Source organism: Vibrio sp. VB16 (assembly GCF_015594925.2).
Taxonomy (GTDB): domain Bacteria; phylum Pseudomonadota; class Gammaproteobacteria; order Enterobacterales; family Vibrionaceae; genus Vibrio.
In genome coordinates this window covers 1,153,429-1,211,099 of sequence record NZ_CP087591.1, presented here as the reverse complement: position 1 = coordinate 1,211,099, position 57,671 = coordinate 1,153,429, and the positions used below count along the sequence as shown (strand labels likewise).

Sequence of the window (57,671 nt, the reverse complement as noted above, 5' to 3'; positions counted from 1 at the left end):
ATGACTAATATTGGTTAACGTCACCACTGGAACATGGCGCTTGTACGCTTGCTTCGCCGCGTGGATAACTTCTTTCGTTGAACCAGAACTGGATACAGAGATCCACAAGTCACCTTCGCTGCAACGCGCCGCATTCATGGCCGCTAAGTGTGTGTCCTCATACACGGTGACTCTTTTGCCGATTCTAATCAGGCGAAAAGCCAAGTAACGTCCAACAATGCTCGATGCACCTACACCGACACAGCTTATAAATTGAGCATGATGAATCAACTCACATATCCGCTTCATCGATTTTCGGTCAATCAACTTAGCCGTATCTTGTAAGCTTGCGATAGCACTCTGAGCAGACATGTCGCAGATGTCACCGTCACTCGGCTCCGCCGTATCTCGGGCAACCTGACTGACATCAACCGCTAAGGCCATTCGAAAATCAGAATACCCTTTATAGCCTAAATCTCGACAAAGACGCACAACCGTGGCTTCACTGGTTTGGGTATTTCGAGCCAGTTCGGTTATCGTTTGAAACTGTACATCGTACGCATTTTCTAATACATAGTTCGCAACAATTCTTAGTTTCTTACTTAAAGGTTCGATGTTAGAACGCAACCGAACTAATAGATTTTTAGGCGAATTCACAATGGCCTCATAATTGATTTTTTATACATCATTAAAATAACAGAGCACACATACATTGGCACTAACTATGTTGTATTTTGTCTAGCATCTGGGTCATCAGCTGCTTATTAAGATCACTAAGGGGCATAAAGGGCTCTCGACACTCACCATAGTCAATACCCAGTTCTTTCATCGCAAACTTTATACCCTGATAAATACCGACCTTTACCAAACGCTCTGTGATTTCATTCACTTCATGTTGAAGTTGCATCGCGTTTTCAACGTCACCTTTCAACATCGAATTATAGATATCGACATACTGTTTCGACATCAGATTATAGGTGCTTCCTATCCCTCCACTCGCGCCCATCTGTAGGCCATTCACTAACATCGTGTCTTCACCGTGGAATATGACGCATTTCGAATCTCTTGCTCTCAGTCTTTCGATAAAAAACATATCGTTAGTGGTATGTTTTATACCAATAACATTATCCAAAGAAGACAGATCAAATAGTTCTTGATGGCTAAAACTCACGCCTGTGGTTCCAGGAATATTGTATAAAAGAAGAGGAAGCGGCGAAATAGTCGCTATGGTTTTATAATACTGAGCCACTTCTTGCCTAGTGAACGCATAGTAAAACGGCGGTGTCGCCGATATGGCTTGGTACGATTCATTCGCCACGCATTCAATCAATATTCTAACGTCATGCAAAGAAATGGCGCCAACATGGGCAATGAGTGGCACTCGATTATTGACGATACGAGAGACCACTTTCAATACTGCTTGTCGTTCTTCTAGCGACATCATAAAACATTCTGATGAACTTCCACCCACGTAGAATCCATGGACACCCTGTTTAAGGTGGTGCTCTACCATCGCTTCAATCTTATCGAGAGCGAGCTCTCCATGTGTAAGAAATGGCGTCATTAATGGCAGGTATATTCCTTGCATTTTTACCCCGGCGTTTTTAATAAAATAATGTACTTATTAAAGTAGTGGTGCATTTCCTTTGATCTTGTTCGTAATAAAATCATCTTGTTTATTGTAAACATTAGGATGACGTACGTGTTCAATGCTGGTTCCTTTCTGACGATCTCTTCTTGGGAGAACGAATGTGTCAGAACCAGCATTTAAAACCCTGAGTATCTCAGTTCAGGTTTCTATATGTTTTCTACAAAAGGACGTTTACAGAAAATCAATATCACGTAGTTTTGCCAATACATCGGCTTTCTGCACCGCTGTTAGCGATTTAATTGGTGTGCGAGGGTCACCGGCATCGATACCGTGTAATTGCATAGCCACTTTACCTGCAGCAACACCACCGTACTCAACCAATACTCTGATAATGGCAATAACTTTATCCATCAAACGAGCGACTTCATCTTGCTTGCCCGCATTGAAGGCTTCAATCACTTTTAAGTACAATGGCGCCGCGTAGTTGTATGTACTACCAACCGCACCAACCGCACCAACTGCTAGGCCTGCAGGTAAGAACTCATCAACACCAAATGGAATGTCGAATTTACCACCAGCAACACGAACACAGCGTTGATATTCGTATAGATCAGAGTTATTGAATTTAGCCCCAAATAGATTTGGTATACGCTTATCACCTTGAATCAGGAATTGTTCCAGATCGAGATTTACGCCCGACATGCCCGAATGGTAATAATAGAATCCTTTTGACGGTGCCGCTGCGGCAATTTGCGCACAATAATCGACGAGATCTTCAACACTTCCCGGCTTAAAGAAACACGGACCAATTGCTGACGTCGCAAAAATATCGAGTGTTTCAGCATGGCGAGTTAGGTCTAATGAATCAACAATACTGAGCGCACCCGTATGTAGGATAAGATCGAGCCTACCATCTGCCGCTTTAACCCAACGCTCAGCAACCGCTTTGCGCTCTTCTACAGAACAGTGGATACCTTCGCCGGTTGTACCACAAACGTATGCACCTTTAACGCCCTGTGCAACAAGTAGCTCCGCTATCTGGTCAATGGCTGAGAAATTGACTTTGTTATTGGTATCAAATGGCGTGTGTGGAGCAGCAATTAAGCCTTGTAGTTTTTTCATTCTAATTAATCCTAGATTTTTGAATAGTCAGGGTATATTTACCCTGACTGAATAAGATGCTTTTTTAACTTTAATCGCGTTCGTTTATTGACCGTAGTCCAACAATAGTTCAGGAAGGAATAGCGTAATCTGAGGGAATACCGCCACCAAAAACAACACAACAAACAGTGGTACCAATAACGGTATAACACCACGAGTCAAGACATGGAATGGAATATCACCGACACGAGAAACAACGTACAATGCCATTCCCATAGGCGGGGTTAATATCCCAATCATTAGGTTCAATATTGCCATAACACCGAAGTGAACCGGGTCAATTCCGACCGCTGCCGCAACAGGAACTAAAAATGGAACCAGCAATAATAATAGAGCCAGTGATTCAATAAATGTGCCTAAGAAAAGCAATAACAAGTTGATAAGCAAGAGTAAAATTAACGGGTTATCACTGATGGTCAAGAAGTAATCAGCCATCATTTGAGGAAGCTGTTCACGCGCTACTATCCAACCAAAGACCGTTACGCCCATCACCATAAGCGCAACCACTGCCGTCGTGTTAATCGTCTCTTTTAAAACATCGACAAACATTTTGAGCGTAAGTTGTTTGTAAACCACAACACCTAAGAATAACGCGTATAAAGAGGAAACGACGGCCGCTTCTGTTGGTGTGAATTTACCGGAAAAGATGCCACCAATGATAATGATCGGTGTCAAAAGTGAAAGAAACGCTTCTTTAAAAGAGATAAAACGTTCACGACAACTGGCTTTGGGCAGTGTCATATAACCGCGCTTTTTACAGATGACATAACTCATCACCATCAACGCAGCCGCGCATAACAGCCCAGGAACCGCACCCGCTAAAAACAGTGCACCTATGGAGGTATTAGACACCACCCCATAGATAACCAATGGAATTGACGGGGGAACGAGAGGCCCAATAATACAAGATGCCGCCGTTAAGCCACCGGCAAAGTCATCATCATATTTTGCGTCTCGCATTGATTTGATTTCAAGCTGGCCTAAACCTCCGGCATCAGCGAGTGCTGACCCTGACATACCTGAAAACAACAAACTTGCCATGATATTTACGTGCCCCAAGCTTCCTGTCACATGTCCAACGAGGGATTTAGCAAAGTTAAAAATACGCTCTGTTATACCCGCACTATTCATTAAATGTCCGGTAAGAACAAAAAATGGTACTGAGAGTAGTGTGAAGTTGTTGATACCACCAAGCATCTGCTGAGCGGCAAAGTTGATGCCTGTGCTGTTGGTTAATACCAAAAAAGCAATCGCAACGAACATCAATGAAAATCCTACTGGCATCCCTGCAAAGAGAAGAGCCAGCCAGCCAAAAATAGAACCTGCCATGATTGATTACCTCTCCGTTATCTGTGAGTCTTTGGATGCTGATACGCCACAATTTTTAATTGAACGTGCGATATCAGATAGGTTCTGCAATTGACGCACAACCATAAATAGTCCCCCGATTGGAAGACTGTAGTTCATCCATTTCGATGAGATACCTAACGTGATCAGTTCAAAAAAAGCAGTGCGTTGAACATGCTGATAACCAAGAACAATAATGACGATTATCGAGGCTAATACGGCCAACTCTAGGCTCATTATCAACCACAGTTTGATCTTTTCAGGCAGCTTGTCTGAAAAGTAAGTTATTTTGACATGCGAACTGTGTTTGATAGCAGTCGCGCAGCCTATTAACGACATATACATAAAAAGGACGCGAGCGAGTTCTTCACTCCAAAGCGAAGGATCATTCAGTAGCCACCGAGTAACTATCTGCCATGTCAATAAACACAACAAGATAATCATTAAAGGTACCGTTATAATCTCTTCAATATTTTTAAAAATCTTACCTAACATTTTAATGCTCCAGAGCTGCCGATATTCGACAGCTCAGTTTCAACAACTCAATAAGTTATGTATGTAACGGGGGGTTACATATTAGCAACTTTATCAATAACTGGCTGACCAATTTCTTCATCAAACTCTTTGTATAAAGGCTTCATTGCTTCACGGAACGGAGTTAGGTCTGGGTAAGAAACGGTAACACCCTGAGACTCAAAGAAAGCGACTAAGCTTGCTTCTTGATCTTGAACTGTTTTCGTATGTGCTGCGCCTGCTTTTTCTACCGCTTTGGTCACAAATCCTCGTTGTTCTTCTGAAAGCTTATTCCACGTTACGTCAGACATAATAACCATTTGGTCATTAACGACGTGATTAGTCATCGCCAAGTTCGCCTGAACTTCATAGAACTTCATTGCTTTAATCGTTGGTAATGGGTTTTCCTGACCGTCAACCGCGTTGGTTTGCAACGCTAAATAGACTTCAGAGAACGCCATAGGTGTTGGAGAAGCACCCGAGTATTTTGCATAGCTCAATAGAGATTTTGCATTTGGTACGCGTAATTTCAGACCCTTGAAGTCTTCAATTTTATTAAGAGGGCGATTAGAGGTTGTTTGACGAGTACCGTTGTACCATGTATCAAGAGCACGCCATTGGAATTTGTCTAGCATCTCTTTACGTATATCCAAGCCCCAAGGACTATTAAATACGCGGCGAATATGGTCATAATCTTTTATAACATAAGGTTGCATGACGGCTGCAGCTTGTGGAAGCCACAAACCAACACGGCCAAATTCAGCGTAAGTAAAGTCAAGGTCACCCATTGTTACTTGTTGCATCATTGCACGGTCATCACCCAGTTGAGCACTAGGATAAATTGCTAATTCAATTTCTCCACCGCTAAGCTCTTTTAGTGTGTCGGCCAATACAACGGCTGAGTTATATTCAACCGAACCAACAGACGGTTGCATACCCATCTTTAGTTTCATCGCGGCGTTAGCAGAAGCAGCACAACCTAGTGCTAATAGTGCTATTGATATCTTGTTCATGGTTTTCATATGGTTCCCTTTTGTTCCTTTCACAATGTAAGTTTAACGTCTCTCAAACTTTTTGAAAAAATATTTTATTTTGTTTGAAAAAAATCTTCGTTATGGATTATCATGTCGATGAAGAATTTTTTCAATTATAGAATATGGGAAATGTGATCACGGGCAATATTTCATCAAATGAATGTATTTGCTCGGTTAGTAGGCTATGTATCGCCACGATTTTTGTCACATATTTCCTTATAAAAATAATATATTATGAGGCAGCAATGAAAAATAAAAACTTAAAAATCAATGAATTAAAGAAGATTCTGCATAAACAAACTATTGTCTCTATACAACCCGTACCTGGCAGCCCACTCGAGAAAACCGAGTTCATCGTCGCCATGGCCATTGCGGCAGAGCAAGCTGGAGCAAAAGGACTAAGAATAGAAGGGGCAGAGAACGTAACGGCTGTCGCTAAGGCGGTTAATATCCCAATTATTGCTATTGTTAAGCGAGATTTGGACGATAGCCCAGTGCGTATCACTCCATTTGTAACCGATGTTGATGCTTTGGCAAATGCCGGAGCGACGATTATTGCTTTTGATGCCACGGACAGAAAAAGACCAGAATCAAGAGAACATATTGCCACCGCGATCAAAAACTCCGGATGCTTCGCGATGGCAGACAGTTCTTGCTTTGAGGATGGGGTTTGGGCACACAACCACGGTGTGGATATCATCGGTTCGACATTGTCAGGCTATTGCGGTGACACTGAACCGACCGAACCCGATCTTCAGCTCGTTAGGCAATTTTCTCAGGCAGGGTTCTTCACTATGGCCGAAGGTCGTTATAATACGCCTGAGCTTGCCGCTAAGGCGATCGAAAATGGCGCGGTTGCCGTTACTGTTGGTTCCGCAATAACACGATTAGAAATAGTGACTGATTGGTTTAACTCGGCGACACAATCAGCAGAGGTACGTTAAAATGAATACGCTAGCTATCGACATTGGTGGAACCAAAATCGCTCTTGGTTTAGTAACGGGAGGAGAACTGAAGGAACGCAGGCAAATCCCGACACCTAAAGTCCGTTCTGCTGAACAGTTCGCTAAAGCCATTGTAGATGAATGCCATCATTGGCTATCAAGAGTTGACCGCATCGGCGTATCCACAACTGGCTTAGTAACATCAGAGGGTATCACGGCCATTAATCCTGATACGCTCTCTTTTCCAACACCCTTCCCTTTGCATCATGCATTAACCGCGCTCACTGTCCTCCCTGTCACCATGCTAAATGATGCACAAGCCGCAGCGTGGTTTGAGTTTTTGCAGCTCAATGACAGCGTTCAGAATATGGCTTACATCACCGTATCTACCGGTGTTGGTGGTGGACTGGTATTGAATCGGCAGCTTCACAAGGGAGCGAACAATTTTGCCGGGCATATCGGCCATATGGTGATTGACCAAAATGGTCATGAATGTGGTTGCGGTCAAAAGGGATGCGTTGAAGCTATTGCTTCCGGAACGGCAATAAATAAGGTAGCGAAAAACGTCATTTCACCTGACATAACCAACATTGAGCTATTCTCTATGGCCAGTAATAATGCTCAGGCTAAATCCATCATTCAATCGAGTGCAAAGGCGATAGCGACACTTTGTTGCAATCTAAAAGCCAGCTTAGATCTGGATATCATCGTTCTAGGGGGTGGAGTTGGCTTAGCAGAAGGTTACCTATCCCGAGTACAAATTGAAATAGGTAATCGTCCTGCGCCATTTCGTGTGGGCGTTGTCGCGGCAAGCGGAAGTCACGATGCTTGCCTATTAGGTGCCGCACATCAATTCACGGAGTGATCGAGCAATGACAACACAAGCCATTGTCGCTAAACGTATTTTTGACGGTACTCACTTTCACTTGAATTCAGCACTGATTTGGGATGAGAATCAAGTTGTCGCGATTATCCCTACGGAGCAATTGGCGGTAGGGATCCGTATCCATCACTTCCCAGATGGCACTGTCACACCGGGTTTCATTGATCTGCAAGTCAATGGTGGCGGGGGCGTTATGTTTAATCAACAAACGGACATTCATGGGGTTAAAACCATATGCGATGCCCATCGACGCCACGGAACCGCTTATCTGCTACCCACCTTAGTAAGCGATACACCAGAAAAAATGAATGAAGCACTTTGTGTCATCCAGCAAGCGATTTCTGAACAAGTGCCCGGTGTCTTAGGGATACATCTTGAAGGTCCATGGCTCAATCCGGTGAAACGTGGGGCGCATTTTGAGAAGTTCATCTATGCACCTGAGATAACCGAACTGGAAAAAATGCCTTGGCTTACCAATGGCAAAGTGCTGGTTACGCTGGCACCTGAATGTGTGAAAACCGAGTCCATAGAGTGGCTAAAGGCGTGTGGCATCACCGTATCATGCGGACACAGCAACGCCACCGCTCATCAACTTTCGGACTCCATTCAATACCTATCCGGTTTTACCCACCTATTTAATGCTATGTCACCACTCACCGGAAGAGAACAAGGTGTTGTAGGCATCGCTCTTGCTCAAGACAGCCATTGGTGCTCGATTATTGCTGACGGTGTGCATGTGGCTAGCAACAACGTCCTGCTTTCACATAAGATCAAACCAGATGGAAAACTCGTTGCTGTAACGGATGCAATGGCAACACTCGGTGATGACCGTGGCTATTTTGTTCTCGGAGAGGAAACCATCTACGTTGACGGAAATAAATTGGTTAACGGCGAAGGTAATTTAGTTGGTGCACACATTGGGTTGGATGAATCACTCGCGAATCTAATTCGTTGGGGAATTGAGGAAGTAGAAGCCATCAAAATGGTATCGACTTACCCTGCTCACGCAATTGGTATAAACGATTCTCTTGGTTATCTCAAACCACACTTCATCGCATCAGCAACGATATTCAATGAGCATTATCAAACTCAGTCTGTATTAGTTGACGGCCAACTGTTCGAACAATAACCCTTCGGTGAGTCCATAGATCATGGTGAATACACCTCTAGCGTCGGTTTTATCTAATAAGAAAGATAGCAATATGCTGTTGTTTTTTTCTTATATTTTCCTAACCGGGGTCGGTTTTCCGTTGCTGCGATATGTCAGCCTGAACTTCGATATCATCAACAATAATGCCGTCCGATTTCTTTCTGGTGGCTGCCTATTTTTAATACTGGTTTTGGTGCAATATCGACATGAAGTAAAGACTCTATTTTCCTCACGACTGATCATTTTTCAGTTGCTACTCGTTGCCCTACTCATGACCGGAAATATGTATTTTTTCATGAATGCAATGCAACTTACTAGCGCCTTAACTGGGAGCATATTTTGTATTTTAGGGTTGCCTGTTACCACAACTCTTGCTGCGTTTTTCTATATTGATGAGAGAAAAAAAGCCAAGCAATCTAGGTTCATCTTAAGCAGCTTGCTTGCCATTATTGGTTCAGCGATTTTTGTCGGAACAACGGAACAGATAGCATTAGGCAATAACTTTACCCTTGGTGCTTTCTATTGGATCATCACGATAACCATCGCGGCCGTGCAAAATATTCTGGTTAAACAAATAGCACAAAAAATCCACACCCTTGTCATTAGCACCGTGACGGCACTAATTACCGGGGCCTTATTTTTGGGGTACGCCATTATATCGGACAAAATAGACAGCTTTTTTGCCAAACCGGATTATCTAATTTTACTATTAGTCGTTGCCGGTATGTATGGCTTGGCAACGGGAATGTATATGGCATTTCATATCATTCAAAAGAAAGGGGTCATTACTTTTAATATTTTGCAAATGATGGTGCCTGTCTCTACCGCAATCGTCGCCTATATCACGCTAGGAGAAACCGTCTCTTATTTGCAGCTCATTGGCGCGGCCGTGGTTATATTGGGTTGTTACGGGGCGTTGACAACGAAAATGACCCCTACCTAGGTTTAGACATCATCTAAAGCAAGAATAAAAAATGGCCACCATATTGGTGACCATCTTAAAAACACAGTGCTTACGCTAACGTCGCTTTAAACTGCTCCATCAAATCGGTCTGTTCACTGGTTAAGTTCGTTGGTGTCACCACCTTGATTTTGACCAGAAGGTCACCCGTTTCACCCTTACGGCTCGTCACACCCTTACCGGTAACTTTAAACTTTCTGCCATTTTGCGTACCGGCCAGAATCTTAAGCTTAAATCGATTGTCTAAAGCCTGAACCTCTAGTTCACCACCTAATGTGGCGGTCGCTATGTTTATTTCGGAATGACAGATTAAATCATTTTCGTCGCGCTCTAAATAAGGATGAGAACGAATCAATACCTTGATAAACATGTTACCCGCAGGGCCACCATTGATACCAGGACCGCCTTTACCAGAAAATCGTATCTTTTCTTCCTCTTTAATCCCTTTAGGAATTTTGACATTGATTTTCTTTTGCTCTCCATTAACAGGTAACTCAACGACTTTTTCAGCGCCCTGAATAGCTTCTACAAAATCAACAGTCACAGAGAATTCAACATCCTGCCCTTTTTGAGGTCGTGGCTGACGGCCTCTTGCTTGCGAAAAAACATCATCGAATCCACCACCGCCAAACCCTTGTCTACGTTGACCGAACGCATCACCAAAGATGTCTTCAAAGCCCCCGCCACCAAAACCTTGAGAACGACTCTGACCGCCGCCAAATCCATTATTTTCGAAACCAGCATGACCATACTGATCATATTTACGACGCTTACTTGAATCGGTCAGCATTTCGTATGCTTCTTTCACTTCTTTGAAGCTCGCTTCGGCTGTCGCATCTCCCGGATTTTTATCCGGATGGTATTTCATCGCGAGCTTTTTATAAGCTTTCTTAATGTCTTTTTCAGAGGCATCTTTTGAGACATCGAGCACGCTGTAATAATCGCGTTTAGACATGGTTTACCTCAATAATAAAAATATGAAATGGTCTCAGCCTTTCAGCCTAATTTTCAGAAGGTAGAAGTGTATGGCTTGGGGGCTACTCTGTCTATTTTAATATGTTAACCTATGGCCCTATTTTATAAATTGGCACGTTTTCAGGATTCCCATGACCAACTCCTCCGCTAAATCAGTCATCGTACTCGACTTCGAAACCACTGGCTTATCTCCAAATATGGGCGATCGCGCGATAGAAATCGGGGCAGTAAAACTTATCGATGGTGTGGTTCAAGATACCTTTCAGCAGCTGATGAACCCCGGATTTAGAGTCAGTGGATTTATAGCTAATTACACCGGGATCTCGAATGCAATGCTAAGCAACGCCCGCTCATGCGAAGAGGTGATGGCCGAATTTGCCGAATTTATTGGAGACGACAATCTGGTTGCCCATAATGCGTCATTTGATAAACGTTTTCTTGATGCTGAGTTACAACGGGTAGGCGCTCATTACTCTGGTCAATTTGCCTGCTCTATGTTGATAGCAAGACGTTTGATTCAAGATTCACCAACCCACAAACTAGGTGACTTAATAAGACACAAACAGATTGAACACGACGGCGTCTTTCACCGAGCCTTAGCCGATTCAGAAATGACGGCCAAATTATGGATGGTGATGGTCGAAGAATTAGAACAACAAAGCCGCATTAACCCAAGCTTTGGGCTGATGCAAAAAATCAGTAAAACCAGCAAGAATGCGGTAGACGCATTGCTACGTCATTACTAACATTTGAAACTATCTAAATCCGGCTATAAAAAGCCGCCATTTATTTCACCACATACTCATAGGGTGTGGTGGTGGTAATAAATGTAAACCCATACTTTTCAACTATCGGCCTGCTCATCTCCGACGCATCAATGACTAAGTATTTTACTCCGCGTTTTTTAGCGTCGTTAATTCTTTTATGCAATAAAGCACTATAGTGACCTCGCGATCTATACGCTTCCAACGTCGAGCCCCCCCAAATACCAGCAAAAGGACTATCGATTCCATATTCTATTCTTGCTGACGAGACCGCTAAGTCATCTTCATAGATCACATAAATCGATGTGTTTTGTGGAGCACTTTTTTTACAAGCAATAAGATGCGCTTCTTGGCCACTCTGGTCGCCACCCCAAACTGTTTCTGAAACAGAGATATAATCCCTGATGCCCGCGGCGTCCGTTACCTCAACACAGGTTGCCAACACTGGTAAATAGCCTTCAACGCTACTCAAGTCCAATAACATAAACGACTCTGCATCCCCTTCTTTAAAGCCATATTGTACAAGTCTTTTCTTCATCTCTATTGGCGTATCGGTATCGTATACCTTCCACTCAAAATTCTTGTTACACGATTTGAAAAACTCGATTTCGGTTTCTATCGCCCTATCAAGTTGATCTATATTAAGTTGGTAATAAGAGACAAAGCTGCCCCACTCTTCACTTGCAACAAATCGAATAATATTATCAACCTGCATCTTGGAATAACCCGGAACATCTAGTCCAATTCTCTCGTACTGAGCATACTCATCCATTATTTTTTGGATGTTCATATTTTGTCCTTAATTGTTTTGTTCCTGCCAGCGTAAGATAGCAGTTCTCCCCAAATCCAGCCCTAATTCATAGCCTTTTATCAGTGGTTCAGGTTCCCGTGTCAATCGCTTAAGTTTAAACGATTCAGGTGGGCATATTTCTATAATATCCACCCCTAATGGCGGATGTCGAATCAGTTCTAGTGACTCATTATACTGCTGTGCTCGTTGCAACATGGGTTGAATTAAGCCCGGCGATTTTCTCAAGGCTCGTTTATAAAACGAGGGCATTTTGGGAGGCGATTTTTTATAAGAATAGGGCCGACTGCGTAATACCATGATTTTTTTTGCACCACGACGTATCGCCTCTGCAACAGGAATAGAATCGGACGCACCGCCATCGACATAACACTGCCCATTTAACGCAATGTCCTGCTTATACATAATCGGTAATGCGCTACTCGCTTTCATTGTCTCTATTAGCGTCGATGACCGAGCGAGGTGGTATTCAGGTTGACCAGTGCTTTTGTTCGTAAGGCCTAAGAAAAATGGACGTCCGTCTTTCTCTATTGCCTCTAGGTCCATACCAAGATCCTGCATGGTGGCTTTCCACAACCAATCAATATCGAGTAAATCACCACCTTGAATAAAATTAACGGGAGTGAAAAACTCTTTTCGACAACTGTAATCGGCATAAATTTTTAGATTTCGACCTGGCATATTGGCCAAATAGGCGGCGACATTTGATGCGCCAGCCGACACGCCCCAAAAGCTATCAAATGGCGAAAAATTAACCGATAAGAAATGATCGAGCACACCACAAGAGAATACCCCACGCATTGCGCCACCCTCCACAATCAACGCACTATTACCAATAGCCTCCATTCAATAATCCTCTCTTTTTATTAATAACAGCCCAAACACCATGTGATTATATTTCATATTTATCAATTAATACAATAGGTTATAATTTAGTCGATTCGGCTTTCATTAATAAATGATAAAAAATATTAACGTGCTAATTTGACAATACTCATATTAGCACTACAATTTAGTTGTGTGTCACAGCTGTTGAAACTAACAGTCAATCTAGAAAAGTTCCAAATAGTAATACAATTGGTAAATAGAAAAAGTAACAGCAACGCTGCTGAGTTAGCAGTCATTAGTAAAGTTCCAAATAAGGTTACACTTGGTAAATTAGAAATATGTAACACGCATGCTAAATTAGCATTTTTTTAACTTGGTACAATCGTAAATTGATTTAGTAATATCGTAAATTAAGTATATTTTGTGAAAAGTAATAGAAACAAAGTAACACGTACAAGTAATAGAAAATTGTTAAAAATCATTCTACAAATGCTACAAATGACACACGCTTACTGCCGAATGGGTAATGAGTATTGAGTAATAGGTAGTAATTTACAAAAAAACAGCAACCCTAGGGTTGCTGTTTTTCTTTCTGCAGATACATTCTATTTGTCGAAGAAGGAGCGTTGCAGTGCAACCTCTAGCCCTCTGATTTCTGCTAAGCCTTTCAATCGACCAATGCAAGAATAACCAGGGTTGGTTTTCTTATTGAGGTCATCAATCATTTGATGGCCATGATCAGGTCGCATAGGAATGAGGCGTGTTTCACCCTCATTTTTACGGCGATTCTCCTCTTCAAGCAGCGCCATCACGACGTTATACATATCAACGTCTCCAGACAAATGGGCAGCTTCATGGAAACTCATTTGGTTCTCTTCACGCTGAGTGGAACGTAAATGCGTAAAGTAAATGCGGTTACCATGTTGTTTAATCATATTAACAAGGTCATTGTCGCCGCGCACGCCGTATGAACCCGTACACATCGTGATCCCATTCATTTGATTTGGGACTTCTGTTGTCAACCAATCGATATCCTCAATAGTAGACACAATACGAGGCAGACCAAGAATTGGGCGCGGTGGATCATCAGGATGTACGGCAAGTTTCAACCCATACTGGTCGCATACTGGCATGAGTTCCTTAAGAAAGAGCGCCATATGTGCTCGTAGGTCGTCTTTACTGATCCCTTTATAGGTATCTAAACGCGCTTGAAACTCATCAAGGGTATAACCCTCTTCTGCACCCGGAAGCCCCGCGATAATATTCGCTGTCAGTTTATCGACATCGGCTTGAGTCATATTATCAAAGTAAGCCTTGGCTTCTGCTTGCTCTTTCTCTGAGTAATCTGCTTGTGCGCCCGGACGCTTCAAGATTTGCAGTTCAAATGCCGCAAAGGCAATTTGGTCAAACCGCAATGCTCTTGACCCATCTGGTAATTCAAATTCAAGATCGGTACGAGTCCAATCCAGTACAGGCATAAAGTTATAGCAGACAGTATCAATACCGCATTTTGCTAAATTTTCTAGAGACGCTCGATAATTTTCAATCCATTTAGCGTAATCACCTGTCCGAGTTTTTATCTCTTCATGAACAGGAACACTCTCCACGACAGACCATGTAAGGCTGTTTTTTTCTAACAACGTTTTACGCTTTTGTATCTCTTCAATACTCCAAACTTCCCCATTCGGGATATGGTGCAATGCCGTTACTACTCCCGTTGCACCAGCTTGACGAATATCATTTAGCGATACGAGATCATTTGGTCCATACCAACGCCACGTCTGTTCCATAACTTTCACCTTTCAAAATTCTGAGCTTTAATACCAAACCAAAGTCCGTGCCGAACACGAATACCTGCTACCTTTTTATCGTTTACGACGTCACCGGGTAAGAGCTAAATAGAAATCCGTCAAATTTAGGATCATCTACATCCGATAACTCAAAGAGCGTCTCTTTTACATTTTCTAGATGAAGCCACATGGCCTCGCGCGCCGCCGTTGGGTCTTTGCGTACAAGAGCCATATAGATTTTTTCATGATCCGCTAACCAACGTCTGCGGTAGTCTTGATCAGAAATACGTTCATGCAGTTGACGCCACATCGAACTTTTTTCACGGCGTACCCACAACTCTTTTACCATATCGCACAGCACGCTATTTTGTGTCGCTTCTGCGATAGCGATGTGGAACATTTCGTCACCGTCATAATCGAGACAGTTATCATCTAAATGCTTGCGTTCCATATCCAATGCTGCTCGTAGCTTCGATATGTCATTCTTTGTTACCTGACCTGCTGCAAATTCAGCTATTCGACTTTCTAAAAATTGGCGAGCTTGTAGCATTTCAAATGGGCCGACATCGTCGTCGTCTTCAGCATCGGTCTCTATTTTATGCTGCTCTTTCATCAGCTTTTGAGCATCATCTGGCGTATTAACGACGAAGACACCCGAGCCTTTACGTACTTTGACTATATTTTGCAGCTCTAGCATGATGAGAGATTCTCTGATCACGGACCGACTTACTTCCATCTGCTCGGCAATCTCTCTTTCGGGTGGGAGCTTATCCCCAACCTTAAACTCACCTGCGGATATTTTATCTTTTAGTTTTAAGCCTATCTGTTGATATAGGCGCTTAGTAATTATCATTTCTACATCAAACCTGTTGTTCGAATTTCACTCAGAGAACTTTGGCCTGACATCATATCAGTAATTATTGAATGCTCAATAAATTGGTATGTCAGGTGCCACGTTAAAAACAAAAACCTATATGTTTTTCTTTGCCTATCCACCCAAAGAAAGAAATATAACCTCTTCAAAACTGCTTATTCAATAAAGGGGCTCAATAGAGCCCCTAATAAACATTACTTCGCTAAGGCGTCGATGCCTTTCACGTACTCTGCAATTGCAGGGTTCTTCAGTGCGTCATCATGCATTGGTTTCACAGCATCGATAAACGGTTGTTTTTCAACAGCAACCACTTTCACTCCCATCGATGATTTCGCTTTTTCTACAGCCGCATCCGTCATCTCTTTCCAGATGATTTTGTGGTAGCCCATAGAATCGTTAGCGGCTTTTTTCACTGCAGCTTGCTCTTCTTTTGACAATTTATCCCACGATGTAGAGGAGATAAGTAGCACATCAGGGATCATTGTGTGCTCGTCTAAGCTATACACTTTCGCTACTTCGCCATGGCGAGAGTTAGTCAGTGCTGTCGGGTTGTTCTCAGCACCATCTACAACACCTTGTTGCAGAGCGGTATAAAGTTCACCATAAGCTAAAGGCGTTGGCGACCCCCCCATGAGCTTGATCATGTTTACTGCGGTAGGACTTGGTTGAACACGAATTTTTAAGCCAGCCAGATCGGCAGGACTCTTGATCTCTTTGTTTGCATAGAAGCTACGTGAGCCACCATCATAATATGTCAGACCAATAAACCCTTTATCGTAAGAAGTCGCGAGGATTTTTTGCCCTACTTCGCCTTCCATTGCGCGATAATAGTGGTCACGGTCGCGGAAAATGTAAGGGATATTGAATGCGCCGTATGCGGGTTCGAACGACTCCATTTCACTTGCATTCGACTTAACCATGTCTAGTGCACCATTTTGCAGTAGCTCCATTGATTCTCGTTGGGTACCTAATTGACCATTTGGATAGATGCGAATCTTCACTTCTCCATCCGTCAATTTTTTCACTTCATCAGCCATAAACTGCATAGATTTGTGAACAGGGTGAGTTCTGTCTTGGTTATGACTTAGTTTAAGTGTCGTTGCTGCATAAGTTGGTAAAGAGGCAGTTGCTGCAATCGCACAAGCGATAAATGTTGCAACAGCAGTTTTATTCCCAAACATAATATTCTCCATTTTCTCATATTTATGAGTATTGAACCGGGTAAGGTTACCGATTTAATTTACTTTTATAGTCGATTTTTTGCACGTCCACGTTATTGCCTCGACAATTTGGCCCAATACCTTTACTAATTCAAACAAAACAAATCGACAACTTGACCTACATCACAAACAAAATAGATCAAATTGGCCTGACCAATTATATGTGATCCAGCTCTCTTGGCCTGAACTGTTATCCGCATATAATCCGAAAAATATTTTGTTCGTTATATGGTTTTGCTTCTTAATCAACTCATGAATGAGTAATCGGCAGTGATCAACGCGGTAAAAATACAATCACTTAAAATATTAATTTGGAAGGGATAATGAAAAAGCTAATCTCAGTGATGGATAAATCTCTGTCTATATTCTGTATATCACTCAGCAGTTTCTTGGTGATGTGCGTGGTTTGGCAGGTTTTTTCTCGATATGTGCTTAATGCCCCAAGCACAATGACAGATGAAGTTGCACGTTTCTTATTTATTTGGGTCGGGCTAATGGGTGCGGCTTATACCTTGGGTAAAAAACGCCACCTCGCTATCGATCTTCTCTCGATGAAACTGGAACACGAACCATCAAAACAGGCGCGTCTTCATTTAGTCATCAATATCATCAGTCTTATCTTTTCTGGTGTCATTATGATTTATGGCGGCGGCTCACTCATGTTGAAAACTTTATCGACAGGTCAAATTTCTCCGGCATTAGGCATTGAAATGGGGCTTATCTATGCCGCAATACCTATCTCTGGTTTTTTTATGGTGATCTATCTTCTTGAAGACTTTCAACGCAACTTGTCTCTTATCAAAAAGCCTGTCAACGGCTAACTTACACTTATATCAGGAGAAGCCTAATGGAATGGCAGGTCATCATTGTATTATTTGGTAGTTTCTTCCTCTTCTTAGGAATTGGAGTGCCTATATCTTTCGCCATCGGGGTAGCATCACTACTCACGATTTTATTGCAGCTACCTTTTGACGCCGCTATTGCGGTTATATCTCAAAAAATGGCCTCTGGCCTAGACAGTTTCGCCCTACTCGCTATCCCATTCTTTATTTTAGCGGGCAACATTATGAACCAAGGCGGGATAGCCATACGCTTAATTGAATTTGCGAAGGTGTTAGGCGGTCGTTTACCTGGCTCGCTTGCGCACGTCAACGTCATCGCTAATATGATGTTTGGGGCCATTTCTGGATCCGCCGTTGCTTCTGCTGCAGCAGTAGGCGGCACCATGTCTCCACTTCAGAAGAAAGAGGGCTACGACCCTGCGTTCTCTGCTGCGGTTAACATCACCTCCTGTCCAACCGGATTACTGATCCCACCAAGCAACACCTTTATCGTCTACTCACTTATCTCTGGTGGCACCTCTATCGGGGCGCTGTTCCTTGCAGGCTATATCCCTGGAATGATAATGGGGCTATCGCTTATGTTGGTTGCTGGTTTTATCGCGAAAAAACGCGGTTATCCAGTATCAGCAAAACCATCCACTTCAGAAGTCGTCAAAAGAACACTGGATGCACTACCAAGCCTAGGTCTCATTATTGTCATTATGGGCGGTATTATCGGTGGTATCTTTACCGCAACTGAAGCCTCCGCTATTGCGGTTGTGTATACCTTGATATTGGCGTTTGTATTCTATCGAGAGATATCCATAAAACAGTTACCCAGTATTATTCTTGAATCGGTCGTCACCACCTCAATCGTGTTATTACTGATTGGTGCTTCTATGGGAATGTCATGGGCAATGGCGAACGCCGATATCCCTTACATGATCAGTGATGCATTGCTAGCCGTGTCTGAAAACCCGATTATTATTCTACTCATCATCAATGTCATCTTACTGATTATTGGTGTATTTATGGACATGACACCGGCACTGCTCATCTTTACGCCTATCTTCCTTCCAATCGCGATGGATCTGGGTATGGACCCCGTGCATTTCGGTATCATGATGACATTTAACCTATGTATCGGTATCTGTACACCGCCTGTCGGTAGCGCGCTGTTCATTGGTTGCTCGGTTGCGAAAGTGAGAATCGACAAGGTCGTTAAGCCTCTATTGCCATTCTACGCCGTGCTTATCCTTGCTCTTATGCTGGTAACATTTATACCTCAGCTTAGCTTGACTCTCCCTCAAGTTTTCCTAGGTTACTAATATTTAAACGGGTGGCTACCCCCGCCCTATCCCAATTGTTAAAGGAAACCCTCTATGAAAACAGTAAAACAGTGGCGCTTTTTGCAACAAGACAATTGTTTATCGCAAGATAATTGTTTGTCGCAAGATAAAAATCGCATTGATATCGAATGCGATGGTCGTCACCAACTACATATTTTCGTACTTGAACAAGACATCATTCGAGTGATGTTTAAAAACAAAGGTGAACTTCGTCTCGATAAGACTTGGTCTATTGCTCCGGGGCAAAAAGATGTGCCGTGGGAAGGGCGAGATAAGTATTCAACAGAGGGATTTAGTTGCCCGAGTTATCTAACACAACAAGACGATGGCGTATTTAGAATTGAAACAGAGGCGCTGCGGCTTTCTATCCATCAGCCTTTATGGATGGAATGGGAATATAAAAAAGAAGGTCAATGGCTGCCATTGGCAACTGACCGTAAAACAGGTGCGTACCAACTAGGCGTATCCGAAAACGGTGTGGCGCACTTTATGAACCGCGACCTGTCAGACCAATATTACGGCCTCGGCGAGAAAACAGGTGACCTAAATCGCTCTGGGCGTCGTTTTGAAATGCGTAACCTTGATGCCATGGGTTACGACGCTAGCTCTACCGATCCACTTTACAAGCACATCCCGTTTTATATTACTCGCGTAACAAATCAAGAAGAGGCCGTGAGCTTTGGCCTTTATTACGACAATCTGGCCAGTTGCTGGTTCGATCTGGGTAATGAGCTAGACAATTATCACGTTAAGTACCGTAGTTATCGCGCCGAAGACGGCGATTTAGATTTCTATTTCATGCTAGGTAAAACGGTTGCTAATGTATCTAAGAAGTTTGTTCGATTGACAGGAGGCACTGCGTTTGGCCCTCGCTGGAGCTTAGGTTACAGCGGTTCAACCATGCAATATACCGATGCACCAAATGCGCAAGAACTGTTAGAAGGGTTTGTCGATAAATGTGAAACGCACGCTATCCCATGTGACTCATTCCAATTATCTTCTGGTTATACCTCCATTGGTAATACCCGGTATGTCTTCAATTGGAACAAAGACAAAGTACCAAACCCTAATGCGATGGCAGATGTATTCCATAATGCAGGCATAAAATTAGCCGCTAACATTAAGCCGTGTTTGCTGCATGACCACCCAAGGTTTGCCGAGGCCCAAGAGAAAGGTTTGTTTATTCTTGATTCAGAATATGATGTACCAGAGAAGTCCGTTTTCTGGGACGCCGATGGTTCTCACCTAGACTTCACCAATCCAGATACCATTAAATGGTGGCAGGATAACGTTAAAGAACAGCTACTCGAAAAAGGGATCGATTCCACATGGAACGATAACAACGAATACGAAATTTGGGACAAAGGCGCCCGCTGTTTCGGTTTTGGCCAAACGATTCCGGTCGGCTTAATTCGCCCTCTTCAACCATTGTTAATGATGCGGGCATCTTATGAAGCGCAGGTGGACTATGCGCCTGACGTTCGACCATATTTAATATCTCGTTCTGGCTGTCCCGGGATGAACCGTTATGTTCAAACATGGAGTGGAGACAATCGCACCAACTGGACGAGCTTAAAATACAACATTCGCATGGGTTTAGGCATGAGCCTATCGGGTCTGTATAACTTAGGCCACGATGTTGGTGGCTTTTCTGGAGAGAGACCGGATCCCGAGCTATTTGCACGTTGGGTGCAAAACGGTGTCATGCACCCTCGTTTTACCATTCACTCATGGAACGACGATGGGAGCGTTAATGAACCTTGGATGTACCCAGAGGTCACACCGATTATTCGTGATGCGATGGCGCTTCGCTACCGTATTATGCCTTACTTGTATAACCTATTATGGCAAGCGCACAGTGAAGATGAGCCCATTATGCGCCCTACCTTCTTAGATCACGAAAACGACCCTCGTACCTTTGAAGAGTGCGACGACTTCCTACTGGGCAAAGACCTTTTGGTTGCCTCAGTCGTCGAGCAAGGCCAAAGAGAAAGAGAGATCTACTTACCGAATAACGGTAAAGGTTGGTACGATTTTTATTCGGGCCAATGGTTTAGCGGCGGTCAGAGTATTGTTGTTCCAGCACCACTTGAAACACTGCCTCTAATGGTTAAAGCAGGGTCAGTCTTGCCGACAAGTGACCGTGTAGCTCATAGTGCCCATAGCAAAGATACGAAGAGAAACCTTGAAGTGTTACCACTTAAAGGTTGCGGTGACATCGAGCTGACTATTTTTGATGATGACGGTGAAAGCCACAATCACAAAAACAATGGCTTCTTAACACTAACGATTAACATGGTATGCAGCCAATCAACCGTTGCGCTTAATATCCAATCGACTGGTGAGTTTGAGCCTGCATATAAATCATTCGTTATAAAATTAGCTCAATGCGAAAACCGCGAATTGCTCATCAATGGCAAAACATACAAAGATGGTGACTCATTATCACTTGCAGAGACGAAATAAGGACCGTTAACCATGACAAATAATATTTCAAACACCACACTTAATGCAGGTTTAGTGACACCAAGTTACGACCGTCGTCGCCTAAAAACCAAGATAGTCCATTTAGGTTTTGGTGCATTTCACCGTGCTCACCAAGCACTTTTTACTGACGAAATAGCGGGAATATCCGAGAGTGATTGGGGCTATTGCGAAGTAAACCTATTTGGTGGCGAAGAGCTGATCAAACAACTTAGAGAGCAAGATCATCTTTATACGGTGGCAGAGAAAGGTGCCGACAAGATAGACGTTAAAGTCATTGGCTCCGTAGTCGAATCTTTGCATTCTACTTTTGACGGAGCGCAAGCCGTACTAGAAAAAATGGCCGAACCACAGGTCGCGATAGTCTCTATGACGATTACGGAAAAAGGCTATTGTTCCGATCCCGCGACAGGTGTTCTAGATAACACCAACCCGCTTATTATTCACGACTTAGCAAACCCAAGCACGCCACGATCCGCCATTGGCTACATTGTGGAAGCACTCCGTCTACGTCGTGATAGAGGTTTAGTGCCTTTTACCGTTATGTCCTGCGATAATGTACAAGAAAATGGCCATGTTGCTCGTGCTGCGGTAATGGGTTACGTACAACTGCTAGACCAAGAGCTAGCGCAATGGATTGAGTCTAATGTTACCTTTCCTTGTACTATGGTCGACAGAATTGTACCCGCAGCCACAGAAGATACGTTAGCAGAGATAGCTGATTTATTGGGCGTCAATGATCCTTGTGGTATCGCCTGTGAACCATTTCGCCAGTGGGTAATTGAAGACAACTTTGTTGCTGGTCGACCTCATTGGAACCTCGCCGGAGCGGAGTTTGTAGAAGATGTCATCCCGTTTGAGGAGATGAAGTTGCGTATGCTCAATGGAAGCCATTCTTTCTTAGCCTACTTAGGTTATCTAGGTGGTTACCAACATATCTCAGATACCATGACAGACTCTGCATACAAAAACGCAGCTTTTCATTTAATGCTTGAAGAGCAAGCGCCAACGCTGTCCATGCCAGAGGGTGCAAACCTAAAGGCCTATGCAGAGCTCTTAATCAACCGATTTACCAACCCCAGTTTGAAGCACCGAACATGGCAGATAGCGATGGACGGAAGCCAGAAGCTGCCACCAAGAATGCTTAACTCTGTGATGTCTCATCTAGAATCTGGTACCAGTTACAAACACTTGGCAATGGGTATCGCTGGCTGGATGCGCTACGCCTCTGGCATCGATGAGAATGAGCAGCCGATTGAAGTACTCGACCCGTTAGCGGCGGAACTACGTTCACTCTGCGATAAGCACGGCCGCGATATTTCAATCGTGAAAGCATTGATGACCATTGATTCAATCTTTGCGCCGGAATTAGCAAGCAATAGCCAGTTTGTGAAAGCAATAGAAGAAGCTTATAACCAACTTATTACACTAGGTTCAAAAGGCGCTGTAGCGGCCTTGTAAGGAGAAAATAATGAAAGACTTTATGTGTGACGATTTTCTGCTCACAACAGAAACAGCAAAGCGCCTTTATCACGAATACGCAAAAGATCAGCCAATCTATGATTATCACTGCCATCTTAATCCACAAGAGATAGCGCAAGATCGTCGCTTCGACAACCTAGGTCAAATCTGGCTCGAAGGTGACCACTACAAGTGGCGTGGTATGAGAAGTGCTGGTATCTCTGAGCAACTGATCACCGGTAATAGCACCGATTTAGAAAAATACATGGCATGGGCGAAAACCGTGCCTCAATGCTTAGGCAATCCACTTTATCATTGGACACATTTGGAGCTTCGTCGCCCATTCGGCATTACTGGCAAGCTATTCGGACCAAAAACCGCAGACGGGATTTGGAGCCATTGTAATGAACTGCTCGCGACACCGGAATTCAGTGCTCGCGGTATCATGAAACAGATGAATGTTCGCATGGCAGGAACCACCGATGATCCTATCGACTCATTGGAACACCACGCCATTATCGCCAAGGATGACAGCTTCGACATAGAAGTTTTGCCGAGCTGGCGACCAGACAAAGCATTCAAAATTGAACTCGAAGGATTTGCCCATTATATGCAGGTCCTTGGCGAATCTGCCGACACAGAAATTCGCTGCTTCGACGATCTATTAACGGCACTTTCTATCCGCTTAAAACACTTCGATTTACACGGGTGTCGAGCCGCCGATCACGGAATCGAAGTCGTCCGCTATGCCGCTATTCCTTCTGAAACCGACCTCGACAAACTGATGGCACGCCGCCTAAATGGCGAAACACTGAATGATGTAGAAGTCGCACAATTTAGTACCGCAGTGCAGGTTTGGTTGGGTAAGCAGTACACCAAGCTTGGTTGGGTGATGCAGATGCATATTGGCGCGCAGCGTAACAACAGCACACGCATGTTCAAACTGCTTGGCCCAGATACTGGTTTTGACTCCATTAGTGACCGTACCTTCGCGTATGAGCTTTCTTCCATACTTGATGAAATGGACAAAACTAACGAATTACCCAAAACGATCCTTTATTGTCTAAACCCTAGAGACAACGAGATGATGGCAACCATGATTGGTAACTTCCAAGGTGGTGGTATAGCAGGTAAAGTTCAGTTCGGTTCAGGCTGGTGGTTCAACGATCAAAAAGATGGCATGCAGCGTCAAATTGAACAACTATCTCAGCTTGGATTACTTAGCCAATTTGTTGGTATGCTAACCGATTCACGTAGCTTCCTTTCTTATACAAGACACGAATACTTTCGTCGTATTTTGTGTGACATGGTCGGTCGTTGGGTTGAAAATGGTGAGGTTCCAAATGACGACGCATTGCTAAAACCGATGATAGAAAACATCAGTTTTGGTAACGCAGCTCGCTTCTTTAAAGGAGTACAATAGCGCTATGAGCAAAACGGAAAGTATGAAAAAAATCGCCATTATCGGAGAGTGCATGATAGAGCTGAACGGAAAACCGTTCGGCGACATGTGGCAAACGTTTGGTGGTGACAGCCTCAACTCCGCTGTATATCTAGCCCGTGCGGCAAAACAACACATTCAGATCAACTATGTCACCGCAATGGGTATTGACCCATTAAGTGAAGGCATGGTTCGTCGCTGGCAAGAAGAAGGCATCAATACACAGTTTGTGCTAAGAGATAAAACAAGGCAACCAGGGCTTTATCTTATTCAACTCGATGACCAAGGAGAACGTACTTTTCTCTACTGGCGTAATCAATCTGCTGCTCGCTATATGCTGCAACATTCCGGTTTCACGTCACTGGCAACGGAACTTGAAGCCATGGACATGGTTTATTTAAGCGGCATCAGCTTAGCTATTCTCTCTGATCAAGATAGGAGCAGCTTGTTAGCACTGTTAAAAACGCTTGCAAACAAAGGAGTAGAAATCGCCTTTGATTCCAATTTCAGACCTGCACTTTGGCCACAAAATGAAGATTGGAAAACGGTTAAAGATACCTATTCAGAACTGCTCTCATTTTGCGACCTTGCCCTTGTAACTTTTGACGATGAACAAGCGATTTGGCAGGACAACACTCCCGAGGAAGCATTGATTCGTTTAGAGAAAGCGGGCGTCAAAAAAGCGGTTATAAAGTTGGGAGCGGAAGGCTGTCTTTTCAAAGATTTTCGCCAAACGGGTAACGAAGCCGTATTGGTGGCAACAACACCTATCGAAACGGTTATCGATACGACATCAGCAGGTGACTCCTTTAACGCGGGCTATTTAAGCGGTCACTTAACGAGTGTCAAACCAGAAGAGTGTTGTTTACGTGGCCATCAACTTGCTGGAGCCGTAATACAGAGCAAGGGCGCAATTGTGCCGTTGTCGGCAACTCAAGCTATAACGAACCAATTTACACAAACCGACTGATCCTTCAGTCTAACCATAAAGGACAATTCAATGAGCACAACATTAGATAAACTGAAGGAACTTAAAGTTATTCCAGTTATCGCGATAGATAGAGCAGAGGACATCGTTCCTTTAGGCAAAGCGCTTGCAGAAAATGGCTTACCCGCCGCAGAGATCACCTTCCGATCGGATGCCGCCGTCGAGGCTATTCGCTTGCTAAGAGAAGCACAACCAAACATGCTGATTGGCGCTGGAACCATTCTAAACAAAGAGCAAGCGATGGCAGCAAAAGAAGCTGGAGCAACCTTCATTGTCTCTCCAGGCTTCAACCCGAACACAGTAAAAGCGTGTCAGGAAATGGGTATTGATATTGTACCGGGTGTCAATAATCCAAGCACCGTAGAAGCGGCGCTAGAGATGGGCTTAAAAACCCTCAAGTTTTTCCCAGCAGAAGCCTCTGGTGGTATTGCCATGGTGAAATCGTTACTTGCTCCGTACACCGATATTGAGTTAATGCCGACTGGCGGTATCAATTCAAAAAACATCAACGATTACCTTGCCATTCCGAGAGTCATTGCGTGCGGCGGTACTTGGATGGTGGACAAAAAACTCATCGATGAAGGGAAATGGGACGAAATAGGCCGTTTAACAAAAGAAGCCGTAGAACTCGTCAATTCGTTCAACTAACACGACTTAACATTAAAACTTATCCCCACTTCCATTCGGCTACGATATTCGAACTATCGTAGCCGAATGTCTTTATCTGCATCGCAGGGTGCCTTTCAATCCAATAGTTCCATTTAGTGCGATGATATCTTATTCAAAATTGAGAAAATTGCGGTAAACGTCAATATTTAGGCTATTTTAAATATATAGTATGTATCTATTACTCCAATAAGATATCAACAAAAACAATAGGCTATTTATGAAAGGAATCTCTTTAGTACCGCTTGCGTTAATATCCCTCCCCTTCTTCGCTTTTGCAGATGAAGTACCTGCTGACATCTCAGCACAGCACCAATTAGGCGTACGTGGTGGTTGGGTTACCCAACAACCGGAATACGAAGGCCTAGGCGAAGCAGATGATAGAAGCACTGGCCACGTCTATGGCGTTGACTACACATTCTTAAAACCCTTTGGCGGATCTGGACAGTTCAAATGGGGTGTAAACGGTGGAGTAGATAAAATATCTAACACCGTTTATTTTGGTGGTAGCAATAGTGGCGTAGATGTAGATTATTACTCCACTCGCGCCGCTGGTGTTTTCGCCTATGGCATCACCCAACAAATCGATGTGTACGGCAAATTAGGGTTGAGCTACAACTACGGTGACTTTGGCCCTAAGCAAATCAACGGTGTGGGAATATTCGAAGCCGTTGGTTTTAGTTATCAATCATCTAATGGTGCTTTTTCTGCCATAGAAGGTCAGATCGACACCTTTAACGATGATCTGTACGAAGCGCCATTCAGCTTGTCGCTCATTCTTCGTGCTGGGTTCACCTTTTAACACGAATCATTTTTGTATTAACGAAAACGGCCATCCTAGGATGGCCGTTTTTTTATTTTGTTATTTTTATTCTAACTATTGTGAAATAAATCCTATTCTTTAAGGGTCTTGTAATGGTAATCACTTATTTTTAATAGGAAAGAAATGACAGATTGGCTCACGCAAGGATTGGCTGTATCGGGAAACCTCACCGTTTTAGAGATCGCTGTCTCCATCATTTTGCTCTCTTACCTGTTAGAAGATCTCGCCATCATCACCGCTGCACTATTGGCTGCTGACCAGTCCATCTCCCCTGAGATTGCTTTAATCGCCATTTTTATCGGAATCGCAACCGGAGATATTGCTTTGTATGGTGCCGGTGCGCTAGCCGCAAAATGGCGGGGACTGAGATACCGCTTATTAAAAAACAGGGGGATGCGTATCGTCAGATCACGGCTCAAACACCGCCCTCTTTTAAACATTGCCATTATTCGCTTTATCCCCGGACTAAGAACGATAGGCTTTACCTTAAGCGGTCTATTTGGTATCAAGTTTCATCACTTTATGGGCGCGGTAATGTTAGCCACTGCCATTTGGACCGCATTCATATTCTTTTGTATCTACCAACTTGGTTCAATCAGTTGGCTAAGTGACAGTCAGTGGAAATGGATTATCGCACCATGTGCCTTCGTCGTTTTATGGTTAATCAATCGAACATCAAGAAAAAAAATGAATACTCACGGGAAAGGAGCCTCCATTTGAGCGCACTCAATCAACCAGAATCAACTGGCCAAATAAAACAGGACAACGTTCTCCCTCTGAATAAAGGACAGTCTATAGAGTCTCGGCTAGGGATGCCTGAAATGGATAAATCTGGTCCGGCCGTTTCTCGATATGAGTTTTGGCCAACGTGGTTTTTCTATACACCCGTTGTTATTCAAAGCTTATGGCACAGCCTTAAATATCGAAGCGTTGGTTTGCCATTGATCGCAAACCCATCCATCTGGTTGAGCGGAATGGTAGGTGAATCGAAGAAAGATATCCTTAACCTAGCAGGTAAAGAAGCAAAGCAATGGATCCTACCTTTCTGCACCCTTAGAAAAAACAACCAATCTATCGCCATTCAGATACAAGATGCGCTCGATGCAATGGAATCCGAAAAATTGGCGTTTCCGGTCGTCGCCAAACCAGACAAAGGTTGTCGCGGGGCTGGTGTTAGGTTAGTTCACAACAAAAAACAGTTGGTTGACTACATTCAACGCTTCCCAACAGGGGCTGATTATCTTCTGCAAAAAAAATCCGATTATGATGCTGAAGTCGGTGTTTTCTATATGCGATACCCAGGCGAAACCAAAGGTCAGGTTTTCTCAATTACGTTAAAATACGCACCCTATATAGAAGGCGATGGTATAAAAACGTTACAGCAACTGATTCATGACGATCCAAGAGCAGGACAGTTGGCAAAAATCTACGAAGAGAGGCATCAACAGAAACTCGATTGGGTTCTACCTAAAGGCTTAGAATTCAGACTGGCGTTTGCAGGTAGCCATAGCCGTGGCAGTATCTTCAAAAACGGTAATCAATTTATTACACCTGCACTAACAGAGCAATTGGATGCGATATTCGACGACTTCAATGGTTTTCACTACGGACGGCTGGATATCAAATTCAAAAACATTGAAAGCTTAATGGCTGGAGAAGAACTACAAATCATTGAGATCAATGGTGCAAGTAGTGAAGCCACACATATTTGGGACAGTAAGACGACATTATCAGAGATATTTTCAACCCTACTCTTCCAATACCGTTCTCTTTACAAAATAGGGTATTTACAGAAAAAAGCCGGCCATAAACCGCCGAAGCTGAGTGCTTTGTTTCAAGCCCTAAAAGAAGAGAACGAACTCATTAAACAATACCCATCAACGGATTAAGCAGGCCGTAATATGAATAATACATCTATTTGCCCGTCTATTATTGGCAGTTTAGAAGCAGTAGAACAGAGCTTGGTTTTATGTGCACTACTTGATAAAAACAGTTATACATTTAAAGCGACGCCATATGTACAAAGTTCGATAGGTGAACACCTAAGGCATATTTTAGACCTATTTTTTGCACTCGTTAAGCAACCCGATATTGGTGTTGTCGATTACGACCATCGCCGTCGTGGAGCCCCTGTAGAGACAGACCTGCTTGTGGGCATTTCCGAACTACAAGAAATTAAAGCATGGTTAGAAGCATTGAAAACCGATCAACTAGATGTTCCAATCACCATCCTGTCAGAAGCAACGATCTCAACTCAAAAAGTGTGTGAGATGGCCTCTTCACTGCGACGAGAGTTACTATTTGTCTCTAGTCATACTATCCATCATTTGGCCATAATAAAAGTGATTACAACGCATTGTGACATAGAAACTAACGAGCAATTAGGCTACGCTCCTGCTACGGCGACATATTTAAGAGGACAAGCTTAATGTGCACGGCATCGTGGCTTCTTGATAAAACGGGTTACCAAGTTTTCTTCAATAGAGATGAACAAATAGGTCGAGCGAAAGCGCAGCCACCATCTCAATTTAAAAGTGAATCTGACGTCAATTTTTTGATGCCAGTGGACCCGGTTGGACAAGGAAGTTGGATCGCAACCAATGAACTTGGTCTCACGCTATGTCTTCTGAATTTTTATCAAGGGGATATCCCTAAAGGTGAATTAATTAGCCGTGGACAATTAGTCCGATCTTTTGCTCATTTTTCCAGCGCAGAATCATTAATCGGTGATTTCACTAAACTAAACCTAAGCCAATATGCACCATTCACCTTGGTTATTTTTGACGCACAGTTAAACTCAGAACAAGGCCACGTAAAAGCGCTTCAATGGGATGGCAAGACATTAGTCGATACGTTGCCGTTACCTCCTCTCATTTCCAGCGCCGTTGATGCCGATACTGTACGAACTTCTCGTAGGCAACTTTTCACCATCTTCAATGCCAACGAAGAGAGCACGGCATCTAGGCTTGCTTTTCATCATAGCCATGAGCCCAATAAAGGTCGCCTTTCACCCTGTATGCATAGAGATGATGCCCACACGGTCAGTTTCACCCATGTGATAGTAAACAAAGACGAAGTAAACGTTAACTATCAAGATGGCTCACCTTGCATGCAAGCGCCTTATCATAAAAGTACGTTAGCTAAACTCGAAACTAAGCAAATAGAAAAATTTGCTTAGTTTGTGTGAAAGTTTTCCGCTTCCTTATCTGTCTACTCTGTTAACTGCGAATATTTAACAAAGGACGTTACAATGAGAAAGTGGTTATCGAGTATTTTAATACTGATTGCAAGCGTATTATTCACTCTACCAGTGCTAGCTGAAGAACCCGTCTATACAGGGTTCTTTAGCAACAAGGCCTTAGATGGTTACGATACCGTCGCCTATTTCTCGCATAGTAGAGCGATGAAGGGCAAAAGCGAGTTCAAACTAGAATACATGGGTGCTGATTGGTATTTTTCTAGCAAAGGTAATATGGATAAATTTAGAGCGAACCCTTCAAAGTACGCTCCGCAATATGGTGGTTATTGTGCGTGGGCAATAGCAGAAAAAAACGATTTTGCCTCTGGTGATCCAGAGCAATGGACGATAGTCGATGGCAAGCTATATATAAACTACAATCGCGATATTCAAAATAAATGGCTTAAAGATGTACCGGGGTTTATCGCTCAAGGGAACAAAAACTGGCCTATGTTATTCAAGAAAAATAATCTTAATAATGAATAACATTCTTCGTTTTGGTGATGGAAATAATCAGGCAAATGGCCTGATTATTTTATCTTCTAAACTTAATTAACTGCTTAAACGCGATTTTTGTTGATTCAAAAGCAAAATTATTAAGATCTACATCAGTCATCGCAATCCAATTAATCTCTGCCACATCATCTTGCGGTTTCATTGCGGGTTTTTCATCAAGCTCTACCACAAAAAATGTATCACACGTTCTATAAGTAATGTCTTTATATGGATAGGTATTAGGATTAGAGCTAACGTACATCGCATCGCCTAAATCAAGTTCAAGATCAAGTTCCTCATGAAGCTCTCGTAAAATCGCCTGTTCTAACGTTTCATCAGGATCAACAAATCCACCGGGGAAATCCCACATTCCCAAACCTGGGTTCCTTGCCCGAGTCGCGATGAGCACCTCATCTTTGCAACAGATTGCAACCATCACTGCCGTCGCCACATTCTGAAACAGAGAGAATGAGCATTCGCTACATGTGTAAAGCTTTGCAGGCACATATTGAATGATCAGTGATTTTGAACCACATTTAGGGCAAAACTTCATATTGTGAATCCTTTGATCCTTTATCGCCAACTCAGTACTCTGACTTCGTTACCTTCCGTTGGTTTTTCGGGTACATTCAGCGCAAGTAATAGCGACACAATCGCCATGCCCGCTCCCAATAGAAAAACCGCCGCCGGTGAAACAAGCCAAATAACACCAAAAGTAACGGGAATAACCACTGCTGCAATGTGATTTATCGTGAAGGCGACTCCAGCTGTTGACGCCATATCCGCTGGATCAGCAATCTTTTGAAAATAAGTACTAATGGCTAAGGCCAAGGCAAAAAACAGATGATCGACAACATAAAGAGCGGCGCCCCACTCCGCGGTTTCTACAAAGGCGTAGCCGAGAAAAACGGCGATCAAACCAATATATTCAAACGCGAGCGCCTTTCGCTCTCCAACCCGGCCAATTAGTCGCCCAATTTTCCTTGCGAACAACCAGTTGAACGCGTAGTTGATGAGAAAGAGTAAGGTAATATCCGCTGCAGAATATCCAAATTTTTCTACCATCAAAAAACCGGCGAATACCGTAAATATTTGTCGCCTTGCACCACTCATAAAGGTCAGAGCGTAGTAAAGCCAATATCGCTTTCTCAAAACAAGCTTTTTATTCTGTTGGGTATGGGTTTCAAAGGCTGGAAAGGCGAACGCAAGCACCAACGCGATCATAAAAGCGACGCTACCGGCGATAAGATAAACCCAAATGTAGTCTAGCTCTAACTGCTCTAGCGCCAACCAGAGTGCTGCGTAGGTAAAAAGCGAAGCAAAGGCGCTAACAGAGATAAGCTTGCCTAACACCTCTGGTGCTTCTGCCTTCGTTAACCATTGTAAAGAGAGTGATTGCTTTAACGTTTCAAAGTAATGGAACCCAATAGACATCATTAACGTTGTAAACAGCAACCCGCCAAGAGATGGAAAAAATCCTGTCGCAGCCGTACCTAGCCCGCACATTGCCAACGCAATAATCATGAATTTCTGCTCACGGATAAATAGAAGAACAAACACAACGGTAAAGGCTAAAAAACCTGGGATTTCTCGAACACTTTGAAGAAGACCAATATCGGCGCCATCAAAATTTGCACGTTCCACCACAAAATTATTCAGCAAAGCCTGCCAACTCGAAAAGGCAATAGTGATAACGATAGAGGTAAGTATTAAAAAATTCTGTGGGTTTTGCCAAACCCGGTGGTTAGATGTTTGCACTGGTTATCCTTAGTGGTGCTAATGCGCTTATTATTTAAATCCAAAATGCGATTTGCCTAATCGTAAACTTAGTTTGCCATAGAACGGAACATCCTATGACAATAACGCGCGGATGTCGTGCATTGATGACACGCGATATTCAACATCTATTTCAGCATGGATTTGATGGGGGTCATATAGAACGACATTCATTCCAGCAGCTTGAGCCGCTTGGATCCCGACAGGGCTATCTTCAACGACTAGACAGTTCTTTGGTTTTGGAAACAAAGCCTATATTTGGGTATCAAGTAAATGCGCGAGCAATATGGTTCAAAAAGAAATATCGTTAAAATAGAACCCATAGCACTATGAATTAGCGGTTTATTCATCAAGTCTACGAACTTTATTTCCATAATTTTCATTCAGTCACTTCAATACCTACTGCGGTCCTATGGCTGCGGTCTTAAAACATCGTAAGCGACTCTAGGTTCTTGGAATGCTAACAAAAAAATTCACAATTAATGAATATCTTGTAACTCAGTACAACAGTAAAAATCAACTCTATTTTGACAATAGACCTGATTAAATGTATAAGCATTTGATTAATAAATCAAAAATTTCATACTATTTAAGAGGGGACTAATATACAAGCATTAATCATGCTTTTTATATCAAGCACATGTTTTCGCAAAGTATCCTTTGCTTTCTCTACATTGCCATTACTAAGATCAGTGTAGATTCGCTTATGGTCATTTAGAATTTCTTCAAAAGCTTCATCAGAGCTTGTTAAGTGGCTTCGAATAGCTCCAATGTGAAATTGCACTAACTGGTAGCTTTTTTGAACAAGAGAATTACCACAAAATTCGAAAAACGATTCATGAAACTCACCATCAAGTAACAAAAATGCTTTCAAATCTTTATTTTTGAACTTATGTTCCATCTTAACGATACAAATTTCTAAACATTCAAGAAACTTTTCTGGATTATTACGCATCGACTCATTTAACGCTATAGGCTCCAGAAAACTTCGAAAATTACACAGTTCAACAATGGACTTTTCACTAGGTTGAAAAACAAAACTGCCCTTCTGTGGAATAATATCGATCAAGCCTTCTTGTTTGAGTAAAAATAACGCCTCACGAACAGGAGTTTTACTCACGCCAAACGTCTCTGATAAAGACGCTTCTGATAGTGACTGACCTAAACCTAACTCACCACTGACGATCGAGCGACGTAAGCTTTCTGCCACATTTTCAGTTAAACTTTTCGGGCGAATAATACTCTTCAATGTCTTTTCCTCTGTAGCTTCTCTATAGCTAGATGGTCATAATTAGTGTTCGAGAATTAATCCAGCTTTAGAACAAAAATTTCTATAAATCAGTTTATTACGCAATGAGTGATTTTAAAAGGACTAAAAATAAACACTTATACTTTTTGTCACTAAATCAAAGAATCAAAGAATCAAAGAATCAATGTTAAATAAACAGTACCACTGAGGCCACAACATATAAACCACCACTAAAAATTTGAATCTTATTTTGACTTTTCTTTATAAAAAACAAAGTACCTAGCGAAGCGCCTAAAACATAAATTACCGCACTAGACAACATGATACCCAGAGAATAGCTTGCAACTGGTGCTGTACTAGGTATCTCAATAATATGTATATAACCATGAACTGCAGCCATTAACGTAGCAATATAACCCATGAATTCCTGCAGTTTTGACTTCGACGCACTCAACAAAAAAGTGATACCAACAAAACAAACCGACATTACAATCAATAGTTCTGGTTTTGGTATGGTAATTCCAAGCATGCCCAAAATTACCCCCGAAATTAAGCTGATCAAAAATATGGACAGCACATTTACTATCTTAGAACGTTGGAAGCATACGACGGCGATAAAACCAAGCCCCAACATTACGATAGAATGATCTAACCCTGTAAGTGGGTGGAGTATACCAGAAAAAATGTCAGCTTTTGAGTGACTGGGATGTGCCCAAGATGTTGTAGGGTTTAACGAAGCTAATGACAATAAAGCAACAAGAAATTTTTTATGTAATATCATTTTACGCCTAAGTATATCCATTAGTAACTACTCGCATATTAAGGTAAATAACTGAACAAAACAACACCTAACATATCAGATACTACGCTAGAATCATGGACTCTATCATCAGGAGTTAACATCAATCACAAAAACCATTCATGCAACTAATTTACGTTTGCAAAACTACATCAATTACATCTATTATTTAAAGTACATCTAACATATCAGATAAACGAATCGATAGCTTACCTGTGAATAAATATTGATACATACATTTTTGGAGTAACTTAATGCACATCCACTTAGACTTAATTGGCGGTATTGCTGGTGATATGTTTACCGCATCAATGTTGGATGCAATACCTGAATTAGAGATCCCACTATTTGGTGTTCTTAATAAATTAATCCACCAAAACCATATTCACTTACAGCTTACTTCAGCCATGGATAAAGGCATAAGTGGACAACGGTTCTTAGTCGATATAAGTCAACTTCACGACCACACAGACCATGACCATAAACACCACCATCGAAGCTGGCGCTCTATTCGTACTTTATTAGTAGAGCAACTGGAAGATGAACACGTACGCAATCACGCACTAGGTATTTTTGAACTATTAGCCACTGCAGAATCAACGATACACAACAAGTCAGTTGAGGATGTACATTTTCATGAAGTGGGGGCTTGGGATTGCATAGTCGACATTGTGTCGGCAGCATGGCTCATTCACCATTCAAATGTAGAATCCTGGTCATGCTCACCGATACCTTGGGGTGGTGGTACTGTAAAATGTGCTCATGGTGTCATTCCTGTTCCTGCACCAGCGACACTCTTATTACTCAAGAAGTTTTCGTTCATCGATGATGGCATCAAAGGGGAAAGAGTAACCCCGACTGGAGCTGCCATACTCGCTTGGTTAAATCCAGAGCCCCAATTGTCTAAAGGAATGGTGACCGCAATAGGGTATGGCTTTGGCACACGTGAACTACCGGATAGAGCAAACTTACTTCGCACTACCTTGTTAGTAAGCGAACCATGCTCTATCAGCAAGAGTGACTCAGTAACTACCATCCAATGTGATATCGATGATATGACCGGAGAGCAACTGGCTATAGCACGAGAAAAAATCAGAGCACAAGAAGGCGTATTAGAGATAACTGAATCAATCGCTATCGGCAAAAAAAATCGTCACATCCATACATTAACGATATTAACTAATAATCAGAATACTTCAGTCGTCATCAATTATGTGTTTAACCACACATCAACCATCGGTATACGATATTGGCAATGCCAAAGAAAAATACTGGCTCGCCAACATAGTAAAGTTGCAGTTGCGGATAGTGAGTATGATATCAAAACTGTGACCCGGCCAGATGGCAGTATTACTAGTAAAATTGAATCTAACCATCTAAACGATCCAACACTAAATTACCATTCTATTAAAACACTTAGTCGCATTGTAGAGAAATAAGTGGCGGGGTAAATATGACAAAAACAGACTCAAAATTAGACAAGCTTCAAGTCTATCTAAAACACTTAAAAAAGGTAACTGTCGCAGTGAGCGGTGGTGTTGACAGTATGACCTTAGCTTATGTTGCACATCAAACCTTAGGGTCTAAAGCAAAGATTATACATTCTATTTCGGCTGCTGTACCAACCTGTGACACGGCCAGAATTCAAGAATTTGCCGATACGTATAATTGGAATATTCAATTTGTAGATAGTGGAGAAATAAACCATCCTGAATACAAAACGAACCCTGTAAATCGTTGTTATTTTTGTAAAACTTGTTTGTACACTAAACTTTCCTCCTTCAACCATGGTACTGTCGTTTCTGGGACCAACCTCGATGATCTTGATGACTATCGCCCTGGTCTTATTGCAGCAAGAGAGCACAATGTACTACATCCATATGTTGAAGTAGGCATCAATAAGCAAACCATAAGGGAAATGGCCCAACGGTTAGGCTTACCACAGTTATCAGTATTGCCAGCATCTCCCTGCCTAGCTAGCCGAATTGAAACAGGAATCAGCGTTAATGAAGAAAGCCTCAATCTTATACAAGATATTGAAACAAGATTGAATGAGCTTTTACACTGCGATTCGCTTCGATGTCGAGTTCAATCAGGTAAAATAACTATAGAGATAAACCGTACGCAACTTAGTAGTTTATCTTCAAAGGAGATCACAATCTTAAAGATTGAAGTGGAAAAAATCACACAACAACACCAATTAAATATCCCAATCACATTTACGCCTTACAAACGAGGCAGTGCCTTTATTGGAGCTAAGTAGTGCCAGATATTATTTTAGATTTCGACAGAGCCATTCGATGTGGTGTAGAGGAAGCGATTTTCTGCGAAAGTAAATCACCACGACAAATAGAGCACATAATATCACTGGCTTTAAACGAGGATAAAAATTTACTATTTACACGATTATACCCTGAAAAATTCCTTAATATTGAGTCGACATTTAGGTCAAAAATAGACTATTGCGAAGTTTCTAATACCGCTATCTTAGGTCTGGATAAAATGGAATCTATACCCCTAAAATGTCCAAGCCAAATCGCTATCATTTCAGGTGGGGCATCAGACACTTCAGTCTGCCATGAGATACGAAGAACGTTAACTTACCATGGAATAGGCGCTGTTCTTTATGAAGATGTCGGCGTATCCGCAATGTGGCGACTAAACGACATTCTTGAAGAGTTATCCAGTATGAAGATTATTGTGGCAGTAGCCGGCATGGAAGCAGCACTACCAACGGTACTCGCAGGTCTCGTACCAACGCCAATCATTGCAGTACCAACATCTGTTGGCTATGGTGTCTCTGCTGGTGGCCAACTCGCACTTAATTCCTGCTTAGGTAGTTGCGCTGCGGGAGTACTTACTGTCAATATAGACAATGGCTTTGGAGCCGCTTGTGCTGCCATCAAGATATGCAAAAGTTTTTCCATATAATCGTTTTCTACGTATCGATTACAACAGTTTTTCCAAATCAGAGATACCCTACAACCTTTACGGTTGTAGGTAACCTAAGAACTATCTATACCATGTAAGAAGTACATTATTTTCATCAAAGGAAAATGGCATTAATTCGGACACAACCTCTGCATTCTCAATCTCTTCTATACTTTCTAACAAAGCCTGCGACACCATAATATTATCGAGTTCCAGAGTGTTTTTGACCCATACAATCTTAGCTTCACTGATATCATGAATTGGGGCCGTTTTCAAAGCGAACACAATTGCTTCAAAATCATTACTCATCACCATCGGTATTTTGGCCGTTGCTAATGTCCCAGCAGTTGCAGCATTGGTATACATCGCAGAAAAATCGAGTTTCTGTATTAACCCTCTAGTCGTAATATCAGCCATACCAATTCCTACACCATTACCATGAGTAGCTTCAGTAAGAGATAACACAACTGTATTACTGATATTAGGCCCAAAAAAGCCTGTCACACCAGAACCGGGGCGACCTGTAACATTAGGGTCCATCCCCTCACCGCTTATATTTTTCCCAATTTCTTGAATAATCAACACATCAATTTCTGGAATCAATATATGTGCAATATTTTCTTTCGCAGTTGCAAGATAAGTTGGCTCTAATTCTAGTATTTCATGTTGCAGTGCTATCTCAATATCCATAAGTTCATCGTAAGCATTTTCAACTAAGCCAATAGCAAACGGTACGGTGATTTTATCAAGAAGGCGCTTCCCTGCCTCTGGGATCACTGTGTGAAAATTATGAAAACCATAACGATGTAATGTTGATGCACCGACATGATTACCTAATCCTATACTGAGCATTTTTAGAATACCACTTTCAATATGACCTTTAAAATCAGCGTGAGGCTTAATTTTATTGCACAAAATGATACCATCTGCTTCGGTTGCTATTTTATCTAAATACAACGGCACACCATCGGGCATCTCTGCAACCTTTACGACTTCCATCGACGAGCAAATCGGCACACCCATACTCTTCTCAGTGATACCATATGCTGCCAATATGCTCACTTGCCCTTGAGCATTAGCCGAACCATGACTCCCCATAGAAGGCACCACAAATGGTTTCGCACCACAGCTTAGTAAAAATAGTATTGTTTGCTGCAATACAGGTATTAAACCTGAAATCCCTCGGCTTCCTACCGTTATGGCAAGACGTTTTCCTTGTAGGCTTTGAGTCTCAGGAATTTTGGCTAGCTCTTCTTTAATTCTATGATTTATGTCTTCAATTTTTCTGCGTTTAAAGCTTTGTTTCACCTTAACCATTTTGGGTAAGTCACATATGAAACCGCCATCGAGAGTAAACTCTATATTCTTGTCAAACATTACACGCCTCAATATTCAACTTTTCGTGAATTATTCAGTTGAAAAAAAAGAGAGGGAAAACCCTCTCTCATTTATTGTAACTTAGAGAACCCTACCCGTTGTTTGAATTCTCTTTAATCGCTTCCATCCAAGCATTATAAACATCAGCGCCTAATTTGTTCTTATACTCTTCACGAACTGGCTCCGTTGCGTCAATAAACAGCTGTAATTGCGCTTCATCCAAAACGTTCACTTTTGTACCTTGTTTCTTAAATGACTCAATTTGATCACCTTCTTCTGCTAAAACAAGCTCTTGTTGATATTGCTCTGTAGAGCGCATTGCTTCGTTAAGTAATTTTTGGTCATCTTTTGATAATGAGTTCCAAAATTCTAAATTCATAACAGGAATGTAAAAAGTAATTACGTGGCTGGTAAGACTAACGAAATCCTGTACTTCATAGAATCGCTGAGCGTAGATATGCGCGATTGGATTTTCTTGTCCATCAATAACACCCTGTTGTAGACCTGAGTATACTTCCCCAAAGTTCATGGGCGTTGCTGTCGCGTTTAGAGAGTTAAAAGTCTTAACGTGCGCAGGCACCTTCATAGTGCGGATTTTCAAGCCCTTTAAGTCTTCAGGAGATTCAATAGGACGACTACTATTAGTTACGTGACGAACTCCATTTTCTAACCATCCTAAACCTTGCAAATTCATATTATTTAGCTTAGACAGCATTTTATCACCAGCAGCGCCATTGACTGTGTCTAATGCCACTTTTTTGCTTGGATAAATAAACGGAAGTTCAACTACATCAAATGATGGGTCCCAAGAAGAGTAAAAAGAGGATGGAGAAACCGCCATCTGTAACAATCCTGACTGTACACTTTCGATCATTTCACGATCAGGGCCCATCTGAGAACTAGGAAAAATCTGAACTTCAAATTTACCTTCGGACTTCGTTTCTACATTTTCTTTAAATTGCTCTAGGGCACGATGCAAATGATAATTCTCGTTAGCACCATGACCAATTCTGATCGTAGTCGCCGACATCACTGATGTAGATAGAGCAAGCATTGAAACCGTTGTTGCGATAAGTAATTTTTTCATTTTTACCTCATAGGTTTGTACAGAAAATTCTAGTTTCTAGTTTTAATTTTTGATAATACCAATATATCGTGCATTAGCTTATTCAAACTGACATCTGATATATCAGATGTCTATTGTTTATTAAATATGGTTGTTGTGCTGTGAGAAAAGTCACGAAAAAAGATCTTAATTGAATATTTACTTCATAAAAAAACCATAAATATATAAAAAAGCACCATATACATGGTGGCTATTTATATATATTTAGGCAGTTAAATTAGACAAACCGGGTCAAGAAAAGAGATATCTCTGGAATAAACGTAATTATTAACAGTAATATCAACATCGCACCTATAAATGGAATTAAAGCTTTAGATATTTTCTCTATACTTACGTTTGAAACCTGACTCGCTACAAAAATATTAACTCCTAAAGGAGGTGTACAGAAGCCGATAGCAAGGTTTACTGTCAAAATAACACCAAATACAATAGGATCTACGCCAATAGCAACAACTACAGGTAATAAAATTGGAGTTAGAATGATGATCGCTGAAATAGTTTCCATAAACATACCAATAAGTAATAACATTATTGTTATTAACAACATTATTACTATTGGATTATCCGACATACTAACTAATGAATTAGCAACAGCCGCTGGGATTTGCTCAAATGTAATCAACCGACCAAATGCCGCGGCAAAAACGACTAAAACTAATATAGTTGCTGAAGTTAATGTTGAACGTGCAAATATTTTAGGCAAATCCTTAAATGAAATTTCTTTATATATGAACAGACCACAAATAATTGCATAGACAACAGCGACAGCGCCTGCTTCAGTCGGAGTAAATATACCTCCATAAATACCACCTAGAATAATTCCAGGAACAATAAGTGCCCAAATAGCACGTTTGAACTCTAAGCCAACACTTTTCCAGGAGAATGGAGTAAGCTCAATATCCATAATCAATTCATTTCGTACAACAAACCGACTAACCACCATAAACATCAATCCAAAAAGTACACCAGGAATAACTCCCGCAATGAATAGCTTTCCGATAGATACTTCTGCTGATACCCCGTAAATAATAAAAGGTATACTCGGCGGTATCATTACACCGATCATGCCCGCTGAGGCAGTTAAAGCAGATGAGAAGTCCTTTTTATAACCTTGCTGCGACATTGAAGGAATAATATTAGATCCGATTGCTGCAACCGTTGCAGGAGCAGAGCCAGAAATTGCGGAGAAAAACATAGAGGCTATCACGTTCACATAACACAACGAGGCTCGAATATGACCAACTAATGAAGAAGCAAAACCGATAATTCGTCGTGACAAACCACCTTGCTGCATCAAGTCTCCAGCAAGAATAAATAGCGGTACTGCTATCAGAGGGAATGAGTCAGCTCCGGTTACTATCGAGCGAGCCATCAAGCTAATGGGAGGAGCACCATCGACAACACTCATTACAAAAAGTGAACTCATACCTAGGCTCATAGCAATTGGCATCCCAAGAATTAGAAATATCCCTAGCGCTACAAATAAAATAATTCCTGACATTTTAAACCTCCACTGCACACGAATCGTGTGCTTTCTTTACTGTATAATGTTGGATAATACGAAAAACCGAAAGTAACGATCCCACGGGAGCTGAAGCATACATAAATGCAATAGGAATATTTAGAACTACTGATTTTTGAGACAAGACGTATGGTAAGGTAATTAATTTGTAGGATTGGTACACCATTACAAGCAAGAAGCAAACAATAACTATATCAATGACAACTTCAAGGTAACGCTTCACTTTACTAGGGAGCATATCTTGAAAAAATGTTACCTTCACATGCTTTCGTTCTTTAAATGCATAAGAAATACCAATCCAAATAAACCAGATGAAGGTCCATAAAGTAAGTTCTTCAGACCATGATAATGCGTTCTGAAACACATACCGCATCACTACCTGCATTGTAATTAACAAGACTATGCTTGCTAACAACGTCCCTCCTAACGCTGCTTCCAAATTTTCATTTAACCATTTCATCATTACTTCCCTATCATTTTCAGTCACAACTAATATGTTAGATATCATAGACCCATTTTTTAGCTTCAAAAAGTAATAATCGCTCAACTTTACTACTCATAGGCGTTTATTTGGACTAGATCACATATAAACACCGAAACCATTTTTAATTTCAAAATACACTGATATGTTAGATATCAGAATGTAAATATGACAATATGAGGTTATTATTATGATTAATGAGGCAAAATTTAAGGTCTATGTATCTGACTTTGATTACCCTGATTTAGATATCGAAAAAAGCGTTTTAGAACCTATTGGTGCTGAAGTAATAGGCCTCACCTGTAAGACAGGAATTGGGCTAGCAGAGCTCGCCAAAGATGCTGATGCTATTTTACAACAGTACGCTAAGATCCCACGTGCCACCATTGAGCAACTCGATAATTGTAAGGTCATATGTCGTTACGGTATTGGTGTTGACATCTTAGATGTTGAAGCTTGTTACGACCATGGAATTAAGGTGTCAAACGTACCTGACTACTGCATTGATGAAGTAGCAGATCATTCAATTTCACTTGGTTTGACATTATTTAGAAGAATACCTGCATATAACAAATCTACCCACGAGGGTAACTGGCATTGGGATATCGATGGCTCAGTTCCAAAGCGCTTTCGTTCATCCATATGGGGACTAATTGGTTTTGGTCGTATTGCGCAAAATATAGCGAAAAAAATAACGGCTCTGGGCTTTAAGGTCGTCGCTTACGATCCTTATGTATCTGGTTCATATATGAATACATTCGGTGTCGACAAAGTTAACTTGGATACCCTCTTCGCCACATCCGACGTCGTCAACGTAATGTGCCCACATACACCAGAAACAGACCGTTTAATAAATGAAGACCGTTTACGTCAGATGAAATCAAACGCAGTACTTGTAAACGGTGCTCGCGGAAAAGTTGTCGACAACACAGCATTATACAAAGCATTGGTTGAAGGTTGGATCGCTTCTGCCGGACTTGATGATCCAGAAGAAGAACCCGCAAAACTAGATAACTGGAATCCAAAAGATAACCCAATTTTTGGATTAGACAACTGCATAGTCACTCCACACGTTGCTTACGTTTCTCAAGAAGCTTTCCAAGAGTGCCGTCGTATTGCGGCTGAGAACGCAAAAGCCGTTTTATTAGGCGGTGAGCCTCTTGATCCGGTTGCACGTGTTAAAACGCCAATGTCGGGAAAATAATGATGAGACAAGAAACTATTTCTGCAATTGTAGAACATAAGGTGTTCGCTATTGTTCGCGGTATTTCTCCGAACAATATTCGCCCAACTATGGATGCCCTTTATAAAGGTGGCATTCGCCTAGTCGAAGTAACATTTGATAGAAAAAACGGTGATGAAAACACATTGGCAGCGCTTGATATTCTTGCCAGTGAATTCAGCGACAAGTTGATTTTTGGTGCAGGGACAGTCACTACCGTCGAACAGGTGAAGGCTGTAAAAGCGCTAGGTGGCCAATTCATAGTTTCACCAGACTTCAATACTGAGGTAATTCAGGCGACACGTCGACTTGAAATGGTCTCTCTACCTGGAGTTATGACCCCGACAGAAGCGGTTAAAGCCGATGCTGCTGGTGCCGATTTTATAAAACTATTCCCGGGGGGGTTGTTAGGTCCTAGTTATCTTGGAGCACTTAGCGGTCCATTGTCTGACCTGAAGTTTATCGCTGTCGGTGGTGTAGATTCAGAAAACTTAGCAGAATTCGCCAAAGCTGGTGCCATAGGGTTTGGCATAGGCTCTAACTTAGTAAACAACACTCTTGTCGAGAATAAAGAGTTCGACAAAATTTACCAAAATGCTTGTCTCTTTAAGCAAGCTATTGAATCAATTAGGAAGTAAACATGGAATATGCAAAAAAAATCATCAACCCTCGTCCAATAATTAATGAAGAGCTGTACGCAAAATGCGCAGAGATGAAAGATACACTGAGTGTAAGTGCTGTATTTAGTGATGCATTTAAGCGTGACGGTGTAATGGACCATGAAATAAAATTTTGTTCATGCAACAAACCATTTATTGGTTCAGCATTAACCGTAAAGCTTAAACCTGGTGATATCGTTGATTGCCTACCTATCTTCGATATAGCTAAAGCAGGCGACGTAATTGTTATTGATGCAAATGGAACACCAAACACTTCAATTTGGGGTGGTTTGATGTCAGGACTGGCTCGCGCTGCAGGTGTAGTAGGAGCCGTAGTTGACGGGTCGGTTCGAGATACAGATGAAAGTAAGGTTCTAGACTTTCCAGTCGCTTCTCGTTCCGTTTCACCTAGAGCAGCACATTCTGCAGAGACAGGTCGTACTGAACCGATTGAGATTAACGTTCCTATAGTGTGTGGTGGGCAAATAGTAAATCCAGGAGACTTAGTTGTTGCCGATGAACTTGGTGTTACTGTTGTTGCATCTCAACACGTTGAAGAAGTTTATCCAGCAGCAAAACAACTGGCTGAAAATGAGAAAGCCACTCGTGAAGAGATCCTAAATGGTGCAACAGTAGAGCAACTGTTAGCTAAATTTGGTCGCATCTAATTGTGACGGCCCATCAAATGATGGGCCTATTTTAAGGGATATTTAGATGATCATTACTATAGATACTGGCACAACTAACACGCGAGTTGCGTTATTTAGCAACAAGCAACGTGTCGGACAAGTTAAAGCGAACGTCGGTGTTAGAAACACCAGTATAGATGGCAATAACCTACAATTGATTCAAGCTGTCGGCAATGCGATCAATAAATTAAAAACTGAACATGCTCTAAGAGATTCCGACATTGAACTCATCTTAGCGGCCGGAATGATCACTTCAAACCTAGGTCTATTCGAAGTGCCACACCTCGTCGCCCCTGTATCACTCGAAGACTTTGCTGCTAACCTGCGGTCTGTGGTTATCCCTGAAATTTCATCACTACCAATTCATTTTATTCCTGGTGTAAAGAACCTAAACACGGATAAGCTAAAATCAGTTGTAGGTTTGGATGTTATGCGTGGTGAAGAAGTTGAAGCCTTAGCTATTGCATCTTTATTCAACATTAAGCAAGATTCTATTATTGCTTTACCGGGTTCTCATTCAAAGTTTGTATCTATCGATTCACAACAAGCAATTCGAGGATGTTGTACGACTTTAGCCGGGGAGCTGAACTCGATAATAACTCATAATACAATTCTTACAGGCTCGCTTGAAAATCGCTTTTCCGACAAATTATGCTCCGTGTCATTAATTGAAGGTTACAAAGCTGCTGAGGAGTATGGACTAGGACACGCGCTGTTCTTAATTCGTTTAAAAGAACAATTCGAAGGAAAGAAGCATGAAGAGCTAGCTAGTTTCCTCGTAGGTATAATACTACACTCTGACATAAAGGCATTAAGCTCTGCTCCACAGTTGCACTTTAGTTCAGATATTCCGATTTACATCGGGGGAAATGGTTTGCTTTGTGATGCAACCGCAGAGCTACTCAATTACCAATTCCCCAATAACCCCGTCTACAAGTGTAGCGAAATACAAGACTTGTCTGCGATTGGTTCAATTTATATAGCTCAAAAAGCAAATTTGATTTAGATACTTGTCCTCCTACCTCGGGTGAGCTTTCAACCCCCTTTCCGAAGGCTCCATTACTTTTAAGATAAAAAAGATGAAAGCTCTAACCTATTGTAAAAAAGAAGATTATTTCCAAGTCCGAGAACTTCCAATACCGACACCAAATCAAATTCAAGTGTTAGTTAAAGTTCATGCCTGTAGCTTAAATCCCATCGACACCAAAATTGTTCACTGGAATAAGATTGTTGATGACATGGAAGATGATTTCATTGTGGGGCTAGATGTCGTGGGCGAAATAATGTCAACACCTGAAAAAAAGACATCATGGAAAATTGGAGACAAAGTTCTTTTCCATGGCAATATGTTCGACAAACACGGAGGGTTAGCCGAATATTGCCTGCAAGATTTTCGGACACTTACAGCTCTACCCAACAACGTGCCGATTGAAGTAGCGGCTTCTACACCGTGCGCTGGTTGGACAGCTTGGCGTTCACTTGTAGATAAACTGCAAATACAAAAACATAACTCAATATTTATCGCTGGAGGTTCTGGTGGTGTTGGTAGCTTCGCAATTCAAATAGCAAAATACTTTGGTATTGAAACCATAATTACCTCTTGCTCCCAACGAAATATAGGTTATGCCAAAAAACTTGGTGCGACTCATGTTATCGATTACGAAAATCAGAATGTCATTAATCAAATACGGACCGTCACAAAAGGCAACGGTGTCAATGTGGCACTTGACTGTGTAGGAGGTGGTTCTGAGTTGTACTGCGCTAACGCCTTACAATTTGAAGGCCAAATGGTTGAGCTAGTGGAAACTGCAGATCTCAAATCATATCACCAAGCTAAAGCTAGAGGATTAACGGTACATCAAATCAGTTTTGGGGCTGGATACAAAAATGGGGATCAAGGAAGACAGTCAATACAAGATGCAGGTAACGCATTTAACAAACTGCTAAATGAAGGGCACATTCAAGCTCCACAAATACAAAAAATAACGTTAGAACAGGCTGCTGATGCTTTAAAAGAGATGAGAGGTCAACGCACGGTAGGAAAGGTAATAGTAATGCTGAACTCCTTAACGACTCTTTAATGTGAATAATTTGTTGAATCTACTAATTCACAAATATAAAGGTGAAGCTTGCTTGCTAATTGCCACTATTTTGGCCGCAGTCGGGTGGGTTTCATCAAAGATAGTTCTACTTGAAATGCCCGGTAGTATGTTCATTGGTGGTCGATTTATATTAGCAAGCGCATTATTATTACCTTTCTGTTACCAGAAAATACTCGATGCCTCACCAATAGATATAATCAAAACGCTCGCTGTAGGCTGTGTTTTTTCGACTTCTATACATATATGGGTTTACGCAGTTAGCATTACAAACCGATTGACAGAAGGAGCATTTATCATGGCTCTTGCAATGATCATTGCGCCCTTAACCAGTTGGTTGCTATTTAGAACCCGTCCTAATCAAGCCTTTTGGTATTCTTTACCTCTAGCCGGGTTAGGCATGGCGCTACTAACACTAACAAATGGCTGGGAAGTTGAGAAAAGTCAGTTAGGGTTCTTCTTTGCATCCTGCTTTCTCTCTATACATTTTGTTTTAAACAAACGACTTAGTTTATCATCCCCTATAAAGCCTTTGACGTCTATTTGCCTACAAATGTTCGTGGTTGGGTTAACTGGATTTTTTTTGTGTAGTGTTCAAAACTCTACCTTATCGAATCTTAGCTCAGAAACCCTAATTTGGTTCATCATTGCTAGCTTAATTGCTACTGCACTTAGGTATCTGATACAAACAGTTGGTCAATATTCGGTTAATATTGAGATCGCTGCATTAATCATGATACTTGAACCAATTTGGACATTGGTGCTAAGTATTACTATGTTAAAACAACACATTGAAATAGAAAAACTATTAGGATGCCTACTAATATTAGTATCTTTAATATTGTATATGCGGCTATCAAACCAAAAATTGTAATGGCAAATCTAATTTTTCCACCTAAATTAAAGTCCAAACATTCGAATAATTTAAACTAAGGTTAATGGGTTGCAGCATCAAACCGTCGCTCTACTAGTCTAAATAACTTTGGTGGACATATGTGTTGTGAAGTGGTAGTTCTCAGACGGACGGCAATTGATAACAAGTGCCGCTTATTATTTAAATCCAAAATGCGATTTGCCTAATCGTAAACTTAGTTTGCCATAGAACGGAACATACTATGACAATAACGCGCGGATGTCGTGCATTGATGACACGCGATATTCAACATCTATATCAGCATGGATTTGATGGGGGTCATATAGAACGACATTCATTCCAGCAGCTTGAGCCGCTTGGATCCCGACAGGGCTATCTTCAACGACTAGACAGTTCTTTGGTTTATAACCCATTTCTCTTGCCGTATGCAAAAATATATCAGGTTGAGGCTTCCAAACTTCAATATCATAACAACTAAATATATTGTTATTAAAAAACGTCTTCAGGCCAGTGATGCTGAGAGCCTGATCAATTTTTGCTCTAGGTGCAGAAGAGGCAACACATATCGGTAACTGAACATTCTCAAGCAATTCTTTAACCCCTTCGTTTGCCTTCAATGACTCCGCAAATAATGCTTTCACCTTTTCTCGATAATTTATCTCAAAATGTTCAGGCAACATAATTGAGTGTTGGTATTCTATTGTGGCAAGAATGTCATTAAATTTAACGCCACGGAACCTATCAACCAAATCTTGAGCGGCAATGACTATACCTAACTCCGCAAGTTTACATTCTAGGGCTTGATTGCACAAAAGCTCGCTATCAACAAGCGTACCGTCACAATCAAATATCACTAATTCAATCACAATTGATTCTCTTTATGTAAAGCATAAATGGCGTGATCCACAAGGCGACCACCAAGGTATTCCTGTTGAGTGATTATGCCTTCAAGGGTCATTCCCAATCGTTCACAGATTGCTCGGCTTGGTTTATTTCCGGTCGCGGCAGAAATCTGTATCTTCTGCATATCAAGTTCTACAAACGCTATTTCTATAAGGGTTGCACATACACGCGCCATGATCCCTTTACCTTGATAAGGTTTGGCAAGCCAATAACCTATCTCTACTTTTTTCAGATGATGGGCAATGGAGTTAAAGCTCGCATTTCCGACCAATTCATTCTGATAAAAAATACCACAAACCATGGATTTGCCATCAGCATAATCATGCAAAGAACGCTGAACAAATTCTTCGAAATCGAGCTTACTTTTACAATGAGGGGGCCAAGCAAGCCATTCTTCAAGATATTCAAAATTATCTTTGGCCAATTCGGCGTATCGCGGGGCAAATGATTTGTGTACTAACGCAAGCTTTACTTCACTGTCAATTTCTCTATAAAACACCGAAACTCTCTCCACTATTCATCGATCAGTCTTTTGGTCATATTGTATCCGGTTACGTTGAATGCCAACTTTTGATACAGTTTTTGGGCTCGCTCATTATTCGTCGCCACTCTTAGATTAAGAAACTCAATACCATTTTCAATTAAGCGCGTCTCTAATTCCGACAATACCTGTGTTCCGATACCGCAACCTCGGAAATCTTTGAACACATAAAAATCATAAATAAAGGCGGCTTTATCTGCCGGCATCATTTTGTACCACAGATACCCTACTAATTGGGCTGCCGACTCAACACCAAACTCAATACAGTACATTTCATGATCGCTGGCTTCCACACCATCAGGAAAACATTCTTTAAGTTTATGATCCGCAACATCTGATGCTTTACTCAACGTGTAGCCATAATTCTCCGCCAAGTCTCTCCCATACGCCAGCATTGAGTACTGTCGATAGGCCAAAAACTCATCATCTCGCATTTTTCTGAGTTTTATCATGATGCACCTTCTTAATTCACAATCGTTAGATATTATTAAGACAATAGCTCGAATGGATTTAAACTCAAGTCAAACTATGATAATCGGAAGTAAAATCGACAATTAGAGCTTGGTTAGCCTAGCAATACCTGAGACAATCCCAAATACAATTTAAAATACAGGTTTTCTATGAAACTTTTAGTGCGCAACCTTGCTCGCAATACCACAGAACAAGAAATTCGTGTCCTATTCTCTGCGTTTGGTACCGTTAAACAGTGTGACTTAGTGTTAGATCAAGAGACAGGGCTGTCAAAAGGATTTGCATTTGTTGAAATGCCAGAAAAAAGCGAAGGGATAGCAGCAATTGCCGGCCTAAATCAGACCGAAGTGGCGAATAACAAAATAAGAGTAAAGTCAGCCAATCAGTAAATTCTGAACCGTTGATGGTTAGCTGCCGAATAGGTAAATGACCGAATTTTACATACTACCGCTAGCAACTTTTACATACACCATGGCAAATAGCCCGGCAAAGACAACAATTGTTACGAGTAATTTGAGCCAGAGAAATTTCATACCACATGCCTTCTTATTGTAAAAATGAATTAGTTGTATAACGTTAACACTCAGCGTGCAAATAAAAGCCCCATTGATCTATTATCAATAGGGCTTTTATTTTAGCATTTTTGCTCACGTGCAGTTCGAGATGGTTATAACATACCCAACAATTTTTCTGCCGCTGACTCTGAACTCGCAGGGTTTTGACCCGTTACGATAAGTCCGTCTTGTACTACAAACGAAGCCCAGTCACTTACTTTTTGATATTCTGCACCACGTTTTTTTAGCTCATCTTCCAGTAAAAATGGAACGACGTCTGTTAGCTGAACGGCTTCTTCTTCTGTGTTACTAAATCCCGTAACCGCTTTTGCTTTCACTACATACTCGCCTTCAGAGTCCTTTGCATTAAGTAGAACCGCTGTTGCGTGGCAAACCGCAGCTACAGGCTTATTGTTTGCTAAGAAGGATTCAACTAACTTTACAGAGTTGGTGTCGTCAACCAAATCCCATAACGGACCGTGACCGCCTGGATAGAATATCGCATCGAAATCCGATTCATTCATATCTTCAAGTTTCAGTGTATTCGCGAGGCGCTGTTGTCCCGATTGATCTTCGTCGAAACGTTTCGTTGCCGCCGTCTGAAAATCCTCTAACTCACTACTAGGGTCAATCGGTGGTTGTCCGCCTGCTGGTGACGCCAAAGTAATCTCAATTCCTGCGTCTAAAAACGCGTAGTAAGGTGAAGCAAACTCTTCAACCCAGAAACCCGTTTTTTTGCCTGTATTGCCGAGATCTGCGTGTGAAGTAAGTACCATCAGTATTTTTTTTGCTGTTGTGTTTGTCATGATTACTTTCTCTTATTTTATTTGTTGGATGACCCTATTGGATATAGCACCACTATATATCCGCTATGATATTTAGACAATGAGGCGTTTATGCACTACATTAGTTCAATTATTAGTATAATAGGTTAATACCAATATGAACATATCGATTGAACAGCTTAAAAGCATGGTCGTGTTTACCCATATTGTAGAACAAGGTAGCTTTAGTGCCGCCGCAAAAAAAGTTGAGCTGTCTAGAACGGTGGTGAGTTACCACATGAAAAAATTAGAAGACAATTTGGGCGTAAAACTTCTCAACCGCTCCACGCGAAGTATATCGCTTACTGAGGCAGGGAAAGCGTATTACGAAAGCTGTAGGGTCATCACTGAGCAAGCGCAGTTTGCACAACAGAAGATGGATAATTTTAAGAACGAACCACAAGGGCTTATTAAGATTACCTGCCCGGTTAACGTGGGTTTACAATTAATCGTCCCTGCACTCAACGAATTTAAAGAACAATTTCCAAAGATAGACTTAGATGTCATGTTATCCGACGATGTCATTAATATTATTCAAGAAGGCATCGATCTTGCGATTCGAGGCGCGCCTCTACCGGATTCAGGATTACAAGCCATTAAATTATCAACACTCCCTACTTGTTTATGTGCCTCTCCAGACTACTTTAATAGATTTGGCCGCCCAAAAAGCCCAACCGAACTTGATGGCCATACATGGGTTGTCTATAAGCAAACATCGACCACCTTGGAGATAACGAAGGGCTCTCGTTCATTTCGAGTCAAAGTAGCCGGAAGTATTTCTACCAACAATGCAGCGGCAAGAACGGCATTTGTAGAAGGTGGGCATGGGCTGGGGCGAATTCCACTCTATGATGTCACACCAAGGCTCAAGTTAGGGAAATTAGAAACTATATTAGACGATTACAGCCTTGCACCGATCAATGTATACGGGGTCTTTCCTCCTGGCGCTTCGGAATCCAAAAAGCTTCGAGTGCTACTCGATTTTCTCAAATCTTATTTTGCCAACAGGGACGCAAGAGAGAGGCGCAGCCTATCTTAAAGCCGCATGTGATTTTTGGACGATGTTAGTCAAGAAAAAACCGGACGAAGAACCAACAAAAATCGTTCACTAATCAAGCATCGCACAGCCCAACACAGCACTATTCACAATCTAACTAAAAAGCAGTACTCAATTCTTATTAAAAATGATTATACTTACATCACATCAGAAAGTTAGGTTTGCCCCCACAGTTATAATAGGTTTCGACTCGTAAATGCATAGTGAAATCAAGATTTCCGAACTAAAAATAGGTATGTACGTCGTTGAGATTACAGAGCAAAAAAGTAATTTTCGCTTAAGTAATGCGAGTTGGATTAGAAACCAATCTGCTCTTGAACAACTTCAAAAATCTGGCGTGATCAAGGTATTGGTTGATCCTGCAAAGCGAAAATACCCCAAGTCTACTAACCCTCTAAAATCCGTCCAAAATAAGAGTGCGTTTGAACATTTAGAAAAAACGCAAGAAATCCTAAATGAATCAAAAGAAGTACAGCGGAAGGTTTTTGAAAACATCCAAAATGGGCTGCAAATTGATATAGACGAAGTAAAAAAAACGACTCGTAACTATATTAATACCTTGTTCGAAAACCCTAATGCTATCGGCTGCTTACAAAATATTAGAGACAAAGATCAATACCTATTGGAGCACTCTCTCGGTGTCGCCACCTTGACTGCCATGTTCGCCCGGTACTTAAAACTAGATGAAGAAGTTATTCAACATATGGCTATCGGCGCAATATTGCATGATATTGGTAAAGTTGATATTCCTGATCGAATCCTCTATAAACCCTCTCGCCTTACAACAGCAGAGTTTGATGTGATGAAATCCCACGTTACTGAGTCGATTAAAAGGCTTAAGCAGACTCCTGGTGTATCAAAACTCTCATTAAATACGGCCGCTCTCCACCATGAAAAATTAAATGGCAGTGGCTACCCAATGGGCTTAGGAGAGAGTGACATCCCTATTAACGGTCGAATCATCGCGATTTGTGACGTATTTGATGCACTAACCGCAACCCGTTGTTATAAACAGAGCTTCACCCATACCAAGGCATTTGAAATTATTCGAAGAATGGCTGCCGAGGGAGAATTAGACGAAATATTAGTAAAAAGATTTATCGACTGCGTTGGTTCTTATCCTGCCGGATCCGTTGTTGAGCTGAGCTCTGACAAGTTGGCCATTGTCGATAACAGAAACATTCAAGATACGACTAAGCCTCGCGTATACTCTTTTTATGACCTGACGACACGGCAATACTGTGATGTGAGTTATATCGATTTGGAAACCATAGAGAACGTTCAGATCGTGAAATGCATCAAAGCTGAACAATATGGGCTGAACATGGGTGATTCAGTCGACTATATCTCTAAAAATCGCACGAAATCAGTCTAAAGAATGTGCATTGCCTTCATTCAATTATCCAAAAAGGCACCTGTTGTGCTTGAAGGAAAGATCTCGCCTCTTTACCATGAAGCATCGCTATGGTGCTAATTAATCCAGCCTGAATACAATTGCTACCCGCAACAGTGACCTGCGCAGGTGCCTGTTCTACTGGCCAACCTGTTTTAGGACTGACTATATGGCTATATCGGACACCATTTTTAAGAAGATATCGGTTTGCATCACCACTTGTTGCAAGACCGCCCTGCACAAGGTTAATTGATTTTTGGCTGTCATTACCGATTGGCCGTTCAAAACCAATAAGCCAAGGTTTATTCGAAGATTTGGGCTGACTAATGGCTAGATCACCGCCGAAATTAACCAATACCGACGTATTCGTTGCCATCTCCCTCATTTGATTGGCGACTTTGTCAACGGCGTACTCTTTTCCAATGCCACCAAAATCCACCTCCATTCCTATAGGGATACAGACCTGATTTTCATCAAATTTGACCTTATCCCAACCTATAAATGGTAATAATTGCTCTATTTGTTCTTTAGATGGGATCTGACCACCTCCATCAAACGTCCACACCTTCCTCAATACACCCGACGTAATGTCGAACATCCCATCACTTATTTGAAAGCATGTGTCGGCAAACTGGAGCAATCGAAATGTTTCGTCATCTATCGCGACCGGTTCGCCATTACTACAGTTAATCTGAGAACAGAGATTATCTCTTTTATAGCGGCTGAATTTAGACTCAATGTCGTGTGTAATGTCTGCAGCACAGTTAAGTAATTGCTGTGCGAGTTTCTTCTCACACGGTTCGATCAGTATCTCGCAGAGACTTGCCATGGCAGGAAATACTCCCTGCCAGTGATCAACTTTCCAATTCAACGTTAATGGCTTATCAACCATACTTTTCCCTGATCTGACTAAAACGAATAATTAACTTGGGCGATGATGGCACTAATCTCCGGATACAGGTCATGTTGAGCCAGTTGCCCGGGTTCATCAAACCCTGCATTTTTTGGTTGTTGTACGTAATATTCTAGTCTAAATGCGAGTTCGTCACCATTGATTGGTAGGCCATATTTAAAGCCAATAGTATAGGTGTTCATCTCGCCTAATCGATAGTCCGCACTCATATATTCCGGCAATGCAGCAGAGCTCATGAGATACGGTGAATAAAAATCGGCAGCAGATTGAGTATAAAATCGAATGTGAGGTTCAAGATAGTGATTATTGCTAAACCTGTAATTGTAGCGCACATCGATTGTATGCGAGTCAATCTCCCAGTCATCGAGCATGTATCGATAACTTACATCTAATACCTGCCCACTGATATTCGCTTTCGTCTGCCAAAACAATACGTGTTTCGTGCGTGAATCCGGACGATTTTCATACAAGTTTTGTTGTGTGGTACCTGTATCATCCACCACACTAACCAGTTTAAACGGGTCGGTTAAGTAACCACTTACATTAGAATAATTATAGTTTAACGATGTTATTAACCATCGGTTTATAACCTGGCTAACACCAAAATTTAACTCCGTTGTCGTTTTGGTTTCGCTGCTATCTTGACGAGTATTATTAAACGCCGCGTTAAACTCGGCATCGGATGAATAGTCATTGCGATAGACCATCTCGGAACCACTGACAGGTATGCCACCTTCAGGTTCAAGTGTATCGAAATAACCACCGATCCCCATGGTAAGTGCCGTATTATTTTGATTCAGGGAGCGAGTAAAGCCAAGGTTTCCACCCAGAGATAGATAATCATACTCCTTGCTCAAATGTAACCCTGTAGACCAGTCCCACACGCGATTTATTGGAGAGCTCCAACCCAAATTAAGTTGAACACGAGTATCATGAAACGTGTCGTCTAGCGGGGTATCACCGGGGGCGACGACATAGGACCCATTTCCAGAAGGTCTTGTAAACGTTTGTGCTTCATTTTGCGCCACCGCACCAGTAGGAGATGCACCAGTTAATGCATCTACTGTCAGTTTTGAGCTAAATACCTGCCCATCGCCATTTGTTCTCGTCGCCCCAAACATCCCTTCCGACGCCATGACTCTGCCTGAATCTTCTCCGTAGTATAAGATTGCTGTGTCATAGTCCCAGACGGCGTCTGAACTGTTCTCATCCGCCTGTGCATTAGGGCTAACCAGCAATTGACTTGCAACGGCGAGCGCACTGCTAATTTTTCCTATTTTTGTTAATTGCATCCACAACCTCCTGCCGCACTACCACGGCCACCACTCGTCGCTTCTTTACTAAAATAAATATGGTCATCAAAGCTTTTATCTATTTCGTTTGCCTGTAGTTCCATTCTAGGATCGGCAAGAAGATCTTTTTCCCATGGCTGTACCCCTAACTGACTGCATGCCGCTATAAGGCTAATGCTTACCAGCATTAATAATATCTTGGCGTTTTTCATTCTTGCTCCTTAAGGCTGAATTAACACGCTTATTTGTTCCTTGAGCTCTTGCTTATCACTGGTTTTGAAACCGACATGCATGCCAACAATTTCACCGTTTTTAATTAGATAACTGCTTGGCATTGCCGGTACCTTATAGGCACTCGCTATCTCACCTTTAGGGTCATAAACAACAGTAAAATTTGCGGGGTTATCTTGTAAAAATTGTTCGGCTAATAACCGGTCACTGTCCACATTAACAGTGATGACCTTCAAACCTTTGTCACCGAATTCACTTTGCAATTCATTCATAAACGGAAAAGAATATCGACAAGGGCCACACCAACTTGCCCAAAAATCCAAGTAAACCCAGCTACTTTCAGATACAGCCTTTAGGCTGGTTTGTTGACTTTCAAGCTCAAAGTTAAAATCGGGAGCCGCATCATTGGCAGCGAATGAATGCGCGCTAAAAGCAATACACAATATAGAAACTAACCGATTGATTACTCTCATCATCCAAACCTCATTATTATAATTATCGTTATATCTCTTTGAGCATAGAACAGATCATGTGAAAAAAGTGTAAATAGATAATTCACCACCATAAATAGGAATGAAAATCATCTTCATTTCTATTTATATCAATACTTTACACTGATTTACACTAACTTACACAGAAATACATTCACAGTATTAATATTAAGGTACACACACAGATAAGGTATGAATCATGAACAGTAAATTAGCACTTTCAACTATTGCCATTTTAGGTTTGACTATTGCTGTTGGAGTGAACGCCGCTGGCAGAAGCAACAACATGGCAAGGGCTAATCAGATGCCAACCTTTATTCAAATGGATGCGAATCAAGATGGGAATGTCAGCCTAGACGAATTTAACCTCTTTAGAGCAAACCAAATTGCTCAAAAAACAGCAGAAGGTCGAGCATTAAGAAATATGTCTAATGCCCCTATGTTTGAAAATTTAGATACCAACGGAGACCAACTCATTGACCAAGATGAATATCAAAGAATGCCATGTAACAACAATCGACAAGGTTGGAAAGGAAAAGGGCAAGGTCGCTCTTCATAAAAACTAAAATCTCATATGAAAAATATGGGATTTTTTTTCTGATTATAATTAGAATATTATAACTTACTAATTATTAGGGAAGTAAAATGTCTCAGTTCAATTGGAAGCAAAGAGTTCTCATTATTCCACCTCTTATTCTGGGAGGGATTCTTTTATTTCTTGCTCCGGGAATGAAGGCAGAACCACCAGCGATAACACAATCAACAGGTAAAAAAGTTGTTCGGGTTTTAAAGATTGTTCCTAGAAAATTGCAGCCTGTCGCTGTCGGCTATGGGCATACCCAACCGGGTCTAGAGTGGGAAGCCCAATCAGAATTGGATGGCACTATTATATGGGAAGCGGGCATCCTTCAAGAAGGCAATATCGTTAGCAAAGGGACGCCATTATTAAAGGTTGACCCGTCAGTGTACGAACTTGAAGTTGCAAAACTGAATGCCGAAATCGAAGTGGCCAAGCTAAAAGACAAAACGATTTCAGCATCTTTAAAGATCGCTTCAGAAGAGTACAGAATTCAACAATCAGAATATGAACGCTCTATGCAACTGAGTAAAACAGGCCATATATCCAAAACAGAAAAAGACCGAGCGACACGAGAACTATTGAGTAATCAGCAGCAATTACAAACGCTGAAAAACAGCATCGTGATCAATCAGGCTGAGCAGCGAGTCATGCAAATGCAGCTCGCCCTTGCGGAACGAGATCTACAACAAACCACTATTTCCGCCCCTTTTGATCTTCGTATTACGGAAAAAGTGGCCGGCATTGCTGAATACGTCAATAAAGGGGAAGTTCTACTTCGTGCGGACGGCATAGACGCGGTAGAGGTCAGTGCGCAGTTCGCACTAGGAAAAATGCGTCCACTGCACCAAGCCGCCGATAAGAGTGACATGAGAGGTGATCTGCATCACGAGCTAGAAGCGCTCGTCGAACTAAAAGCGGGTAACCGTATAATCACTTGGAATGGGGCCGTAAACCGATCTGGCGGGCAGATTGACGCACAAACACAAAGCCAAAGTATAGTGGTACGTATCAACAACCCTTATGAACAGG

Annotated in this window: 61 protein-coding genes (2 of these 61 only partly in view); 32 read left to right on the top strand and 29 right to left on the bottom strand. The window is 41.8% G+C overall.

Translation table 11 applies throughout. The annotated features are described in order from the left end of the window. The 6 genes from IUZ65_RS21865 to IUZ65_RS21840 all read right to left on the bottom strand — a co-directional run. Positions 1–636, bottom strand: the 5' portion of a protein-coding gene (locus tag IUZ65_RS21865; protein ID WP_195706119.1) for a MurR/RpiR family transcriptional regulator. Its footprint begins 198 nt before the window's first position; 636 of the gene's 834 nt are visible here — the first part of the coding sequence; its start codon is at positions 634–636; its stop codon lies off the left edge, out of view. Positions 637–697: 61 nt separating this feature from the next. Beyond that, complete coding sequence (locus IUZ65_RS21860) at positions 698–1,567, bottom strand: N-acetylneuraminate lyase (protein ID WP_195706118.1); 870 nt, start codon at positions 1,565–1,567, stop codon at positions 698–700. 234 nt (positions 1,568–1,801) lie between these two features. Continuing rightward, positions 1,802–2,692, bottom strand: coding sequence for a dihydrodipicolinate synthase family protein (locus IUZ65_RS21855; RefSeq protein ID WP_195706117.1), 891 nt, complete (start codon positions 2,690–2,692; stop codon positions 1,802–1,804). A gap of 84 nt (positions 2,693–2,776) precedes the next feature. After that, a complete protein-coding gene (locus IUZ65_RS21850) occupies positions 2,777–4,060 on the bottom strand; it encodes a TRAP transporter large permease (RefSeq protein WP_195706116.1) in 1,284 nt (427 codons plus the stop codon). A 6-nt stretch (positions 4,061–4,066) separates the two neighbouring features. Then, positions 4,067–4,573 carry a TRAP transporter small permease gene (locus IUZ65_RS21845; RefSeq protein WP_195706115.1) on the bottom strand — a complete coding sequence of 169 codons (507 nt, stop codon included), beginning with the start codon at positions 4,571–4,573 and terminating at the stop codon, positions 4,067–4,069. A 74-nt stretch (positions 4,574–4,647) separates the two neighbouring features. After that, entirely contained in the window at positions 4,648–5,613 is a 966-nt protein-coding gene (locus IUZ65_RS21840) for a sialic acid TRAP transporter substrate-binding protein SiaP (protein WP_195706114.1), read from the bottom strand. 257 nt (positions 5,614–5,870) lie between these two features. On the opposite strand from IUZ65_RS21840, the gene IUZ65_RS21835 reads away from it, so the two are divergent. The 4 genes from IUZ65_RS21835 to IUZ65_RS21820 all read left to right on the top strand — a co-directional run bounded on the left by IUZ65_RS21835 (position 5,871) and on the right by IUZ65_RS21820 (position 9,545). Further along, positions 5,871–6,569, top strand: a complete 699-nt coding sequence (locus tag IUZ65_RS21835; RefSeq protein ID WP_195706113.1) for an N-acetylmannosamine-6-phosphate 2-epimerase — start codon at positions 5,871–5,873, stop codon at positions 6,567–6,569. A gap of 1 nt (position 6,570) precedes the next feature. Further along, on the top strand, positions 6,571–7,434 hold the full coding sequence (locus IUZ65_RS21830) for an N-acetylmannosamine kinase (RefSeq protein ID WP_195706112.1): 864 nt from the start codon (positions 6,571–6,573) through the stop codon (positions 7,432–7,434). A gap of 7 nt (positions 7,435–7,441) precedes the next feature. Further along, the gene (nagA, locus tag IUZ65_RS21825) at positions 7,442–8,581 is read left to right on the top strand and encodes an N-acetylglucosamine-6-phosphate deacetylase (RefSeq protein WP_195706111.1); all 1,140 of its coding nucleotides are present in this window, start codon (positions 7,442–7,444) and stop codon (positions 8,579–8,581) included. A gap of 73 nt (positions 8,582–8,654) precedes the next feature. Next, positions 8,655–9,545, top strand: coding sequence for a DMT family transporter (locus IUZ65_RS21820; protein WP_229638278.1), 891 nt, complete (start codon positions 8,655–8,657; stop codon positions 9,543–9,545). Positions 9,546–9,615: 70 nt separating this feature from the next. Here the strand turns inward: IUZ65_RS21820 and IUZ65_RS21815 are convergent, their stop codons facing one another. Then, positions 9,616–10,518: a DnaJ C-terminal domain-containing protein gene (locus tag IUZ65_RS21815; protein ID WP_195706109.1), complete on the bottom strand. Its 903-nt coding sequence runs from the start codon at positions 10,516–10,518 to the stop codon at positions 9,616–9,618. A gap of 151 nt (positions 10,519–10,669) precedes the next feature. Between IUZ65_RS21815 and IUZ65_RS21810 the strand changes: the two genes are divergently transcribed. Then, a complete protein-coding gene (locus IUZ65_RS21810) occupies positions 10,670–11,284 on the top strand; it encodes a 3'-5' exonuclease (protein ID WP_195706108.1) in 615 nt (204 codons plus the stop codon). A 40-nt stretch (positions 11,285–11,324) separates the two neighbouring features. Here IUZ65_RS21810 and IUZ65_RS21805 read toward each other — a convergent pair whose 3' ends face one another. The 5 genes from IUZ65_RS21805 to IUZ65_RS21785 form a co-directional block, all read right to left on the bottom strand. Beyond that, complete coding sequence (locus tag IUZ65_RS21805; protein WP_195706107.1) at positions 11,325–12,092, bottom strand: GNAT family N-acetyltransferase; 768 nt, start codon at positions 12,090–12,092, stop codon at positions 11,325–11,327. A 9-nt stretch (positions 12,093–12,101) separates the two neighbouring features. After that, positions 12,102–12,956, bottom strand: a complete 855-nt coding sequence (locus IUZ65_RS21800) for a patatin-like phospholipase family protein (RefSeq protein ID WP_195706106.1) — start codon at positions 12,954–12,956, stop codon at positions 12,102–12,104. Between the two features lie 587 nt (positions 12,957–13,543). Then, entirely contained in the window at positions 13,544–14,728 is a 1,185-nt protein-coding gene (gene uxuA, locus IUZ65_RS21795) for a mannonate dehydratase (RefSeq protein WP_195706105.1), read from the bottom strand. Positions 14,729–14,810: 82 nt separating this feature from the next. Beyond that, positions 14,811–15,581, bottom strand: coding sequence for an FCD domain-containing protein (locus IUZ65_RS21790; protein WP_195706104.1), 771 nt, complete (start codon positions 15,579–15,581; stop codon positions 14,811–14,813). Between the two features lie 215 nt (positions 15,582–15,796). Continuing rightward, complete coding sequence (locus tag IUZ65_RS21785; RefSeq protein WP_195706103.1) at positions 15,797–16,783, bottom strand: TRAP transporter substrate-binding protein; 987 nt, start codon at positions 16,781–16,783, stop codon at positions 15,797–15,799. A gap of 362 nt (positions 16,784–17,145) precedes the next feature. On the opposite strand from IUZ65_RS21785, the gene IUZ65_RS21780 reads away from it, so the two are divergent. The 13 genes from IUZ65_RS21780 (at position 17,146) to IUZ65_RS21720 (ending at position 30,579) form a co-directional block, all read left to right on the top strand. After that, positions 17,146–17,643 (top strand): TRAP transporter small permease, encoded by a 498-nt coding sequence (locus tag IUZ65_RS21780; RefSeq protein WP_195706102.1) that lies wholly within the window; start codon positions 17,146–17,148, stop codon positions 17,641–17,643. Between the two features lie 26 nt (positions 17,644–17,669). Next, the gene (locus tag IUZ65_RS21775; RefSeq protein ID WP_195706101.1) at positions 17,670–18,971 is read left to right on the top strand and encodes a TRAP transporter large permease; all 1,302 of its coding nucleotides are present in this window, start codon (positions 17,670–17,672) and stop codon (positions 18,969–18,971) included. 54 nt (positions 18,972–19,025) lie between these two features. Next, complete coding sequence (locus IUZ65_RS21770; protein WP_195706100.1) at positions 19,026–21,458, top strand: glycoside hydrolase family 31 protein; 2,433 nt, start codon at positions 19,026–19,028, stop codon at positions 21,456–21,458. Positions 21,459–21,470: 12 nt separating this feature from the next. After that, positions 21,471–22,937, top strand: a complete 1,467-nt coding sequence (locus tag IUZ65_RS21765; RefSeq protein ID WP_195706099.1) for a mannitol dehydrogenase family protein — start codon at positions 21,471–21,473, stop codon at positions 22,935–22,937. 10 nt (positions 22,938–22,947) lie between these two features. Then, on the top strand, positions 22,948–24,360 hold the full coding sequence (gene uxaC / locus IUZ65_RS21760; RefSeq protein WP_195706098.1) for a glucuronate isomerase: 1,413 nt from the start codon (positions 22,948–22,950) through the stop codon (positions 24,358–24,360). Positions 24,361–24,382: 22 nt separating this feature from the next. After that, positions 24,383–25,348 (top strand): sugar kinase, encoded by a 966-nt coding sequence (locus tag IUZ65_RS21755; RefSeq protein WP_195706482.1) that lies wholly within the window; start codon positions 24,383–24,385, stop codon positions 25,346–25,348. 30 nt (positions 25,349–25,378) lie between these two features. After that, positions 25,379–26,014, top strand: a complete 636-nt coding sequence (locus IUZ65_RS21750; RefSeq protein ID WP_195706097.1) for a bifunctional 4-hydroxy-2-oxoglutarate aldolase/2-dehydro-3-deoxy-phosphogluconate aldolase — start codon at positions 25,379–25,381, stop codon at positions 26,012–26,014. 238 nt (positions 26,015–26,252) lie between these two features. After that, a complete protein-coding gene (locus IUZ65_RS21745; protein WP_195706096.1) occupies positions 26,253–26,834 on the top strand; it encodes an outer membrane beta-barrel protein in 582 nt (193 codons plus the stop codon). A 144-nt stretch (positions 26,835–26,978) separates the two neighbouring features. Continuing rightward, the gene (locus IUZ65_RS21740; RefSeq protein ID WP_195706095.1) at positions 26,979–27,575 is read left to right on the top strand and encodes a VTT domain-containing protein; all 597 of its coding nucleotides are present in this window, start codon (positions 26,979–26,981) and stop codon (positions 27,573–27,575) included. Positions 27,576–27,667: 92 nt separating this feature from the next. Beyond that, positions 27,668–28,744 carry a D-alanine--D-alanine ligase gene (locus IUZ65_RS21735; protein WP_195706481.1) on the top strand — a complete coding sequence of 359 codons (1,077 nt, stop codon included), beginning with the start codon at positions 27,668–27,670 and terminating at the stop codon, positions 28,742–28,744. Between the two features lie 12 nt (positions 28,745–28,756). Continuing rightward, on the top strand, positions 28,757–29,284 hold the full coding sequence (locus IUZ65_RS21730) for a DinB family protein (protein WP_195706094.1): 528 nt from the start codon (positions 28,757–28,759) through the stop codon (positions 29,282–29,284). After that, complete coding sequence (locus tag IUZ65_RS21725; RefSeq protein ID WP_195706093.1) at positions 29,284–30,033, top strand: NRDE family protein; 750 nt, start codon at positions 29,284–29,286, stop codon at positions 30,031–30,033. The genes IUZ65_RS21730 and IUZ65_RS21725 overlap by 1 nt, the downstream gene beginning before the upstream one ends. A 72-nt stretch (positions 30,034–30,105) precedes the next feature. Beyond that, on the top strand, positions 30,106–30,579 hold the full coding sequence (locus tag IUZ65_RS21720) for a YHS domain-containing (seleno)protein (protein WP_195706092.1): 474 nt from the start codon (positions 30,106–30,108) through the stop codon (positions 30,577–30,579). 49 nt (positions 30,580–30,628) lie between these two features. On the opposite strand, the gene IUZ65_RS21715 is transcribed toward IUZ65_RS21720, so the two are convergent. The 5 genes from IUZ65_RS21715 to IUZ65_RS21695 all read right to left on the bottom strand — a co-directional run bounded on the left by IUZ65_RS21715 (position 30,629) and on the right by IUZ65_RS21695 (position 34,394). After that, complete coding sequence (locus IUZ65_RS21715; RefSeq protein ID WP_195706091.1) at positions 30,629–31,141, bottom strand: NUDIX hydrolase; 513 nt, start codon at positions 31,139–31,141, stop codon at positions 30,629–30,631. Between the two features lie 20 nt (positions 31,142–31,161). Continuing rightward, entirely contained in the window at positions 31,162–32,346 is a 1,185-nt protein-coding gene (locus tag IUZ65_RS21710) for an MFS transporter (protein WP_195706090.1), read from the bottom strand. Between the two features lie 93 nt (positions 32,347–32,439). Beyond that, a complete protein-coding gene (locus IUZ65_RS21705; RefSeq protein WP_195706089.1) occupies positions 32,440–32,613 on the bottom strand; it encodes an HAD-IA family hydrolase in 174 nt (57 codons plus the stop codon). Positions 32,614–32,953: 340 nt separating this feature from the next. Continuing rightward, positions 32,954–33,613 carry a GntR family transcriptional regulator gene (locus tag IUZ65_RS21700; RefSeq protein ID WP_195706088.1) on the bottom strand — a complete coding sequence of 220 codons (660 nt, stop codon included), beginning with the start codon at positions 33,611–33,613 and terminating at the stop codon, positions 32,954–32,956. A gap of 187 nt (positions 33,614–33,800) precedes the next feature. After that, complete coding sequence (locus tag IUZ65_RS21695) at positions 33,801–34,394, bottom strand: HupE/UreJ family protein (RefSeq protein WP_195706087.1); 594 nt, start codon at positions 34,392–34,394, stop codon at positions 33,801–33,803. 272 nt (positions 34,395–34,666) lie between these two features. Between IUZ65_RS21695 and IUZ65_RS21690 the strand changes: the two genes are divergently transcribed. The 3 genes from IUZ65_RS21690 to larB are packed head-to-tail and all read left to right on the top strand — an operon-like array spanning position 34,667 to position 37,343. Further along, positions 34,667–35,851, top strand: coding sequence for a LarC family nickel insertion protein (locus IUZ65_RS21690; protein WP_195706086.1), 1,185 nt, complete (start codon positions 34,667–34,669; stop codon positions 35,849–35,851). 14 nt (positions 35,852–35,865) lie between these two features. Next, complete coding sequence (locus IUZ65_RS21685) at positions 35,866–36,675, top strand: adenine nucleotide alpha hydrolase (RefSeq protein WP_195706085.1); 810 nt, start codon at positions 35,866–35,868, stop codon at positions 36,673–36,675. Next, on the top strand, positions 36,675–37,343 hold the full coding sequence (gene larB / locus IUZ65_RS21680; protein WP_195706084.1) for a nickel pincer cofactor biosynthesis protein LarB: 669 nt from the start codon (positions 36,675–36,677) through the stop codon (positions 37,341–37,343). Before IUZ65_RS21685 ends, larB begins: the two co-directional genes overlap by 1 nt. Before the next feature lie 81 nt (positions 37,344–37,424). On the opposite strand, the gene IUZ65_RS21675 is transcribed toward larB, so the two are convergent. The 4 genes from IUZ65_RS21675 to IUZ65_RS21660 form a co-directional block, all read right to left on the bottom strand. Next, the gene (locus IUZ65_RS21675; protein WP_195706083.1) at positions 37,425–38,720 is read right to left on the bottom strand and encodes a hypothetical protein; all 1,296 of its coding nucleotides are present in this window, start codon (positions 38,718–38,720) and stop codon (positions 37,425–37,427) included. A gap of 91 nt (positions 38,721–38,811) precedes the next feature. Continuing rightward, positions 38,812–39,807, bottom strand: a complete 996-nt coding sequence (locus IUZ65_RS21670; protein ID WP_195706082.1) for a TRAP transporter substrate-binding protein — start codon at positions 39,805–39,807, stop codon at positions 38,812–38,814. A 256-nt stretch (positions 39,808–40,063) separates the two neighbouring features. Continuing rightward, positions 40,064–41,347, bottom strand: a complete 1,284-nt coding sequence (locus tag IUZ65_RS21665) for a TRAP transporter large permease (protein ID WP_195706081.1) — start codon at positions 41,345–41,347, stop codon at positions 40,064–40,066. Position 41,348: 1 nt separating this feature from the next. Further along, positions 41,349–41,831 carry a TRAP transporter small permease gene (locus tag IUZ65_RS21660; RefSeq protein ID WP_229638277.1) on the bottom strand — a complete coding sequence of 161 codons (483 nt, stop codon included), beginning with the start codon at positions 41,829–41,831 and terminating at the stop codon, positions 41,349–41,351. 208 nt (positions 41,832–42,039) lie between these two features. On the opposite strand from IUZ65_RS21660, the gene IUZ65_RS21655 reads away from it, so the two are divergent. The 6 genes from IUZ65_RS21655 (at position 42,040) to IUZ65_RS21630 (ending at position 47,392) form a co-directional block, all read left to right on the top strand. After that, positions 42,040–43,053: a C-terminal binding protein gene (locus tag IUZ65_RS21655; protein WP_195706080.1), complete on the top strand. Its 1,014-nt coding sequence runs from the start codon at positions 42,040–42,042 to the stop codon at positions 43,051–43,053. Continuing rightward, the gene (locus IUZ65_RS21650) at positions 43,053–43,709 is read left to right on the top strand and encodes a bifunctional 4-hydroxy-2-oxoglutarate aldolase/2-dehydro-3-deoxy-phosphogluconate aldolase (protein ID WP_195706079.1); all 657 of its coding nucleotides are present in this window, start codon (positions 43,053–43,055) and stop codon (positions 43,707–43,709) included. The genes IUZ65_RS21655 and IUZ65_RS21650 overlap by 1 nt, the downstream gene beginning before the upstream one ends. A 2-nt stretch (positions 43,710–43,711) precedes the next feature. After that, positions 43,712–44,398: an RraA family protein gene (locus IUZ65_RS21645; protein WP_195706078.1), complete on the top strand. Its 687-nt coding sequence runs from the start codon at positions 43,712–43,714 to the stop codon at positions 44,396–44,398. Positions 44,399–44,444: 46 nt separating this feature from the next. Continuing rightward, positions 44,445–45,425, top strand: coding sequence for a 2-dehydro-3-deoxygalactonokinase (locus IUZ65_RS21640; protein ID WP_195706077.1), 981 nt, complete (start codon positions 44,445–44,447; stop codon positions 45,423–45,425). Between the two features lie 73 nt (positions 45,426–45,498). Continuing rightward, positions 45,499–46,500 carry a zinc-binding dehydrogenase gene (locus tag IUZ65_RS21635; protein WP_195706076.1) on the top strand — a complete coding sequence of 334 codons (1,002 nt, stop codon included), beginning with the start codon at positions 45,499–45,501 and terminating at the stop codon, positions 46,498–46,500. 10 nt (positions 46,501–46,510) lie between these two features. Then, a complete protein-coding gene (locus IUZ65_RS21630; RefSeq protein WP_229638276.1) occupies positions 46,511–47,392 on the top strand; it encodes a DMT family transporter in 882 nt (293 codons plus the stop codon). Between the two features lie 239 nt (positions 47,393–47,631). Here IUZ65_RS21630 and IUZ65_RS21625 read toward each other — a convergent pair whose 3' ends face one another. From IUZ65_RS21625 to IUZ65_RS21615, 3 genes are read right to left on the bottom strand one after another with little or no spacing between them, the layout of a single operon-like run. Beyond that, positions 47,632–48,258 (bottom strand): HAD-IA family hydrolase, encoded by a 627-nt coding sequence (locus IUZ65_RS21625; protein ID WP_195706075.1) that lies wholly within the window; start codon positions 48,256–48,258, stop codon positions 47,632–47,634. Further along, positions 48,255–48,794, bottom strand: coding sequence for a GNAT family N-acetyltransferase (locus IUZ65_RS21620; protein WP_195706074.1), 540 nt, complete (start codon positions 48,792–48,794; stop codon positions 48,255–48,257). The genes IUZ65_RS21625 and IUZ65_RS21620 overlap by 4 nt, the downstream gene beginning before the upstream one ends. A 14-nt stretch (positions 48,795–48,808) precedes the next feature. Next, positions 48,809–49,288: a GNAT family N-acetyltransferase gene (locus IUZ65_RS21615; protein WP_195706073.1), complete on the bottom strand. Its 480-nt coding sequence runs from the start codon at positions 49,286–49,288 to the stop codon at positions 48,809–48,811. Positions 49,289–49,456: 168 nt separating this feature from the next. Here IUZ65_RS21615 and IUZ65_RS21610 point away from each other — a divergent pair, with 168 nt between their 5' ends. Next, entirely contained in the window at positions 49,457–49,696 is a 240-nt protein-coding gene (locus IUZ65_RS21610) for an RNA recognition motif domain-containing protein (RefSeq protein WP_195706072.1), read from the top strand. 278 nt (positions 49,697–49,974) lie between these two features. On the opposite strand, the gene IUZ65_RS21605 is transcribed toward IUZ65_RS21610, so the two are convergent. After that, positions 49,975–50,667, bottom strand: a complete 693-nt coding sequence (locus IUZ65_RS21605) for a type 1 glutamine amidotransferase domain-containing protein (RefSeq protein WP_195706071.1) — start codon at positions 50,665–50,667, stop codon at positions 49,975–49,977. Positions 50,668–50,803: 136 nt separating this feature from the next. Here IUZ65_RS21605 and IUZ65_RS21600 point away from each other — a divergent pair, with 136 nt between their 5' ends. Next, positions 50,804–51,724 carry a LysR family transcriptional regulator gene (locus IUZ65_RS21600; protein WP_195706070.1) on the top strand — a complete coding sequence of 307 codons (921 nt, stop codon included), beginning with the start codon at positions 50,804–50,806 and terminating at the stop codon, positions 51,722–51,724. 214 nt (positions 51,725–51,938) lie between these two features. After that, complete coding sequence (locus IUZ65_RS21595; RefSeq protein WP_195706069.1) at positions 51,939–53,117, top strand: HD-GYP domain-containing protein; 1,179 nt, start codon at positions 51,939–51,941, stop codon at positions 53,115–53,117. Positions 53,118–53,133: 16 nt separating this feature from the next. On the opposite strand, the gene IUZ65_RS21590 is transcribed toward IUZ65_RS21595, so the two are convergent. Genes IUZ65_RS21590 through IUZ65_RS21575 form a run of 4 tightly spaced genes read right to left on the bottom strand, consistent with a single transcriptional unit; the run spans position 53,134 to position 56,047 of the window. Further along, the gene (locus IUZ65_RS21590; RefSeq protein ID WP_229638275.1) at positions 53,134–54,027 is read right to left on the bottom strand and encodes an FAD:protein FMN transferase; all 894 of its coding nucleotides are present in this window, start codon (positions 54,025–54,027) and stop codon (positions 53,134–53,136) included. A gap of 17 nt (positions 54,028–54,044) precedes the next feature. Beyond that, positions 54,045–55,340 (bottom strand): DUF3570 domain-containing protein, encoded by a 1,296-nt coding sequence (locus IUZ65_RS21585; RefSeq protein ID WP_195706068.1) that lies wholly within the window; start codon positions 55,338–55,340, stop codon positions 54,045–54,047. Beyond that, entirely contained in the window at positions 55,331–55,552 is a 222-nt protein-coding gene (locus IUZ65_RS21580; RefSeq protein WP_195706067.1) for a DUF4266 domain-containing protein, read from the bottom strand. Before IUZ65_RS21580 ends, IUZ65_RS21585 begins: the two co-directional genes overlap by 10 nt. A 9-nt stretch (positions 55,553–55,561) precedes the next feature. Then, positions 55,562–56,047 carry a TlpA family protein disulfide reductase gene (locus IUZ65_RS21575; protein WP_229638274.1) on the bottom strand — a complete coding sequence of 162 codons (486 nt, stop codon included), beginning with the start codon at positions 56,045–56,047 and terminating at the stop codon, positions 55,562–55,564. Positions 56,048–56,261: 214 nt separating this feature from the next. Between IUZ65_RS21575 and IUZ65_RS21570 the strand changes: the two genes are divergently transcribed. Both IUZ65_RS21570 and IUZ65_RS21565 read left to right on the top strand, forming a co-directional pair. Next, positions 56,262–56,621, top strand: a complete 360-nt coding sequence (locus tag IUZ65_RS21570; protein WP_195706066.1) for an EF-hand domain-containing protein — start codon at positions 56,262–56,264, stop codon at positions 56,619–56,621. Between the two features lie 86 nt (positions 56,622–56,707). Then, positions 56,708–57,671, top strand: partial view of an efflux RND transporter periplasmic adaptor subunit gene (locus IUZ65_RS21565; protein WP_195706065.1) — the 5' portion only. 362 nt of this gene lie beyond the right edge of the window; 964 of the gene's 1,326 nt are visible here — the first part of the coding sequence; its start codon is at positions 56,708–56,710; the stop codon falls past the right edge of the window.

What these genes read in the sequence shown, in the direction of transcription:
- IUZ65_RS21860 (WP_195706118.1), bottom strand. Translation starts at nt 1,567, where the DNA reads ATGCAAGGAATATACCTGCCATTAATGACGCCATTTCTTACACATGGA.
- IUZ65_RS21855 (WP_195706117.1), bottom strand. Translation starts at nt 2,692, where the DNA reads ATGAAAAAACTACAAGGCTTAATTGCTGCTCCACACACGCCATTTGAT.
- IUZ65_RS21850 (WP_195706116.1), bottom strand. Translation starts at nt 4,060, where the DNA reads ATGGCAGGTTCTATTTTTGGCTGGCTGGCTCTTCTCTTTGCAGGGATG.
- IUZ65_RS21845 (WP_195706115.1), bottom strand. Translation starts at nt 4,573, where the DNA reads ATGTTAGGTAAGATTTTTAAAAATATTGAAGAGATTATAACGGTACCT.
- IUZ65_RS21840 (WP_195706114.1), bottom strand. Translation starts at nt 5,613, where the DNA reads ATGAAAACCATGAACAAGATATCAATAGCACTATTAGCACTAGGTTGT.
- IUZ65_RS21835 (WP_195706113.1), top strand. Translation starts at nt 5,871, where the DNA reads ATGAAAAATAAAAACTTAAAAATCAATGAATTAAAGAAGATTCTGCAT.
- IUZ65_RS21830 (WP_195706112.1), top strand. Translation starts at nt 6,571, where the DNA reads ATGAATACGCTAGCTATCGACATTGGTGGAACCAAAATCGCTCTTGGT.
- nagA (WP_195706111.1), top strand. Translation starts at nt 7,442, where the DNA reads ATGACAACACAAGCCATTGTCGCTAAACGTATTTTTGACGGTACTCAC.
- IUZ65_RS21820 (WP_229638278.1), top strand. Translation starts at nt 8,655, where the DNA reads ATGCTGTTGTTTTTTTCTTATATTTTCCTAACCGGGGTCGGTTTTCCG.
- IUZ65_RS21815 (WP_195706109.1), bottom strand. Translation starts at nt 10,518, where the DNA reads ATGTCTAAACGCGATTATTACAGCGTGCTCGATGTCTCAAAAGATGCC.
- IUZ65_RS21810 (WP_195706108.1), top strand. Translation starts at nt 10,670, where the DNA reads ATGACCAACTCCTCCGCTAAATCAGTCATCGTACTCGACTTCGAAACC.
- IUZ65_RS21805 (WP_195706107.1), bottom strand. Translation starts at nt 12,092, where the DNA reads ATGAACATCCAAAAAATAATGGATGAGTATGCTCAGTACGAGAGAATT.
- IUZ65_RS21800 (WP_195706106.1), bottom strand. Translation starts at nt 12,956, where the DNA reads ATGGAGGCTATTGGTAATAGTGCGTTGATTGTGGAGGGTGGCGCAATG.
- uxuA (WP_195706105.1), bottom strand. Translation starts at nt 14,728, where the DNA reads ATGGAACAGACGTGGCGTTGGTATGGACCAAATGATCTCGTATCGCTA.
- IUZ65_RS21790 (WP_195706104.1), bottom strand. Translation starts at nt 15,581, where the DNA reads ATGATAATTACTAAGCGCCTATATCAACAGATAGGCTTAAAACTAAAA.
- IUZ65_RS21785 (WP_195706103.1), bottom strand. Translation starts at nt 16,783, where the DNA reads ATGTTTGGGAATAAAACTGCTGTTGCAACATTTATCGCTTGTGCGATT.
- IUZ65_RS21780 (WP_195706102.1), top strand. Translation starts at nt 17,146, where the DNA reads ATGAAAAAGCTAATCTCAGTGATGGATAAATCTCTGTCTATATTCTGT.
- IUZ65_RS21775 (WP_195706101.1), top strand. Translation starts at nt 17,670, where the DNA reads ATGGAATGGCAGGTCATCATTGTATTATTTGGTAGTTTCTTCCTCTTC.
- IUZ65_RS21770 (WP_195706100.1), top strand. Translation starts at nt 19,026, where the DNA reads ATGAAAACAGTAAAACAGTGGCGCTTTTTGCAACAAGACAATTGTTTA.
- IUZ65_RS21765 (WP_195706099.1), top strand. Translation starts at nt 21,471, where the DNA reads ATGACAAATAATATTTCAAACACCACACTTAATGCAGGTTTAGTGACA.
- uxaC (WP_195706098.1), top strand. Translation starts at nt 22,948, where the DNA reads ATGAAAGACTTTATGTGTGACGATTTTCTGCTCACAACAGAAACAGCA.
- IUZ65_RS21755 (WP_195706482.1), top strand. Translation starts at nt 24,383, where the DNA reads ATGAAAAAAATCGCCATTATCGGAGAGTGCATGATAGAGCTGAACGGA.
- IUZ65_RS21750 (WP_195706097.1), top strand. Translation starts at nt 25,379, where the DNA reads ATGAGCACAACATTAGATAAACTGAAGGAACTTAAAGTTATTCCAGTT.
- IUZ65_RS21745 (WP_195706096.1), top strand. Translation starts at nt 26,253, where the DNA reads ATGAAAGGAATCTCTTTAGTACCGCTTGCGTTAATATCCCTCCCCTTC.
- IUZ65_RS21740 (WP_195706095.1), top strand. Translation starts at nt 26,979, where the DNA reads ATGACAGATTGGCTCACGCAAGGATTGGCTGTATCGGGAAACCTCACC.
- IUZ65_RS21735 (WP_195706481.1), top strand. Translation starts at nt 27,668, where the DNA reads ATGCCTGAAATGGATAAATCTGGTCCGGCCGTTTCTCGATATGAGTTT.
- IUZ65_RS21730 (WP_195706094.1), top strand. Translation starts at nt 28,757, where the DNA reads ATGAATAATACATCTATTTGCCCGTCTATTATTGGCAGTTTAGAAGCA.
- IUZ65_RS21725 (WP_195706093.1), top strand. Translation starts at nt 29,284, where the DNA reads ATGTGCACGGCATCGTGGCTTCTTGATAAAACGGGTTACCAAGTTTTC.
- IUZ65_RS21720 (WP_195706092.1), top strand. Translation starts at nt 30,106, where the DNA reads ATGAGAAAGTGGTTATCGAGTATTTTAATACTGATTGCAAGCGTATTA.
- IUZ65_RS21715 (WP_195706091.1), bottom strand. Translation starts at nt 31,141, where the DNA reads ATGAAGTTTTGCCCTAAATGTGGTTCAAAATCACTGATCATTCAATAT.
- IUZ65_RS21695 (WP_195706087.1), bottom strand. Translation starts at nt 34,394, where the DNA reads ATGATATTACATAAAAAATTTCTTGTTGCTTTATTGTCATTAGCTTCG.
- IUZ65_RS21690 (WP_195706086.1), top strand. Translation starts at nt 34,667, where the DNA reads ATGCACATCCACTTAGACTTAATTGGCGGTATTGCTGGTGATATGTTT.
- IUZ65_RS21685 (WP_195706085.1), top strand. Translation starts at nt 35,866, where the DNA reads ATGACAAAAACAGACTCAAAATTAGACAAGCTTCAAGTCTATCTAAAA.
- IUZ65_RS21675 (WP_195706083.1), bottom strand. Translation starts at nt 38,720, where the DNA reads ATGTTTGACAAGAATATAGAGTTTACTCTCGATGGCGGTTTCATATGT.
- IUZ65_RS21670 (WP_195706082.1), bottom strand. Translation starts at nt 39,807, where the DNA reads ATGAAAAAATTACTTATCGCAACAACGGTTTCAATGCTTGCTCTATCT.
- IUZ65_RS21665 (WP_195706081.1), bottom strand. Translation starts at nt 41,347, where the DNA reads ATGTCAGGAATTATTTTATTTGTAGCGCTAGGGATATTTCTAATTCTT.
- IUZ65_RS21660 (WP_229638277.1), bottom strand. Translation starts at nt 41,831, where the DNA reads ATGATGAAATGGTTAAATGAAAATTTGGAAGCAGCGTTAGGAGGGACG.
- IUZ65_RS21655 (WP_195706080.1), top strand. Translation starts at nt 42,040, where the DNA reads ATGATTAATGAGGCAAAATTTAAGGTCTATGTATCTGACTTTGATTAC.
- IUZ65_RS21650 (WP_195706079.1), top strand. Translation starts at nt 43,053, where the DNA reads ATGATGAGACAAGAAACTATTTCTGCAATTGTAGAACATAAGGTGTTC.
- IUZ65_RS21645 (WP_195706078.1), top strand. Translation starts at nt 43,712, where the DNA reads ATGGAATATGCAAAAAAAATCATCAACCCTCGTCCAATAATTAATGAA.
- IUZ65_RS21640 (WP_195706077.1), top strand. Translation starts at nt 44,445, where the DNA reads ATGATCATTACTATAGATACTGGCACAACTAACACGCGAGTTGCGTTA.
- IUZ65_RS21635 (WP_195706076.1), top strand. Translation starts at nt 45,499, where the DNA reads ATGAAAGCTCTAACCTATTGTAAAAAAGAAGATTATTTCCAAGTCCGA.
- IUZ65_RS21615 (WP_195706073.1), bottom strand. Translation starts at nt 49,288, where the DNA reads ATGATAAAACTCAGAAAAATGCGAGATGATGAGTTTTTGGCCTATCGA.
- IUZ65_RS21610 (WP_195706072.1), top strand. Translation starts at nt 49,457, where the DNA reads ATGAAACTTTTAGTGCGCAACCTTGCTCGCAATACCACAGAACAAGAA.
- IUZ65_RS21605 (WP_195706071.1), bottom strand. Translation starts at nt 50,667, where the DNA reads ATGACAAACACAACAGCAAAAAAAATACTGATGGTACTTACTTCACAC.
- IUZ65_RS21600 (WP_195706070.1), top strand. Translation starts at nt 50,804, where the DNA reads ATGAACATATCGATTGAACAGCTTAAAAGCATGGTCGTGTTTACCCAT.
- IUZ65_RS21595 (WP_195706069.1), top strand. Translation starts at nt 51,939, where the DNA reads ATGCATAGTGAAATCAAGATTTCCGAACTAAAAATAGGTATGTACGTC.
- IUZ65_RS21590 (WP_229638275.1), bottom strand. Translation starts at nt 54,027, where the DNA reads ATGGTTGATAAGCCATTAACGTTGAATTGGAAAGTTGATCACTGGCAG.
- IUZ65_RS21585 (WP_195706068.1), bottom strand. Translation starts at nt 55,340, where the DNA reads ATGCAATTAACAAAAATAGGAAAAATTAGCAGTGCGCTCGCCGTTGCA.
- IUZ65_RS21580 (WP_195706067.1), bottom strand. Translation starts at nt 55,552, where the DNA reads ATGAAAAACGCCAAGATATTATTAATGCTGGTAAGCATTAGCCTTATA.
- IUZ65_RS21575 (WP_229638274.1), bottom strand. Translation starts at nt 56,047, where the DNA reads ATGATGAGAGTAATCAATCGGTTAGTTTCTATATTGTGTATTGCTTTT.
- IUZ65_RS21570 (WP_195706066.1), top strand. Translation starts at nt 56,262, where the DNA reads ATGAACAGTAAATTAGCACTTTCAACTATTGCCATTTTAGGTTTGACT.